This is a genomic window from Bradyrhizobium sp. AUGA SZCCT0158 (assembly GCF_018130065.1).
Taxonomy (GTDB): domain Bacteria; phylum Pseudomonadota; class Alphaproteobacteria; order Rhizobiales; family Xanthobacteraceae; genus Bradyrhizobium.
The window spans coordinates 1-56436 of the sequence record NZ_JAFCME010000001.1; the positions used below are offsets into that span (position 1 = coordinate 1).

The following is a 56436-nucleotide window of genomic DNA, read 5'->3' on the forward strand; positions in this document are numbered from 1 at the left end:
ACGAAGCGCCGCATCAGCTTCCCCCGCAGAATCACGAGAGAATAATAGCAAAGCAGCGGCGTTTTCACACAGCCAGGGTCAAAAACGGAAGTGTCACCCTCAAAAAGCGACTTCCGCTCTACCCCCGTGAACGGACGGACATGGTCGGCCATAGCGGCCATCGCCGGCAGCGCGCCTGGAACCGCTGGAAACAGAAAATTGGAAAACCGGCTGCAAGCTACCGACACAGTCAACCGATGGCCGGTCGACATGCTATTGCGGCGCGCCGATCGGCATCACCACCATGGACCGTCACATCTACGCGGCTCACATGACCGAAGAAGAACAGACCCTCACATGAAATTCACCGGCGAAAGCCCCTACTCCGACCCGGAGAAAGCAGCCCGCCGCCTGATGGAGCACGCGCAGGCCTTCGAGCCCATCCAGGACAACCGAATCTATATCGAGAAGATCAACGGTCCCTTCCTGTTCGGCGACAAGGCCACGCCAGCGCAATACAGCGCTGGCCTCAAATACGCGATCGACAAGGGCTGGCTGGTACTGCACGAGAGCGGGACATTCGTGAAATTCACGCCTGCCGGCGCGGACGTCTTTGCATAAACGAAGGCCGCTGATCTTTCGAGCAGCGGCCTGCCGGGTTTCAAAGTATCGGAAATGAAAAGGTTCACCCTCCTCCCCGGTCGGCAAAGCATGTCACCTTGAGGAGGCTCTGGCTCTATCAAATGTGAATCTACACCGCAAAATCGGAGCGCCCAGTCCTCTGTGGGATCCTAGACCAATTGCCACTTATTCCCGGTTCGCTCTGGAACAATCAGCTGGGCGGAGCGTCTGGTTAAAGCTTCCAGCCATGATGGTGCCCCCCGACCGCTGGAAAATCCGTATCGTTCGGGTTGGCGGCCCCCGGTTGGGGCCGTTTGCTTTGGGGCTTGGTTCGAGTTGTGGTCGCCTTTTTAGCCGTGGATAGGCGGCCCCGGCTCTCACGATGCACCGGGGCCGCTTCTCGCAACTGCGGGCAACGGCGGTTGCCGGCGGGGCCAGCCTACCGGCAATCTTGCTGGTTTTTCCCGACTAGTTCGGAGTACCTCCGCTGACGAAATCCCAGAATAGCTGCCAACTCGTGCGCGCGCGCTGAGGCGGCCCTCGGGTTATGGGCACCGAGTCAAAGGCGACACGCGGCGCTGGGCTCGCACCGTAACGGGCCTTCCCAGACGCACAAAAACTGATCCTCGTCTTACTTCTTGCCTTTGGCCGCGGGCGCAGCTGCGATGGGTGCGCTGGCGCCCGCGTTGGGCGGAGCGGCGCCTGCTTTGTGCTGGTAATCAGGGCCTGACATAGGAACCGGTTTCTTGGCTTTTGGATCAACCGTGATGGGCGCACTGGCGCCTGCGTTGGGAGGCGTGGCGCCAGTTTTGCTGGTGTCTTTTCCCAACATCATCGGCCCGCCGGTCTGGGCCGAGGCCAAAGACGATCCCAGGACGAAAAACGCGAATGTCGCCACCGTCGCTAGCTTCTTCATGTGAGTCCTCCTCGTTAAAAATGCACCAAGCGCGCGAAAGATCGTTGGTTCCATAGCGGGAAGCTGGTTGCGCTCACTCGCGCGGCCAGATCATCTACCGCTCATCCATAACCTTGCTGATGTCGGGCTGCGCAAGACCATTGGCACGTTGGCATTCGCACGGCATCCCCGCGCCGCACTCGCAGCCCCTGTCCCGGTCCCAAACCTTGTCCGGGTGGTTCTCGCACACCCAACCGAGGCCGTGGCAGATTGGGCAATCGGGGTCGATCATGCTTCATCAATCTGGTTACGCGTAGCTCCGACACCGAAACGAAAGGCCCCGACCGGGGCTTGGCCGGGGCCCATTCCATATCGTCCCCCCGCCGAGGCTGGGCACGATGCCCCAAGGTCACCATTCGATGTGGCCCATCCTATGTCCTAATTCGGAAGCGTGGGTGTTCTGATTGGGACGGACCAGGCAAAAGGACCCGCACCAAGATTTGGAACGAGCGTAGGCCTTCGAAATTATAGACCTGTGCCGGACAGCTCCTTCGGCACGACCTCTCGGAAGCCGACGGCCTCAGCTTGCCCCTCGCGCTGGGGCCGTTTCACATGCCAGCGTCTCGCGCCGGTTCTCGGCATCGGCCATCGCCTCGGCCTTCCGCGCCTTCTGAATCAAAATGTCCTGTTCTCGACCAGGTTTGATGCGGCCGGCCGTAGCTCGCGCGTCTTGTGCAAACTTGAGAAGGCGCAATTTCCAATGAAGTCGATGGCCTTATCCGATTGGGTCTCATCACACACCTCGCAACATCGCGGAGGCTATCGGGCAGCTCGCGCCCGCTTCTTCTCGACCCGCACGCCCTTGAACTTTTTCGCCGCCTTAGCCTTTTTTGCCGGCTTCTTCACCGCCACGAACTCGCCGCCCTTTTTGTTGCGCTTGGTCCATGCGCTCGCGCCGCCGAGTGGGGTTTTCACCTGCGATCGCTTCTTCACTGCACCCTTGCGGGCATTGTCGCCTTTCGGCTTGTTGACTGCCATTTTAATGTCGCCTTCGCCGCGGGAAAAGCACGCGATCGGGCAAAAGGTTCCAATGGAGGAAGGGGGCCTGCGGACGTTACAGGGTTGCAACCCAGATCGGGTGGCCACCATGTTGGAACTAATGGCGTTGGCAACCGCCGCCGTATCGATCCCGGCAATCGTCGTGCTTGGCCTGTTCAGGCTCGCTGAATTGAAGCGGGCCGAAGATCTGGAAACCCCGCCCCATGTTGACGAATGGCTCGCGTCTCAGGAGCTGCATTCGCCGAACTAAATGAGGGCCGCCGTGCTCGCGGTAATCGCAACACTGTGCGGCCTGGTGACCCTCGCCGCAATGATGGGGTTGATGACCCTGGCCGACCTGATGGCCGCCGGCGCAAAAAAGCGGCCCCTCCGCGCCCTCGCCTATCTAAGCCCGACGCGTACATCGAGCACGCTCGCATGGGGGACTCGCTAGTCACCGCGACAAAATTTCCTAGGAACGATCTAGGTCCTGACAGCGTAGGAATCGGGTGGCGTCTATGGACTGTCACCGCGGCTCCAGCTCTTTGCGCCGTCATCTTGACTCCCGGGGCTGGAGCCCGCCCGTGCGGAGTTGTGTATGCGTCGGTCGCCCTCGATGGTGCCAGAAGCCGGCCAGGATATTTACCTAGTGTTGGACGACTTTGGCGGACGCCTTGGCCGCGCATGGCGCGAGACCGCCGAAGATGCTGCTAATCACGAAACGCTTATCCGCGACCTGATGGACGGTCAGTATAGCTGCCCGGCGAGAATCGTCGCCTTCAATACCGCCGAGGGCTGGTCCCGCGACGTCACCGTGGATGTCGCCATCGAGCTGCGCCGACGCTTTGCCGAGCTCGATGAAATGCCTGCTTCCATGCAAGCGTTCTTGCAGACCGGAATCGCCCGGCGATGACGATTTCGACACTCCTACGGGAGATAACGTCTCGGTGAACGAAACCGATTGCCTGTCCCCACGCAATCGTCCGGAAACGAAGCCGGCGCAGCCTCACCATCACAGGCATCAGGGGATTTTCAAAATGATAGCTCTCACAGTCACCACCATTTTAGCCGTAGCTGGAACAGTGATCGCGCTGGCATCGAGCGAATTCGGCCCCGAATTAGTCCTCGCCGTTGTCAGCCTCGTATAGGGGTACGTTTGCGCATGCAAAGAAAAACCCGCCGGTCATGTCCCCCGGCGGGTTTCCTACACAACTCTCGCGGGGTGGCGGACAATCCAACGCACAAACCTCGCTTATTCTAGGCGCACGTCAACCTCGGACGCATCAGCAGTCGGCCTCTGGCCGGCAGGATTCGGATGCATCCGAAGCGATAGCTTCAGTTCGTGCGCCTTCACCGTCACGGCAGCAACACCCCTACCCAAGGCAGCTGCGATTTGCGTCGGGGGCATCTTCTGGGCCATGCCGCGAAGCTTGGCGATATCATCGTCGGACCAACGTTTGCGCTTCATGGAAATCCTCCTCTCCAATCCAAAAAACAAAGCGGGAAAAATAGGAAAGTTCCCATGGAACGGTCGCAGCCAAGGGCGGTCGCTCTTTGAGCGGGCGGCAGGATTCGCATTCTAGGCGCCATCGCCTATCTAAGCCGGATGCGTACCAGTGCTTTTGAACCCTGCATCCCAACCCGCGCCACCAAGGTCCCGACCAGCAAAAGCTGGATCCACGAGGTCAAGCACGATGGCTATCGGCTGGTCGTGCACCGCGAGGGCAAGCGGGTGCGGCTGTTCACCAGGAACGGTTTCGACTGGAGCGATCGATACTGATCACCGAGGCGGCGCTGCGCATCCGGTCGACGTCGTTCGTACTGAATGGTGAAGCGGTGCTGCTCGGCGTCGACGGGATCTCCGACTTCGACGACCTGCATTCCCGTAAGCACAATGACGAGGTACAGTTCTACGCCTTCGACATGCTGGTGAGCGACGGTGACGATATACGGAAGCTGCCCCTTACAATGAGGAAGACCAACCTCGCGCGGTTGCTGGCGCGGCGTGTCGACGGCATCTTCATCTCCGACTTCGAACGCGGCGAGATCAGGCCCGAACTCTTCCGGCACGCCTGCCTTATGGGACTCGAGCGGTAACGCATCCTGCGTGGCCTTACGCGAAGATCATAAAGCCAAGGAACGCCACCAAGACCGCCAGGCAGATCATCCCGAGTCGGAAATACAGGGTGCTGCGATCCATGGCGTGCCCGGCCAAGTTTCATTTAACGTCTATTTCCGCACCAGCCGCGCGACCCGCCGGTGGTCGTGAGACCAAATCTCGATGGTCGGGTGGTATTCAAGATATTGGGCGGGTCCCCCCGTCCCGGCCTGCGAGTCGGTAGCGGGAGGTCATAGGCCAGCGCCATCCCGCTAAGGTCGAGCGCGTAGGCAACGAATTTCCTCATGGCTGGGCCGCTCCTTGGCATGCGAAAAGCCCGGCAACATGCCGGGCGGAACGCAAGTATTACGCAGCTAAAAGCAATGGATCTAGTTAAGCGCGCCGTTGCTGGGCCGTCTGTTCACTTTTGAACCATGCACGTAAGGCGCCTTATCGCTTGCGCGCCCACTCTGGTTGCGGAACACTCCGGCTGGTCGAGATCTTGGCTGAAGGCTAAGAAAATGACAAAGGTACCGGCAAAGTTGAGCCACAGAAGCCGGTCAGCAAAGCCGAGCGCGAAGCGCGTAAGGCATTCCGCCAAGTCGACGCCGAAAAGGCAATGACCGAGCACGAGATCGCGCAAAAGGCGTTCTCAAAAAACCGCGAGCGTCTCAAGGCCGAGCGGCTGGAGCGCGAGGCTGCAGCGCCACCGCCCACAAAAGCTCAACCCAAGGCGAAGAAATGACAGCTCCGAGTCCGGCGAGACGGCGTTGGACCTCCGAAGAGGAGCAAAAGCTTGATGAGCTTCTCAATGCCGGAAAGGAAGCCGCCGAGATAGCTGTTGAACTGAATCGAACACGCCAGCTGTTTATGCTCGATTGCAACGGCGGTACAGAAAACGGGCAAAGCAGTTCGGCTTGTCCAACTCCGGCTGAAGCAGCGCAATCCCGAGTATGCCGCGGCAGATACGAACCATAGCGCTGGAGTCGTTTGCCTAGACGCCGCGAGCGCGCTTCAATGGGTCATGCCCGAGCTCACCCGCCGCTGCCTACGCAATCAATTTCTGTGGCGCCGAGATCGACATAGCGGTAACCGACCGTCACGTTCACGAAGCACATATGGATTAGCAACGCGCGCAATCATCTCATGACCCGTCGCATTTTCCGCAAGTGAGGCGGCCTGCCGGGCGTGCCCCGGTACAAATACCAAGTTCTCCCGAATCTCCTTTCCGGCAATGAACTCCGCTGTTAGGTTTTCGGTTGGCGCTCACCAAAACGCCGCCGGGAGCGCTTTGGAATGCCCCCGTCCGCGCTAGCCCCCCGGACGGGGGTTTCATTTCAATGAAGGAGCTGGACTCTGCAGTGCGCCTTCGAGTTTTTTTGATCTTTCCTATTCGGATAAGCGATGCCCTATGCCATTTTCAGTGACTGCCTATGTTGACGATCATCTTGTTTCCGTGACTACCGAAACCGCGAAAGAGGCATTCGCAAAAGCGGTCGAATGGCATGTCGCAGGCAAGCTCACCGACGTTTCTTATTAGCGACGGCATCGAGAGCTATTCGATTGCCGAGTTCTCTTCAATTATAGCGAATGACGGTTTGTCGGGTTAGGGGTTCTTATGCGCTAGGACTCTCAATGAAGAGATTCAGCATGGCCGACCTCGAACGGTTGTGGACAACCATTCCAGTCAGTGAAGACAGCGCAGAGGGCGCCACTGAGATTTGGATGCGCTACGATCTAGGGGCGCGCGCAACAACGCATCACAAGTTGAACCGGTTGACCGCCGAGGGACGTATCAAGCGAATAACCCGCCCAATTCCGAGCGGCGGCGAAATGCATTTGTATTACCGAGCACACACCCACGACGGCTCTTCATCGCCCGGATGAAACTGTGAGGCGGGAATCAGAGAGGACTGGGAGCTAGACACCCCTTTAGGGGCGGCTTTCGCGCCGCGAGGCGCGTCTTCCGCGGTAGCTTGGGTTTTTCTAGCAGGCGGCGCGATTGAAGCGGCAGCTTCAACTTGTGGGCCTTAGTCACTATCGCGCCCATGGAGCGATCAGTCACCTCGGCTATCTTTGAGGGCGAGTATTTACGCCGACGCCCGCCCCTACTCCGATCCGGAAAAGGCTGCCCGACGCCTGATGGAACACGCCCAGGCATTCGATTCCATCCAAGATGGCCGAATCTACATCGAGAAGATCAACGGGCCTTTCCTGTTTGGCGACAAGGCAACACCGGCGGAATACAGCGCCGGTCTCAAATACGCGATCGAGCAGGGTTGGCTGGTGCTGCACGAGAGCGGGACATTCGTAAAATTCACGCCCGCCGGCTCTGATCTGTTCGCTTGAACATTTGTTCGAGCGTCTTTCCAGCGATTTTTAAGCGAACTACCCGTAGTTATCCGAACGGCGCTGCACCCGGTCCTATTGAGGAAATGGCCGAGTGCAGCCAGTGAGCCGGAACGACCGTGAAGCCAACCGATACTTTGAAGCCGGCCTGTTTGTTGCGGCCCTCGCTGGGCTCGTCTTAATTGTGTATTGGGGCTTGAGGTGACGCCGCGTGGCCGCTCCGCCCAGGACAGAAGCGGCACTGGCTTTAAATTTTCGGGAACCAATTGGCTATGTACATTTTTGTACAGTTCCTCGGAACGGAATCGCCCACAGCGAGTCTTTGCATGGGGTGCAACGTGACGGGAACTAATCGTGATTGGGAAAAAGTACTTGGCGGACCAAGCCGCAACACTTCTAAAGTTTGCGAAGGCCACCACCGATCCAGACGTTGCCGCAGGCCTTCTATCAAAGGCCGCCGATCTTTCATCCAAGAGTAAACAAGCGCTTGATGCCAGCCCCCGAGCGCCTGATGTAGAGCAGTCGGAAGGGTGAACTCTAACAAGCAGCGACGGCAATGAGCCGCCGGATTGCGCCGCTTGCGAAAGCCGGGACGCATGGTCGGAAGTTAAATCATCTACCAAGATGCTCCTACCGGTACCGAAGGCCCGCCATGGCCGCGACGCCGGCACATCCAAATGAAAGAGGCCGCCAACTGAGGTACTCCGGACTAGTTCGGAAAGGTCGGCTGAGTTGCGGGTAGTTGAGGAGGCCGTTGGCAACCGCCGTTGCCGGTCGGCTGTGCCCCAGTGCACCGCCAGTCCGCTGGGGCCGCCTAAGGCCAAAGGCCGCCAACTGAGGCCGCTATCTCAATGTGCCATCCCTTTAACCGATGGTCGGCCAGCAGCCTAAGATGGATGGCGCGCGCTGAGGCCGTAAAGGCATGTGTCTGAATTCCACTAGACGGGTTCAACATGGAGCAGTTACCACTTGTTCCCGGCAATACCCAGTCAGCTGACAAATCAGTCTCCCCAAAAAGAAACGACCCCGGCGCTCTAGACGGAAGCGCACTGAGGCCGCTTCGATGTGTCCGGCGTCTGAAAACGGACACCGCCGCCAACGGCGGTCGTTGCCACTTGTTCCTAACGACGAAAGACCCCTACGCCTGCTCAGCCTACTTGGCAGCTCCGCAATATGAACGCTTATTCAGGGACTTAGCGCGGGTTTGCGTCGGAACATAGAAGCCTCGTGCCGGTTATCGAAACGTAGTTGAATGCAAAGGAGTGAGACATGAAAAAGCTAGCTATCGTACTTGCCGTCGGTGCTGCCGCGCTGCTCGGGGGCAGCGTAGCAAACGCTGACAACTCGGCGAAGAAGACGGAAGGCGCAACAGTCGGAACAAGCCAGTCAACCGACTTAAGTGCGCACCGTCGCCATCGCCATTATGGCCATCGTCGCTACTACAGGAGCTATGCGTATTATCCTCGGCGGGCTTACTACGCTCCGCCAGCATACTACGCTCGGCCGTACGGGGGGTATGGTTACGGCGGCCCGTCCATAAGCCTAGGCTTTGGTTTCGGCGGCCATCGTCACCACCATCACGGCTGGTGACACTCCTAACAGCCCGCAATAGTGCGGGCTGTTCTTTGCACGCGGCCGTCGGCTCACAGGCGCAAGAAGCGCTTTTATCCAAGACGACTCGGCAGCCAGTAGCTCCAAAAAGCAACGGCCTCAGCGGCTATCGGGGGACGCGCTGAGGCCGTTTTGATATGTCCGGTCTCTCCTCCAGACAAGCCATTTCAACGCCGTTCATTGCCACTTGGTCCCGGCACAAATACCAGGTCTTCCGATTCCACTTTTTGGAAATGAAGTCCGCTGCTAGGTTGTCGGCGGCGCTCACCAGATCGCCTCCGTGAGCGCTTTGGAATGACGCCCGTCCGCGCTAGCCCCCGGATGGGGGTTTTCATTGAGTGGCCTGTTTTTGGTTCGCAAGTGGCCGAATTCGGCCAGCACCCATAAGAAAACGGCCCCAGCGCCTTCGGGGGACGCGCGCTGAGGCCGTTTTATACGCGTCTATCGTCTGCTTCAGACACGTGGCCTCAATGCCGAGCATTGCCACTTGTTCCCGCAAACGAAGAAGACCACCGGGCAATAAGCGGCGTTGAGGTCTCGTTCAAGCCATTGCAGATTTCAAGTCAGCGGCGGATCAGCCACCTTGGCGTTACCTATTTTGGGGGAAAAACAGGCGAGCCCCCGCTGTTCGCATAGGAACCTTCGCGGCCAAGCGCGATTTGTGATCGTGCCGGGCCGCCCCCGGCACGTCCCCGAAGGCAACGGCCTCAGCTGCTCCCCCGGCTGGGGCCGTTTTCGTGCCTTGGTGATTCGCAAATCCACCTGCCCTCTCCTATCTTGGATCAGGGGCGCGTGGAGTTGCGTATGAGTTCGCCGTCGATCATTCCAAACGACCATTTGGACCGGGATTTTTACATCGTTCTCGAAGATTTCAGCAGCGGTGCGGCCTTCCGCGAGACCGACGAAGGCATCGATTATCCTACTCTCATTTCCGGCTTGCTGCGCGGCGAGTATGCCCGGGTGCTGCGGGTTGTGGCCTTCAATCCGGCAGAGGGCTGGTCACGGGACACGTCCGAAGACGTCGCCCGCGAGCTGGAGCGCCGCGTCAGCGCCGAGGGCCGCGAGGCGTCCGATAGCCTGCAGGATTTCATCGAGGGCCAGCTCGGCCGAAAGATCGGCGTGCAACTGCCGTTACCACTGCAAATCTGAGGGATCCATGTCCGACCCCGTCGCCAACACCGCCCGCTTCATTAAGGTAGTTGAAGCGATTGTCGCCGAATTCGAACGGCAAGGTTTCGGCGCAGAATTAGCCGAGCTTGGGTTCGACACCGGCGCGCTTGCCAGAGCGGTGATCGAGGCAGCCGACGGCCAAGTCATTCCGTTTCGCCAGCGATGAGGCGACTAATAGCTTTCGCCGCCGTGCATAGCTGCCAATCATGAAGCAGTTCGAGTTTTGCAAGCCGGTCGCCAAGACGACGGTCCCGATCGGCCCGGACTGGATTCACGAGGTCAAATACGACGGCTACACGACTCGCCCCACTTAGGATCGATCAGGATCCGTCACCCCGGTATCATGCCAGACCCACCAATCGTATGGCGGAGTCTGAGGATAGCCCCGGGGTGAGTCTTCCCACGACTCCTGGCGACCGAGTGCAGTGATATCGAGGTAATTCCACGTGTTGCCCATTTGCTCGTCGCCACGGCCGCCGTGGTTGAAGTAGGTACGGAACAGGCGTTTGCCGTCTCGAATGAATGCGTTCGTGCCGTGCCATTCTTCCACGCCGAAGTCGGTCTCGAAGTCGTCGGTCAGCGTGTACCACGGGATATGCTCCCAGCCCATCCGCGCCTTCACGCGATTGATGTCCGGTTGCGGTGCGCGGGAGACAAACGCGAGACTCGTGTCGCGGGCGTTCAGATGGACGGGGTGGGCGACCTGATCCGCCACCATCGAGCAGCCGATGCAGGCATGTTCCGGCCAGCCGGATACGCCGGGTTCAAAGAAGGCGCGGTAGACGATCAATTGCCGCTGGCTCTGGAACAAGTCGAGCAGGCTCATCTTGCCCTCCGGTCCGATGAACGCATATTCCTTCTCCACGGCCAGCCAGGGCATCCGCCGACGCTCCGCGGCCAGCGCATCGCGGGCTCGGCTGTGGGCCTTCTCCTTCACGAGCAGCTGCTTCGACGCAGCCATCCACTCCTCAGCCGACACAATCGGCGGTGTCTGCATTCCGAGCAGCTCGCTCTTTTGGTGGTTATCAGACGATGTGGTCATGCTTCTCAAGCCTCCAAAACTCAGATGCATTCCATGTGCGTGCCGGGGTGGGCCTTTCGCTGCAGAGACAAAGTCAGCCGCCGCCGGTGCCCAAGTCGTCGGAACTCCCGGCGTTCAGGCGAGGCCATTGTGAGATGGGACGTCCATCGTCGCGCATACGATGCTTGCCTTCTCCCCACCCTTGCGGCCAGTCCGCGGGCGAGTCCTCCCACGGCTCCTGCCGTCCGTAGACGGTCAGGTCGAGCAGTCGGTAGCTGTTATCCATCGCCTCGACGCCGCGCATCGTCGTCCAGTACGTTTCGAAGACCTCGGATCCCCGTCGCAGGTAGCAGATTAGGTGCATCATTCCGACCCGCCGCCCGACCAGGAGGGTGTCAAGCGAATCCTGGGCCGAATACCACGGCATGTTCCAGCCCATGAAGTCGCGGTAGCGGACGCTCTCGTCGTATGGACCCTGGCAGAACGTGGCGTAGGTGACGTCGCGAGAATGGATATGAGACAGCTCGCGGACCTGCGTCGTAAAGAAAGTGCAGCCCTCGCACTGCTCCGGAGCCGGGCGACCGTCGTGCCACATGAAGTAATAGGCGATGAGTAGCCTGCGTTCCTCGAACGCGTCGATCAGCGTCACCGCCCCGCCCTCGCCGACAAGCGGCGTGGCGCCATCCACAGCGACCATCGGCAGCCGCCGGCGGGCGGCCGCAATCGCGTCGCTTTCCCGTGTGTGAGCTTTTTCCCGGAGCCGTAGCGTATCGAGCTCTGCATGAAATTCTGCGCGATCGACGGTCCGCGGCAATTCGGTTTTGTCGGCTAGGAACTTACTCACTTGGCTCTCTCCCGTCATTCCGATGCGCCTGTGATCCAAATGCCGCTCCCGACGTTACCGTCAGCGCAAATGAAGGCGTGTGAAAGGCAAACTCTACTCGTCGCCTGCTGCACTGAACTCATGAGGTCGCTCCGGCTCATCCATAGGGTAAGAAGCAAGCGGCATGGCGTAAATGTCAAAATCATGCGATTTTCCGCCAATGCCGATCGAAGTCGCCATACTGATCTATCCAGGATTCGAGCTACTGGACGCCAGCGGACCGGTGTCTGTGTTCAGCACGGCCAATTTCGTGCTCGATCAACAGGAAAAGGATCCCGCTTACGAAATTTCGATGGTGTCTTCGATCGGAGGCGCGGTGCGCAGCAGCAGCGGCGTCAGCGTGAATACGAAGCCGCTTTCAAAGGTGCCTCCCCGAAAACTGCATACCTTCCTTGTCGCGGGTGCTGAAGCCGGTCCTCTGCGAAAAGTCCTCAAGGATCCTGTCATCTGCGAACGAGCGCCGCGCTGGGCCAGGAAATCGAACCGATACGGCTCCGTTTGCGCAGGAACCTTCGTGCTCGCCAAGCTCAAGTTGATCGACGGTCGCTGCGTCGCATCGCATTGGAGTGCCTGTCGATCACTGGCCGCGGCATTCCCAAAAGTCGAGGTCGACGAAAACGCCATCTACGTCAAGGACGGCAACGTATGGACCTCTGCCGGCGTAACGACAGGGATCGACATGGCGCTCGCAATGGTTGCCAACGACACAGGTATGGCCGTCGCCAATGACGTGGCTAAACGGCTAGTGCTCTACGTCCGCCGGCCGGGCAATCAGTCACAATTCAGTCCGCTGCTGCGCGCTCAGCGAACCGCCGAACATCCTTTTGGCGACCTGATGGACTGGGTGCAATTGAATTTGGAGCATAATCTGGATGTACCGACCCTGGCGGCGAGAGCCGGTCTCAGCGAACGCAGCTTCTTCAGAAAATTCACCGAGGCGATGGACGAAACACCGGCGCGGCTGATCGAGTCCATTCGGCTGGACGCCGCACGTGTGCTGCTCTCGCAGGGTTTGGCGACCAAGTTGACGGCATCACGCGTCGGACTTCCCAGTTCCAGGTTCGCGAAGGCCTTCGAGCGCCGGTTTGGCATGTCGCCAAGGCTTTATCGAGAGATGCACGCGCAGTCGGCGGCCCCGAGCCGAGACCGGTAGAGTTCAGGTTGCCTGGGTCGCCTCGGGAGCGGCCACGATTCTGGCGGCCGTTCCGGGAAAATGATCGAAAGGCGTGGCGTTCGAATACCCGATCGAGATGATCGACCTTGGGTAATTAAGCAGACCAGCGGTCTTCTTCTCTTTGGGCCTCCTCAATGTTCAGACGGTCGGCAATGACTTCGGCAGTTGTCTCGTCGTTGGTTTGAGCAACAGGCTTGCCATCGCTTGTGACGATTTTATCCTTTTCGGTGCGAAGCGGAAAGTGCTCGGGTTTTCAAGGGTCATCCTTCATTGGCCGTTCCCCGCTTAATGGCGATACGAACGGCCGCAGATTAATAGCTGAGACCGTTCGTCGCTTAACCTATCGATCCTTCGGCAACGGACCTGTTCCGGGTGCACGCGGCGCGCCGGGGGTGGCTCTATCCAGCGCTGGATCCCCACCGCCACCAGCAGCGGCACCGCTACCGGCTCCGCTCCCGCCTGCGCCACCGGCGCCGCCAGCACCAGCACCACCAGCACCAGCACCGCCTGCCCCGGCTCCCGCACCGCCGGCTCCAGCACCGCCAGCGCCTGCTCCACCCGCACCAGAGCCACCTGCCCCAGAACCGCCGGCGCCCTGCGCAAGCGCTAGTGAACTACCGAGCGCAAAAAACAGACCTAACGCAATGATTGGTAGCTTCTTCCGCATCGCTTCCTCCGTTGTTAGAGACGAACCAAGTCAGAGGAATATTGATCGTTCCTATCCCTGCACTCGTGTGGACAGCGGCCCCACCTTGGGACAGCGATGGGACCGCCGGCCGGCGTCGATGCGAAAGCGGCGCACCTCTGCCGACACTCGAAATACGCTAGCTGGTCGCCAAAAGATTTCAGTTGCCCGAATTAAATTGTTGTCATGTTGCTGGGTTCACTTTTGAACATTGCGCTTGAGGTGGCCGCGACTGAACCTGCGTACGTCCATCAGTGGACAGTGGGCATAAACCGCTATCGATTCAGACCAAGGGGGCCAGGTGTTATATTGCTGCTCATCATTTGATTCGAGGACAACATGAGCAGCCCGCAGCGTAAGACTTCCCGGCCGGCCGGACGGCCCGCATACCGCACGCTGGAAGGCTGGGCGCTCGGCGTACTGATCGAACAGCAAGCCGTGACCGAGTGCGACCATCACGGCCATCGGCGAGACCGCTCGGACCCCGATGCCTGGAACAGGGCACGCGAGGAAGCCTGGCGGAACCCGTTTCCCGGCTCTACGCCGGAAGCATGCATTGCAGCATTAGAGGCAGTCATGCAGTCGAACGGCGATACCTGCCCGGACTGCTGAAACCAGACTCCACTTCGACGGTTACCCACCTATATTGATTCGAATAATGGGTATCAGTTGGAGTTTTGAGTTATGGCCCCGCGCGCCAATTGGAAGGGCTTTTTGCGGCTGTCCCTCGTGACATGCCCGATCGCATTGTTTCCCGCTACCTCGGAATCCGAAAAGATCAGCTTCAACCAGATCAACAAGAAAACCGGCAACCGCATCCGCTATCTCAAGGTCGATGCCGACACCGGCGAGGAAGTCGAGAGCGGCGACATCATCAAGGGCTACCAGGTCGACAAGGATCGCTATCTTGAAGTGACCAAGGACGAGCTCGAAAACATCGCGCTCGAGTCCACCCGCACCATCGAGATCGACGAGTTCGTGCCGCGCAGCGAGATTGATGATCTCTACCTCGTTCGTCCCTATTACATTGTCCCGGACGGCAAGGTCGGCCACGATGCCTACGCCGTCATTCGGGAGACGATCCGATCGCTGGACAAGGTCGCGATCGCCCGGGTCGTGCTCACCAGCCGCGAACACGTCATCGCGCTGGAGGCCCGCGACAAGGGCCTGATGGGCATGCTGCTGCGCTACCCGTATGAGGTGCGTGACGCAGACGAATATTTCGACGACATCCAGGACGTCAAGATCACCAAGGACATGCTCGATCTCGCCAAACATATCGTGGAATCGAAGTCCGGGCATTTCGAGCCGGCGAAGTTCGAGGACCGCTACGAAGCAGCACTGCAGGAACTGCTCGACAAGAAACAGAAGGGCCAGCCGATCGTCACAGCGAAGCGAGCCGCGCCCAGCAACGTCTTCAACCTGATGGATGCGCTGAAGGCGAGCATCAAGGGTGGCAAAGGTCCGGCCGCAGCCGACAAGCCGTCGAGGAAGACCCGCACCAAACCAGCCGCGAAGCGCAAGGCCGGCTGATGGTCAAGACAGGACCATGGAGCGAAGAAGAGGACCGGCGGCTGCTGGAATTGCGGGATGCCGGCCGGACTACCGTTTCGATCTCCAACGCATTGAAACGCACGGCGAGCGCTGTCGACAATCGCCTTTGGCTATTGCGGTCCCGAGAAAGGGTGAATGCTGAAGCCACCTCCGATGGTTAAATCGACATTCTTTCCATGCATTCCAACGCGCGGCATAAAGGTCCCGGCCGGCCCGGACTGGATCCACGAAATCAAGCATGACGGCTATCGGATGATCGTCCAGCGCGAGGGCACGCGGGTTCGGCTGTTCACTCGCAACGACTACGACTGGAGCGACAAGTATCCGCTGGTCACCGAGGCCGCGCTGCGCATCATGTCCTTCGTCCTGGACGACGAAGCCGTGTTGCTCGGCGTCGATGGGATCTCAGACTTCGACGGCCTGCACAGTAATGACGAGGTGCAGTTCTACGCCTTCGATTTGCTGGTGACCGACGGCGACAACATACGGAAGCTGCCCCTTACGATGAGGAAGACGACCTCGCCCGGCTGCTTGCGCGGCGTGTCGACGGTATCTTCATCTCCGACTTCGAACGTGGCGAGATCGGGCCAGAGCTTTTCCGGCACGCCTGCATTATGGGGCTTGAGGGCCCGGTGTCGAAGCTCGTCGATCGACCTTACCCGCCCGGCCGGTCGCCCAACTGGGTGAGGGTCAAGAAGCCCGCCTCTCCCGCCATGCTGCGGGCGAAGGATGCGTTTTCCTGATGGACGAGCATTCTCCCAGGCTGCGCGTCGACGCGATCCTGAGGCCCCCAGCGAGACGTGGCACATCTGGTACGATGACGTCGACGAGATGGTCCTCGACCAGCTGCTCGCCTGCGCTAAAGCCCGAATTGCCGGCCAACGTCCGGCGCCGAAGAAGCCGACGGCAACGCCTGGCTAACCTGAACATTTGGCAGACCAAGCGTTTGGTCGAACCGCTTTCGGGCGTTAGCGGACGCCGTCACCTCGCCGGGCTCATTCACCACCGAGGTCGGGGAAGGTGCCTTGTGTTGCCTCTTGGTAATCCTAAAAGGCACGATACTCAAACGCCGGTCGTTGCCACTTGTTCCCGATTTTTTCGCGCAATGTCGACTAACGGACTGACAGGATCTCAGTCGAGAAAATAGCTTTTGCATTGCCAATCCAGGTTGATACTATTGCGTCTAATAGCCCGGCCTTTGGGCCGGAGATTTACTCGTCTTTTCGTTTGTCTGGAAACAATGAGCGCGGTCCGCTTGAACCCCGTTATATTGCGTAGTTTGTTCGATGCGTAAGTCCGGTTTTCTGCCGCAAGTGTTTTCTTGTACGCCCTGGAAGGGAGTGACGAACTTGCTAACGGATACCCTAACGCTGGCCAAACGACGACGGTTGGGGTGACTTTGGGACGATTAGCGATGCTTCTCGGAGCAATCTGTGGCCTGTTTATCCTATGGTTCACGCTTGCCGCTCACAGACCACATTTTTCCCCCTACCCTGGTTTCGATCGATTGATTGCTTTCGCGATGCTGAGCTTCCTCTTAGCCTTCGCATTCCCCAAGCATCTTCCGATCGTTTTGCTCGTATCGATCGTATTAGCGATTGGTTCTGAAACGCTTCAATTTCTGCGTCCTGGGCGTGACCCCCGCATCATTGATGGAATGATGAAGGTCATCGGGGCCAGCGCGGGCGTCGCCTGTTTCGCTCTGGGGAAGCTGGCGTTCAAGCCGAAAGCGTAGCGCTCGTTTTTGTCGATGACACACTCAGCCGAGGACGGAATCAAACAGTTGTCACCAGAGCGAGACGAACTGTATCTCGCATTGTAAATACGGCTACGCTCGCTTGCCTCTGGAGTTCCACCCGGTGACTTAAAGTCTCCGGATTGCCGATTGTTGAAACCGGCTCATTCTTTCGCACCTTTTCACTCAAACCAAAAAGCCCACACACAGTAAAAATGCCAACGGGCCATAGGTCAGTTTGCTCGTCGCTGGCCCTTCACAACTGCTGGCTGCCGCCCAGCCATCGTAATTCTAAATTAAACATCCGGTTCAGCAAGGGAGAGAATAATCGTGGCCAAGAAATCTCTTATGGATAAATTCAAAGAGTTCGTCGAAGCATCTACCGAATCTAACGTACCCATGACCGAGCGCGAGATAGCAAAGACTAAGGCTAAGAAAAAAGCTAAAAGCTCCGCCGTTAAGCGTGCAACAGCTTCGAACAAGAAGGCTAAGAAAACTATCAAAAAATCAACGAAGAGACGTTCTAAAAAAACGCGCAAGAAGGCAGGGAAGAAGTCAAAGCGGTAATCACAAATTCACGGTCGAACAAGGAGCGAACTAATGGCCAAGGGTAAAGACAAGCCATCCAAGCAAACAAAGAAACCGAAGTCTGACAAGCCGAAGGGTTCCGGCTCGTCGTATCAGCAGGAATACGCTATGCAGCAAGCCGGCCTCCAGCTGCCGACGCAATCAACCAGTGGACAGGCGCGGTATTTCTGTGGCGCCGCGGTCGAGATAGCGGTAACCGACCATCACGTTCAGGATGCACATATGGATTCGCAGCACGCATGAAGTTTAGCACTGATCGATCCTATGCCGATCCGGAAGCCGCCGCGCGCAAGCTTCTGGAGATCGCCAACACGGTCGAGGCGATCCAGGACGGCCGCATCCACATCGAGAAGATCAACGGACCGATGCTGTTCAAGGAAGGCGCCAGCCCGACCGAGTACAAGGCCGGCCTTGATCTAGCTGTCAAGCGCGGCTGGCTATTGCTGCATGAGAGCTGCACCTACGTGAAGTTTACGCCAGCCGGCGCCGAGCTATTCGCCTGATGCGTCTGGGGCGACTTCACTCTTCCACCACCTCAATTTTGGCCGATTTTTTGCGGCGGTACTAGCTGGTCCGGCCACTATCCCATTTCACCATTTGCTTCGACAATGGTACCGATCTCGCCGGAATCCTCCCGCGCGACGCGGTGCCCTACCTGAAGGTCGGTCATGTTGATCATGGTCGAAGCAACTGGCCGCTTATCTAGGCGGCTGTAAGCCCGGTGATGATAGCCATTCCTGCATGTGAGCGGCTGCCTCAGCCTGCCGGGCTTTGCGGAGCAGCAGCTCCCGTTCGAAACTTTGACGGGTGCCTTCAGCCTGCTGCCGCAAGCGTTGCGCCTCTTGGATTAAGCGCTGGTTCAGTGGGGTATCATGTAGGATACGGCATCGTTGCATGGGCGCTGCTCCATTCCTGATGGAAGGCGGGAGCGCGACCGGCGTTCTCATCACCGATATAAGCCACTGACCGTGCGGTGCCGACATAACTGTCCAACCTTCTGTCCGGTTCCGGAAAGACGATTCTGAAAAGCTACAACATGGCGGCGGGAGAAGACTCCTTACGACCCAGGTGCATGTCACCTGGGCGCAAGCCCCACAGGGTCACTTACTCATTTGACTTATTTGGCGTTTCTGAAGTAGTTCCCGTGGAGGAACGAAATATACCGCTGGAATCCAGAAGTCCGCTGCCGGACAATGGAACGGTCACCGAACGCCCGTGACTACCATCGGTGATGAGATCGCCCGGCGTGCGCTCCGGCCCTTCTCAAAAAATGGAGGAGCACACCATGCAGCGACGCCGTATCACCTTTCCAGATCAGCTGTCAGGACCAGCGGAGGTCGACCCGTCTCAAGCCCCCGAAGTAATCGCTAAGCCTTGGGGGATATTACGCCTATATTATTGGCGAGGACGGTCATATCCGGAAACGCGTCGTGGTCCATTGCGACAATGACGAGGAAGCCAAGCGCCGCGCCCAACAACTGGTGGACGGGCACGCGATAGAGCTATGGCAAGAGGCGCGCAAGGTCGCGACGTTCCAGCCTAAGGGATTACCCCCCGTTTCAGCGCTAGGTGCACGAACCAACGTTGGTAGACTGTGTTCATTCGCAGTCAGTGACAACAGATCGACGTGGCCAGGCGCATAACTGACCAGCAAACGATCGACGGGATTACCGTGAGAGGCACGTTGAGTGTCTGTCCATGGCATCGTAGCGAAGCCGTTGCCAAACGAAGAGGCCCCAGCCGGGGCGTGACTGGGGCCCATTCCATATCCTGCACCGACAAGTCGGAGCATGACGTCAGAAACTTCGCCATCCGATTTGGTCCATCCTATGTCCTCAATTTGGAAGGGTAATGTCTTCGTCTCTGCCACACCCCCGCCTTCGTCTTCCTCGCTTGCTTCATGACGACCATGAACTCGCCGCTCTTTTTGTCGAGTTCGATCCATGCGGTGGGCCGCCGAGGCTTCGTCTTCAGTTGGGTCCGCCTTCTTCAGCACGCTCGTTCCGGCAGTGTCGCCTTTCGTTCGTTGACTGTCATTTCCGGTATCTCCTCGTCCCATCGAATTGAAGCGAGGGTGCCTTGCCGCAATGGGCAGGGTTGATGCGCTTGGCTTTAAAAACGTCAGGTCCAAAAGAACGGCCCCGGCGGTCTAGGGGCAAACGCGCCGAGGCCGGCTCAAGTGGTTTGTCCGTTCCTATCACACGAGCCACCAATGCAGATCATTGCCACTAGTTCCCGATTTTGTGAAAGCGCAGTGTGGGCTAACGAATTGACAGGATCTCGGCCAAAAAAATATTCTTCGGGCATTGCAGATCCCGAGTTGATACTTTTGCGTCCAATAGCCCGGCCTTGAGCCGGGCTATTTTTATGACCACCGGCTGGACATCTAATCCCTGGGTCGATCGCGAACTCTGCCATCGTATAGACGCGGCCATCGGCCTCGATGGTTACCTGAACGCATCCTTGAGCAAGCAAATCGTTTGCCGTCTCGATGGCGTCCGCGGGCGTGTCCCGGACCAACTCGGTGTCGCCCACCAGGTCGCTCTTGCCCCGCACAATGAACATCGTCGGTTCTCGATTGATTCAAAGATGCCCCGCAGTGCCGATTTTCGAACGCTCGTAGAATTACGTAATCCGGAATAGTAACCGCTATGTCCGCTCTTTGCCTCATGGTTGGGCCATACGTGGAACAGGATCGAGAAGCTTGAGAGACCTGCATTGGTGGACGAGGACAAAACCTACGACACCATACTCGTATTAGGCTCGGTGGCGCTGTTCGCCGCGAGCGTATTCGCAATGATCACGTTGATTGGCGGGCAATAGGGCAGCATTTGAATGCTGCTTTCCAGCATGTGCGATTGCGGCGCAAAGAGAAACGGCCCCAGACGGGCGTGAAGCGCCAAGGCCGTTTCCGTCCCCACCAGCTCATTCAGGCTAGCGGCGATGTCGACGGTTCCAAGATGGCGAACTGACGCACCCTTTTGCCGAATGGATTGAGAGACCTTCCAGCCCTGGCTGTGTAGAACAACTTCGGGTGTTCGCTGCACAGGGCGGTGACAGGTCAAAGCGATGGTCGGGCCGCCACGCGGAAAGTGTGGATCATCCGCCATCTGAAAACCCGCCGCGAGCCCCATTGCTCGCCGAACGCGCCTGGCGCGTGGCGCGCGATATCTCGCGCTCGCGGGTAACGTCTTCCGCGCGTTTGTCGGCCCTGAGCCCTAGATATACGGGATGGCGCATTTCTCCTTTTGTCGTCCACTCAGTGAATTTTACCTCAGCCACCAGCGACGGTTTGACCCACGTCGTGACGGCTTCATCCTTCACTTTCGCAGAAAAGGGGGATTTCGAGGCTTTGAGCTTGATGAGCTTGCTGTACAGCTGCTCCAGGGTAGTGTGAGAAAAGCCCGTGCCGACATGACCGATATAGCGCCAGCCGTTCTGCTCGCGCACCGCTAGGGCAAGCGCTCCAAAGTACGGACGCGTCCGCTTGGGTGCTGTGAATCCTACGATGACCACTTCCTGCCGCTTCGAAGTCTTGACCTTCAGCCAATTGTCGGTGCGGGCGCCCGACAGATATTTGCTGTCTGAGCGCTTAGCCATGATGCCTTCAAGGCCCTTGCGTTCCGCTTCGTCAAAGAACTTCGTGCCATCTTTTTTGCGGTGACGACTGAACGCGATGAGTTTGTGACGCGGCAGGATTTCCTTAAGGCGCTTCTTGCGTTCGATCAGCATAAGCCCGCGCAAATCTTCTTCATCGTGAAACATAAGGTCGAATGCGCAATACTGCAGCTTCGCATCGTGACGGAGCGCATTCTGCAGCAGTTGAAAGTGCGACACGCCGTTTTCGTCCAAGGCGACGAGTTCACCGTCAATCACCGCATCGCCTTTTACGCCTTCGAGCGCTTTGGCTACTTCTATGTAGCTGTGGTTGATGATCTTGCCGTTGCGGCTGTAGAGAGTAACCTTGCCGCCTTCTATCTTCGCGACCATGCGGAAACCATCATACTTGTCCTCGAATACCCACCCGGCATCGTCGAACGGACTATCGGTGAGGGTGGCGAGCATGGGCTGGAGCCGCTTGGGTAACGAGGAAGTCCTGGTCATGCCTGCGCCCCTTCGGGCGGGCCTACTTCGAGAACATTTCGGAAGGTAATTGAATAGCGCAGCCTCTCAACGCCGGGAATGCTGTGCTCCCACACGGATCGTGCAGGCCCCCGCAGGAGATAAATAGACCGCGGCTCTACCGTGAGGTTGCGGCCCAGCCAGCGATGGCCTGTCTTCAGGCGCAGCCGGAAGGTGCAGGCGGACTGAAGCGATATGCCGACGACATCCCCGAACACCGAGCGGTCCGTGTGCCAGCCGAGGGCAGCGCCGGGCGTATATTCGGTAATAAGGACCTGATGGAGCGTGCCGGGCGGGATTTCCGCGAAGTTTTCCGCCCGCGCGCGGATACCGGACAGAAACTCCGGCATGGCCACAACTGGTGACAGGCCGCCACCGTTGAAGTCGTATCGCCAGCCGAACGAAAAGACCCGGCGCTTCCCGGTGAAACCTTGAAACTCGAACTCGCGAAAGGGAAGAGGCACAATATGCCTTAAAAGAGACTGCTCTTCCTCGCGGTTCATGAAATCAGGCTGATATCTGAAACCCTCAGGAAGAGCGTCGTCTCCGAAAAGATCTAGACTGGGACTAGCGTTTGGCACGTGTCTTCTTTCGAGCCGGAGCTCTCGAGACGGGCTTCCGGTCCCCGCGGTCGCCCCGTCCGGGCTTGGCGGCCTTCTTCGCCTTCCGGCGGCCGTCCTGTGACAGCGAGCGGCTCACATCATCGCTTTCTTTGATCCGGCCCACGGCGTCGCGCCGGATGTAGCGCTTGTCCCCGCGCGGCGAAATCAATTCGCGTTTCGCTGACGATTTCTTCTTCGCTGCCTTCTTGGTCGTTGCCCGTTTCGCCATTTTCGTCTCCCTGGACTGTCTGGTCGATACTCAACACCAGCCGCATAACAGGAGTTCCAGCCAGCGCGCCCCCGCATGCGTCGCGACCGCTCATTGGCCGCAGGGCTTGCCGGGTTGCGTACCCTTGCAGCCCTTCGCCCAACAGGAACCATGTCGACCGTCCGTCGTTGGAGCTGGCTTTCAGGAAGATAGCCATGCCGAAGAATGATGAGTTGCGCTACGGCGCGCCCGGGGAGACGGCGGTTCATCTCTGCGTGGACATGCAGAGGATGTTTGCCGAAAGCACCGAGTGGAGAATGCCGTGGCTGGAGCGGGTCCTGCCCAACATCCTGTCGATCACTTCCACCCATCCTGAGAAAACGATCTTCACCCGCTTCATCCCGGCGCGTAGTTCCGGTCAGGGCGTCGGCATGTGGCGTCATTACTATGAAAGGTGGCACTCTATGACCATAGACCAGCTGGGTCCGGAGATGATCGGCTTGGTCCCCGATCTCGCCAACTACGTGCCCCCGGCCCGCACCTTCGACAAACATGTGTATTCTCCCTGGACCGGCACCGACCTGCACCAGCAGCTGGGGGCGCGGGGATCGATACCGTCATCATCACCGGCGGCGAAACCGACGTGTGCGTGCTGGCGACCATGCTGGGCGCGATCGACTGGGGGTTCCGCGTCATCCTCGTCACCGACGCGCTTTGCAGCTCGGCGGACGAAACCCACGATGCGATGATGAATGTCTACATGAACCGTTTCGGCGAACAGGTCGAAACCGTGACGACGCAAACGCTGCTGGATAACTGGCCCGGAGGCGTGCGGCAGCGCAGGGCGTCGTGAGCGCCGGCAACTCTCACCTCGTGGAGATCCTGCTCCCAAAAGAGACCGGCAAGGGGCAGCCGGTCGGTCAGCACTGGTTCGACTGCTTCCTCAAAGAGCTGACGGACAGGTTCGGCGGCGCGACCAGCTTTCTGCGGGCGCCGGGACAGGGCCTGTGGCAGAGCGGCGGCGGGACAGAGAAGGACAGCATTGCTGTTGTCGAAGTCATGGTGGAAGAAATCGATAGTAGCTACTGGCAGACCCTGCGCGAAAGGCTGCAGCGCGAGCTCTCGCAGGAAGAGATTATCATCCGCGCCCAAGAAATCAGGCGGCTGTGATGGATGAGCTTATGATCCTGAGAACCTTCGCGGCAGTGACAACGGTTTTGGCCGCATCCCTCGTGGCGGCAAATCTGAACGCACGCGTCACCGTCGCCGGTTTCCTGATTTTCATCGTTGCATCCATCGCCTGGATGGTCGACGGCTGGCTGGAGACCAAAGCATCACTCGTAGTCCAGAACGTGATCCTCCTTGTGATCAACATCATAGGGGTCTGGCGCTGGTTTCCCAAGGCGGAGAAAGAAGCGAACAGCTAGGGCATGCTATTCGCTAAATCCGTCACGCCTCAGGAACGCCTTGTTGATCGCAACGGCGGCCTGAGCGCCTTCCGCTATGGCGACCGCGACGAGGAGGACGTCGCGGGACACATCACCTGCAACATAGACACCGGGGACGCTGCTTTCTTCGGTGTCCGGATCGATGACGACGCCTCCTTTTTCATTACGCGCGCACCCGAGACTTTCGGACAGGTCAGACGCTTGACGGCAGCCAGTCGAAAAAAATAAACCGGCGCGGCGGAGCTCAGGCCCGCTCTCAAATACTATCTTGGCAAGCTCCCCGTCCGCGCCTTCAAGGTAGCGGATTGGCTCCGATCGCAGCGGAATCTTGTATTCTTCGAGCTTCCGGACCACTTTCGCACTGACCTCGGTACCATCGCTGCAGGCCACCACATCGGGCATCCAGTGCTTCATCATGATGGCAAGCTCGGCGCCCTTATCGCCCCTGCCGTAGGCAGCTACCTGCTTCCCAGCATATTCGAAACCGTCGCAGTAGAGACAGTGATGTACCGAAACCCCGTAGAGGGGTTCGAGCCCGGCAACTTCCGGGAGTTCGTCAACGAGCCCGCTCGCAAGAAGGACTTTCGAGGCCGTGCCATGCGTCCCGTCCGCGCATACGAATTTAAAGGCCTCGTCGGCAGGAACGATATCGGTGACCCGTGTCCCGCGTACCTCGACGGATTTATAGCGTGAGAGCTCGTCCAGCGCCTCGTCAAGGAAATCTGACGGCGACCGCCCTTCCCGTCCAACTAGGCCGTGGATGGCGTGCGAGCTCAGATTCCGCTGGCGGCCCTCATCGCAGAGCAGCGCTTTCCGGTGGCACCTTCCCAGGATGAGCGCGGCACTTAATCCCGCGGGTCCACCGCCGACGATGAGAACATCAAATTGCATCAACAGCCTTTTCATTGCCGGGTTTGCTCATTTTCGCGCCAACAGAGGTACAGGTACCAAGCTACTACGAAGACTACTGCTGCCACGCCCGCACCCAGGAGGGAAAGGTCGCTTCTCTCAGTGATTTTGTAAAGCACGACGGCGATGTCGGCGGAAATACCAAGAGCCAGCGGCAGCGCCGCAACGACTACAAGCCTCGACCCGATCTCGAAAAACGGGTATCATCTTCTCCGTGATAGGCAAGACGATGCAACGCTGCAGGCGTCATTAACAACAGCACGGACAGCGAGCCGCGGCACCTGCTGACAGAGTTTCCTTCCGATAGAGAAGGAGCCCCGCCGATTGCGGAGCTCCCGAAGGCGTTAACTCATCTGCGATTTATCTGCTGGGCGTGCCGCTCTGTGCCGGCTGACTCGGTGACGAACCGGGCCCCTGCATTGACTGCGACGGCGAGTTCTGGTTCACCGTCGGCTGATTTCCGCTCTGCGTCTGCGGAGCAGCAGCCTGTCCCGTCGTGTTCGGCTGATTTGGAACGGTGCTCTGGCCCGTCGTCGTTGGCGGCTGGTTCTGCTGAGGTGTAGTCGCCGCCTGGCCAGGGTTCTGGTTGGGGCCTGCCGCGTTCTGCTGGCTCGGCTGCTGCTGGCCGCTCTGAGCCTCGCTAGTGCCGGCCTGTCCCTGACCGCTCGTTGACGTCTGAGCGCCTGTCGTCGACGACTGAGACTGGCCAATGCTCTGGTTCGCCTGCTGGCTCAGCCGGCCGGACACGCCAAGCGATGACACTGTGGTGGCGTCGACGCTGCCAGTCACCTGAATGCCCTGCTGCCGCTGGAACACGCTGATGGCATCGCGGGTCTGCGTACCCAGGATGCCGTCCGCTTCGCCGCGCAGAAGGCCACGCTCGATCAACACCCGTTGCACGACCCGGATGTCGTCGGGCGGAAGGTCGACCGCGGCGACACTAGCACTGCTGCCTTGACCGCCTCCGCCGCGGCTAAAACGCGTCCGCGGGCCGGCGGGGACCACGTCAACAATGCGCCGGTCACGGTCGACGAACACGACTTCATCTTCCACGACGAAGAAGCTGTAGTCGCGGTACGCAGGGAACACATCGATCAGCGCCGGATAGGTCGAGACCGATACGACCGAGATGCTGGAAGGCAGCGCCACGCCGGTGTGGACCTGGAAGTTGATGGAGTTCGCGTTAACGCGCGGGGCGTTGCTCGCCTGAAGCACCGACTGCTGTAGCGTTGTTTGCTGCTGCGCGGTCAAGTTGGTGCGGGTTTGCGTCTGGCCGGCGGCCGTGGTCTGGCCCTGCCCAGGCGCTGCGGCTTGGCCTTGCGCAGGCGCTGTCTGGCCCTGCTGGGGCGCAGCGGCCTGGCCCGGCGCAGGCGGGTTCGTTTGACCTTGCGTCACATTCTGGCCAGTGCCCGAGCTGGAATTCTGATCCTGGGCGTTCTGACCCGATCCGCTCTGGTTTTGACGAGACGGCTGCTGGGCCTGCTTGCTATCGGCATTGCCCGTGTCGCGGGTCCGATCCTCCGATCGCCGCGCATCGTCGCGGTCGGATCGTCCTTGACCCACCGTTTGGTCCTTCTGACCTTGCTGCTGTGCCCGATCCTTGCTGGTGTCGCGCTGTTCCTTGCTGGACTCCTGCGAGTGCCGCGCATCATCGCGATCAGATCGTCCCTGACCCACGGCTTGACCCTTGTTGCTGCTGTCGCGCGGGCCCTCGGCTCGACCGCGGTCACGCATACCAGGCTCATCGCGTTGCGCGCGGCCGGATTCGGCCTCGCGTGCAGCGGGACCTTCGGCCCGGCCATCTTCCCGGGATTCCGTCGCACGGCCCTGCGTCATGCCTTCACTGCGCGAAGCGCCGGGTGCGCTCTGCGATATTCCCTTTTCGCTGCCAGCGCCGCCGCCCGCCCCGCCAATCGGACCTTGCGCGGACGCAAGGCTTGCGCCGGCGAGCAACGCCGCCGTTGTAATCAGAAACCTGCTCTTCATTCTGTTCGTCATCTGCTCCTCCTCGTGAGTTGCTCGCTTGCTCTTCAACCGAAGAGAATGAAGTGTCGGACAGACCGACGTGCTTCCAGAAGCGAGAGTGTCCGAAGAAACCGGGTGGTGATGCGATCGTTCCGTCGGTGACAGGCTTTGAAACTTCATGCCGCGACGCACCTATGTGATGCCTCATGACCATGACACCACGGTTCCAGGTTAAATCATCGCTTTTAGCGGGCCAGAACCAAAGGCTCGGCGCCAGCTATCGCGCGCCAGCCGGGCGGCACGAGCCTGTTCACCAGTGGTGGCGATGGTACATACGCCGGGGATAGGCGCCGCCGTAGAAGGCGAATGCCGGTCGAACAACGCGGCGGTAGCGATAGCCGTAATAGGCCGGCGCGTACCCGCCGTAATAGGCGGTTGTGTAGCCGCCCCACGGATAAGGACCGTAGCCATAGCCGTCGTAATAGGCCGGCGCGTAGCCCCTGGCGTATGGATAGCCGTAGTATCCATCGCCTGGCCCATAGGCGTAGGAACTAGAAGCTAAGCCACCGATGATGGCTGCACCAATGAGGCCGCCAGCGATACCCGGCCCCCAGCCACCACGCCACCGTGCTTCAGCTGGTGACGGCGACGCCACAGTGACGCCAATGGTGACAAGCCGCAGCTAGCGCCAATGCAGCTTTCTTCATGGTCGAATCCTTCCTGTTTTCTTGGAACATTCAACCGGTAGGACGGCTTGGGTTCCGCGCGAAGCCGAGCGGCATCCGAATTTTAATTGATGAACGGCCGTGCAGCTCGCCTTTCCATACCGACGACAAAGATACGAGCCTAACACACTTCGTCCTTGCGACCGCCCGCACAACGCGTGTCATGACGACGGCCACTGCTGCCCTCTAATCGCGAATCGCTTGCGATCTTGGGAAATGGCTGCCTGCTAACGCAGGCAGCAAGCTTACGTCAGTCGATTTCCTGCACTACCGCGCGGCTGCCAGGATCCACCAGCAGAACGCGGTTGCTCGAATAGACATATCGATACTTCGTGAGCGACGGCCCCCAGTCGGACGGCACCGCCACCAGCTCGACATCGTTCGGCACGGTTGCGCCGACGGCGATGCGCTCCTTAACCGCAACCGGACGAAGCTTGTGTTTAGTCACATAGCTCTTGATCCTGGTACGAGCCTCCGGCTCGATCTGAACTGCGGCGCGCGAGGCGCCAGTGGTAACCGTGGTCTGCGCCGTTGCGCCGGTCGACAGCAAAGCGACGGCCGCAGCCGCCAAGATCAATTTTCTCATCGATTTTCTCCAGCCGCTGAATGCGACAAGTTGCAAAACTGCGGCCGTTGCCACTTGTTCCCGGTCGGAGCGCTTTGGGCTCACGGGCAAGCTCGCCTGCCCGTGTGGTTGAGCGCCACCGAAATCGCGCCGGGATGAACAGGCGTTCATCGAATTCATTCTCTAGGACGCCATCAGGCGAGGCAACTTCCGGCCGCTTTCGGGATTATTGACAACGGAAAAAATGGAAAAAGCGCGCGAGGTAGCGTGGCTGGTCGATGCCCGGCTCACCGGAGGCCGTCGACGACGGCATCACCGGCTTTGTCGTATCGGGGAAGCAGAGCCATCCAGGCGATTGGAAGGCTTTCCGAGCTCGATCGGTGTCAGGTGCGTAGGCATTTCGAGAAGAGGTTCACCGCAAGGCGGATGGCGCAGCAGTATCTCCGCCAATACGAGGCCCCTGGTCCAACGGAACCCAACGCAGCTCATGCCGGCCTCGGGCCCACCTTGTCTAAAGGTTCAGTGCCCGATCGCCTTCTCGCCCTGTAGCGATCGCAGCGCTTCCCACCGACGCTCGCGTCGCAGCCTCCCCTCATGAACCAGGAATGCGACCTCACACGCCCTTATTCAAATAGAGGCCGTTACCAGTTTTTCCCGACTGGAACATATCCGGATATTCCTGAGTTCATTATTTATCACTGGAGACGCCGCCATGGCATCTAACGCGGGTATTTTCTTCGCAGGGATGGGAACCACTTTCATCATCCTCAGCGCAGGCTTTGGCGGCGGGCTTATGATGGCCAAATCAGCGCTAACGGAATCGAGTGGGTATCAGAACCGAGTTTCAGCGGAACCTCCATCACCAGCTCGAGTAGTCTTGCCCTCCACTGCTGAGGCAGCGCAGCCGCCGCAAGAGATTGCTGCTGCGCCGCAGCCACCGCGACAGATTGCTGTTGGGCCGCAACCGTCAACACTGCCACAGATACAGCCGGTGAAGGAAGCCCAGCCGCCCGCCGAAAAGCAGGTCCAGAAGATGGAAATCAGAATGGCTGAAGCGGAACAGCGGGAACGTCGCAAGCGATATGCCGAACGCAAAGCAAGGTGGCAGGCAGAAAGAGCTAAACGCCAGCAACAGATAGAACAGGCTGTACGCCAGGACGCGCCCATACTGGCATTTGGTGGTGATGAACACCGACAAAGTGGAGGGTCCTTCGGCAACTAGACGCCGCGTTTCGCTGGTCGGTCAAGGTTCTCGGTTAACGATAGGGCCGGAGCCTTGGCGACGCGCTGGGCCCTCTGTTGGAGAGCTCCGCTACGCGGAGCGGATAATGAGGGAGCTCTGGGCCGAGGACGTTGCTGCAACGCTCAGTTGTTCAGGACCTAAGGTCGACGCTCATACTCAAGATTGCCGTAAATTCTAACCCCGGCAGCGTCAAGGAAGACCCGGAACTCCGAAAATTGAAGCCGGCGTCTCGCCAGCTTTTCAAACCCAAACTCCTGGAGGTTTCAGGCAATCGTGAATGGAGCTGTAGGGCCCCACCGGCGTGCGGCATAGCGCGGCCTCGTCGTTGCCTCAAAGACGGAATCGAGCGCGGGCGGCAGAAGGCGAGCAAGAAATCGGCGGCCTTCGATGCCGCGGCGTGAACCGGATCTACGCGACCGGCAAGGTTCCCCGACGAGAAACGAATGCCGAATTTCCCGTTGCCTCGCGCCGGCGAAAACGCCGGCTTTCGTTTAGGGAAACTCATGAAAGATTGATTGCGGCGGCGGGTATCATTGCGCATTCGCTACTCCCGCCTTGGCGGCAGACGAATTCTACATCGCTCAAGACGTGAAGACAAACAAGTGCACGATCGTCGACAAAAAAGTCAGACGACCATCGTCAGCCCTTCCGGCACCGTCTACAAGTCGCGCACGGAAGCCGAGACCGGCTGAAGACGGTCAAGGTTTGTTCCACCAACTGACCGGAGACGCGCCCGGAAGGATCCGTACTTGCGATGAGAGCGTGCTGCTTGTTGGGGGAGTGAGGCTTGGGCTTCGTCTCGGTGGTTTCTCCAATGCAGGCCGCAGCCCGTTGGAATGTCGCTTCTGCGCACGCGCGGACGCGACGGCCACCCGTTCGGTTAGAATTTCCTTCGGGGACAAGGAAGCTGATGAGCGAGTGCACGACCGAGGGCCGCGCCGTCATGCCGCGTCAGCCGGCGGCAAGATAACAAACAGAACGGCGATAAGAAAAAAAACAATTTGGCGCGGCTCAGTTCCTCTCCTCTCAATAGTTTGGTCGCGAAAGAAGGTGAGAGAGCGTATGCCTAGACCGCCATCAACTGTTTACCGGGTGCAGTAGAGCAGGCGGCTCGAGCGCGAGGCGGCCGCAAGGTCGAGGTCATGTGGCTATTGGGCCGGCTCGCTCCTGATCATTGCCGTCTATGAGAAGCAGATGCTCGCGGCGCCCGACTAGCAAATCTCTCTGCCGATCCCGACAGTCGATCGATGGCGACGAGTGGCCTTGGTTCCGGCGTCGTCGGCTACAGTATGCATGTCGCCGTGGATTGTGACGCATGAGGAACGAACAGCGGCTCAGATCGGGCTCAACTGGCTAATACGGCCATGCAAAGCTAAGGCCGTTCTCGAGACCGAGACGCTCGAGGCGGTTGCCGATCGGCTACTTCAGCAGCCAGATCCTCGCATGTCACGAGGCCGGCATCACGGTAACTCCGCCCAAGCGCCCAGTTTGAAATGCAGTGGCCTCATTTGAAGTGTGATGTCTGTGTGACGTTCAGCACAGTCGGTGCAACGGAGCCCGGGTACTCTCCGACCACGGATTGAGGGATGCCCTCCCCAGCAAACAGGAGAACTGCAATGATCAATTCAAAAGACGAAATTTCGTACTCGGAAATCGACGCGTTGACGGATGCCGAACTGGAGACGATCAGCGCCGGGGGCATTATCAGCTGGCTTCGTGGCCTCTTTGGAGGGCCCGGCGACCTTCGCCGTTCGACCGACCGCCCGACTGACCCCGTTCATAAATAATGGAACGGCAGGAGAGAGACATGACCAAGCCTCTGAGTTGAGCATCAACGAACTCGATGTCGTCAGCGGTGGTAGTATGCTTAGTATGGCAATCGATGCCGCCGAAAAGTACTTGCAAGGCTTGGGCGGCCGTCTGTGGACGCCGTGCACCAGCCGGTAATGTCGAAGCCATCGATAAGCCTGCACATGCGATAATGCCGGTTCCGCAAACCGGGATTGAGGGGCCGCCTCAGATGGTGGCCTCTTTCATTTGTTGGTGCGATCCCATGTCTCGTCTAGAACAGGCACGGCATAAAGCGGCGAAGCAGAGTCAGAAGACGTCGACCTGGTCGAAACTGCTACACCCTTGTTGTCGGTTTCAATCTTGTTTGGGTCTATGTTTGGAACGGTGGAAATTTCAACAAGCGATCCAGCCCACTTCTGGGCGTCGAAACGTTCCTGATTAAAATCGACGGTAAAAATAAAGGCGGCAAGCAAAGCGGTGGCGAGATCGCATTAAATCCATCCGTTTGGGAAATGGCGCTCGGATAGAGGCTAGATGTGGAGATTTAGGGGGTAAACTGCGGCGAGGAAGTGATTAGAATATCTGAACTGGGCTCCGCGAGTTTCGTGTTCGGAACTTAAGACGACTGTTGAGTGGGAAGAGACGGCAATCTGTGCCTCCAGTAGCCTCCACAATGCCGTTTACACGGTCGTTCTGCATTCACGGCCGTCACATAGATTTTGCCCAGTCGGGAACAATCGGCCATCCAGGACATTCTAAATAGAATTATTCGAAAGCTCGGCACTGCTCGCTCGGCATCGCATGAGCTGACAGAAAGGATTGGCACCTGAACCTGGGAAGCTTTCTCAGAGCGAGGGCCTTCTTATGCGCAACGTATTGAGCATAACAGCTGCGGCTGCTCTCTTTTTCCCAATCGCCGGCTTTTCGCGGTCCATTGAAATTGAACCAGGCGGGGTACGAGTGGACGATGGTCGAGCCCGACGAGGCGGCGGGCAATGTGAGCAATTACGCCAAGCTTGTGAAAACAAAGATAGGCTAGGCGAGCGTGGGGAAGGTAATTGTCGCACCTATCGTGAAACCTGCCAAAGACCAGTCGCCCGGGACGTGTGCGGCGAATTGAAAGCGGCTTGTCTCAATAAGGACAAGCTGGGTGAACGGGGCGAAGGAAACTGCCGCCGTTACCGGGAACAGTGCAGGGGCCGTCGATGACCCGGCGAAGAGTACTGCTAATGCTGGCCGGCTTGGTCATTGCGGTATTGTCTGGATTCTTTGCTTTGAACGAAAATTTTCGGATAGAGGCCAAGAATGGGCCGGCATCAACAATCGGCAGATCCGGAGACTTTAAGTCACCGGGTGGAACTCCCGAAGCAAGTGAGCGTGGCCGCATCTAGATGCGTATCGGGACTCGTTGAACGCGTATTCTCTCATTAGCATTGCGCTCGCCGGGTCCACAAAAAGAGTGCAGGTCGCCGCCCTAGTCGACCGACCCTTTCTGCTATCTCATTCCTTAGAAGATCGACGGCTGCAGGCCCTAGTTCTTGCATCTCCTCATTCTCGACAGACTCCGGCCGCACGTTGGTAAGCAATAGCCGTGGCGCAGGCATCAGTCACGGTTACCAACTCGATCGTCTTTGTGTAATCGGTCGGTGTGAGAACCAATCGAATCGTCGTAGCGGACGTAGTCGGCTACTGTCGATGTCCGCCCCAGCCCTTAACAGACCTCAAGCCTGTGAGGGCCGCGAGAGGCTCAGTGGATCAAAACGATTGTTCGCTTCGATATGAAGTTGGGAGAGCGAAGAACTTATATCACAGCACTCAGAACCACGTCTGCTCTCACCACTAACATCGCAAATCTCAGCGTTGCGTCTGCGTTGTGCCACGGTGATTCTCGTTACCGACTTAGAAGCTAACAATAAACAGACCCTGCTTCTCAAACCTATGTTTGCTGGACAAGGGAATGCAACGCCTTCACCGCGGCCTCCCGGTTCTCCACAGGCACAAGCAGACTGACAGAGTGCGGCGACAACACGTACTTGTCGGGCACAATCCCGTGAAGTCCGAGGACCTGCAACGCCTTGAAAGGCAATTCCGACGAAACGCCGCCGGAGCACGTGAGACTCACCGAACTTGAGGCTTCGCGCTGCTGGCGCAGATCCTTATTTCCCTCCAGCGTGAGCAACAGGGCGTCGAGCCACTCTGTATCACAGGCCATGGTCATGATGGTTTTTCCAACCGCGAAGTTCGCGGCCAGGAGCTGCGGCCAGGACAGGCCATTCCGCTTGAGATGCTGCGCGAATTTATCGAAACCGTGATGGAGATCTTGGGAATCGATCTCCACGTGCTCAATGCGAGCCATCGAGTTAACGGCCAGAATCTTTCCGTCTTCCATGCCTGTAACCTCTTTCATTACTTGAGTGCTATTTTCAGTGCCGCCCCACTGCTTCAGAACCAGAGGCACATCCTGACTTTGCGCCAGCTCCAGGCTGCGAAAATGCAGGATCTTTGCACCCCAGAAACACATTTCGGACAGGCATGCGAAGTCCACTTGCCGCAGGGGCTTTGCTTCCGGCACGATGCGCGGATCGGCCGAACAAATTCCGTCGACATCTTTGATGATTTCACAGCGTTCGGCCTTCAGCGCAGCGGCCATCGCAACGGCCGTCGTGTCACTGCCGCCCCGGCCGAGGGTGGTGATTTCCCTGGTCGCCGGGTTCACGCCCTGAAATCCTGCCAGCACCACGACGCGTCCACGATCAAGTTCCTCACGCACGCGAATGGGCCGTACATCCACAATGCGTGCGGAGGAATGGGAGCCGTCGGTCATCACACCGGCCTGGCTGCCGGTGAAGCTGATCGCGGGCACGCCGAGGTCGGAAAGCGCCATGCTCATCAGAGACATGCTGATGCGCTCACCGGTCGTTAGCAGCATGTCGAGTTCGCGTCGATTGGGAGTCGGGCTTACCTGATAAGCCATATCAATCAATTGGTCGGTGGTCTTGCCCATGGCCGAGACGATCGCCACGACACGATGACCACGGCCATGGAGGTCGGCGAGACTGCGCGCAACCGCGCGAATTTTCGCCGGTGTTTCAAGGCAGACACCGCCATATTTTTGCACGATGATGGGATGATTGCGCATCTAACCTCGGTGAGAAGTCTCGCTCGGCTCGGACATCGAACCGACGCCACCTATCCATGTACCGACGACTTCAAAGTTCGGACTGAAGGCGACAAGGTCCGCACGGTATCCGGGCGCGATTCGTCCAAGCTCAGACTCAAGACCTAGAAATGTCGCGGGCGTCCGAGAGGCCATGATGAGGGCATCGACAAGGGAGATTCCGAGCAGCGCAACAGCGTTGCGCACCGCCTCGATCATGGTGAGGTGAGCGCCCGCGAGTGTACCATCGGGGCCAGTCACGCGATTTTCGTGCAACGTGATCGGCGTTCCTTGCAGCATGAATTGCCGGTCGTTCGTGCCCGCCAGTGACATGGCATCGGTGACCAGCATCAATCGATCGCGTCCCTTGCAGCGGAAGGCAACACGCAAACCGGCGCGGTCAACGTGGATACCGTCGCAGATGATCCCTGCAAACAGCCGGTCATCGTCAAGCGCAGCGCCCACCAAGCCCGGCTCCCGGGCGTTCAACTGCGACATGGCATTGAACAGATGGGTCACCCCCGAGAGACCGTGATCGACCGCCTGCCCGATTTCGGCTGCGGTGGCGTCGCTGTGGCCGGCCGCGATACGCAATCCGGCGCCGATCAGTTCATCGATCATGGATGCAGGCACGCATTCCGGGGCCAAGGTCACGACGGAGCGGCCGCGGCCTCCAAAACTTTTGATCGCGGCGAGATCGCGCCGATCGGGCACCCGTATCTCGGCTTCCGGATGAATGCCCTTGCGAGTCCTGTTGAGGGCCGGTCCTTCCAGATGAAAGCCGAGAACGCCGGGAACCTTCAGACAAGCCTGGGCGACTGCAGCCAATCGCTCGATGACCTCGCTGCGATCGGTGATGAGGGTCGGCAAGCAGCCCGTGGTGCCCTCCTTGCGGTGCGCGTCAACGATGCGTCGAACGCCAGCCTCCGTTGGTTGATCGTTGAGAAGAACGCCCCCGCCTCCGTTGACCTGAATGTCGATGAAGCCGGGTGCGAGGATCGCGTCTGCGGGAGCGTGGATGGTGGCGTGCGCCTCCACCTGGCCGAAGGCGATGCTTTCAATCCGCCCCTGCGAGATCCTGACCGACCCCGGCCCGCGCATGTCGGCACCATCAAAGATGTGCTGCGCGGCAATCGTGAGAGAGGAAGAACTAACCTGGCCCATTAGTGTTGATCCGAGAGTGGCAGTCACGAACTCGTGGGGCGAGTACAAGACTCATATGTTCACTAGGGGTCTTTGGGAGGGACCCGGAGCGAAACCTTGGTGTTAACCTTCCATGGAAACAAAAGGTACCATGTATCTCGGCATTGACGGCGGTGGAACCCGCTGCCGCGCCCGGATCGAGGACGAAAACGGCAACGTACTCGGGTTAGCCACCTCGGGGCCTGCCACGACGCGAATTGGCTTCGAGAAGGCCTGGCGTTCCATCATGGAGGCCACTGAAGCGGCAGCCGCACAGGCCGGACTGACGGGCGAGGATTTCGCGCGGATGCACGCCGGAATTGGCCTTGCCGGTCTTGGCCGCCGGGGCGCCGAAGCGGCGCTCAACAAGATCGCGCATCCCTTTGCGTCCGTCATCTTCATCAGCGACGGCCTGGCGGCCTGTCTCGGCGCCCATAGCGGCGCGGACGGGGCCATCGTGGTAGCCGGCACCGGCTCGGTCGGTGTCGGCCTGATCCACGGCCGCGAAATCCGTCTCGCCGGTTACGGCTTTCCCGTGTCGGACGAAGGCAGCGGGGCCGACATCGGCCTGCAGGTAGTTCGACTGGCGCTGCGGGCAGCGGATCGCCGCGGCGAGCTGACCCCGTTGCTTTCAGAGGTGTTGGGCGCATTCGACCATGATCCTTATCAGGCGGTGGCTTGGTCTGAAGAAGCCAGGGCCACAGACTACGCTGCATTCGCGCCGATCGTGATGCGGCACGCCAATCAGGGCGATCCGGTCGGCCGTCGCGTTGTCGAACGCGCGGCGGATGCCATTGGCGATCTGCTTGATCTGTTCCTGGCGAGAGGAATTGACCGGCTCTCGTTGGTAGGCGGGCTCGCGGATGCCATTACGCCTTGGCTGACGCCTGACCTGCGCGCCCGCCTGAAGTGTCCTGACGCGGATGCGGCGGCCGGCGCGTTACTGGTGGCACGACGGCGACTTGACCTACCTAAGAGAGAAACTGACCATGAACAGGCTTCGCAGTTCCGCGTTTGATGGCGAATGGATCAACGAAATGGCCACCGAAGAAGTCGATCCCCGTTTTGCCGATCTTGATGCATGGTCGCTAACGTCAGCCATGGAAGCTATGTGGGAGGGCCAGCTTGCGGCAGTCGCAGCGATCGGCCATGCCCTTCCCGCGATCGCTGCGGCGACCGAAGCGGCCAAGGCGGCGCTGGGTGATCATGGACGCATTGTGTATATCGGAGCCGGCACCTCGGGCCGGGTGGCCGTTCAGGACGGCGCCGAGCTGATGCCGACCTTCGCCTGGCCCAGCGAGCGCGTCCGCTTCATCGTCGCCGGCGGAGACAGCGCGTTCGTCACCAGCATCGAGGGTGCCGAGGATGACGTCGACGATGCGGTCACGCAGATCAATGCCACGCGGCTCACACCGCACGACGCGGTGATCGCCGTGGCCGCCAGCGGGACAACGCCATTCACGGTCGCCGCCCTACAGCAGGCAAGCTCTTTCGGTGCAGTGACGATCGGTGTTGCCAACAATCCCGGCACCGCACTGCTGACGTCGGCAAAGTTTCCGATCCTGATCGAGACCGGCCGCGAACTAATCGCGGGCTCCACGCGGATGAAGGCGGGCACCGCGCAGAAGGTTGTGCTCAACCTGATCTCCTCAGGTATCATGCTGCGCCTTGGCCGGGTGTACCGTGGCATGATGGTGAACATGCAGCCGACCAATGCCAAGCTGAAGCGGCGCGCCGAGGCCATGGTGGCGCAAATCGCGCAATGTGATCCGTCGCATGCGGCACGCTGGCTTGAGCAGGCCGAGGGAGACATCAAGACGGCAGGCCTTCTGGCGCTGGGCGTCGACAGGGTTGATGCCGAGACCATTTTAAAAAGCTGTGACGGCAACCTGCGGCGAGTGTTTGCTGAACTCGCCAGGGATCATGACCGGCATCCCAAAGGAGGGGCTGCGCACAAGCAAGGCGGAGCCGTTGCGCCGTGACCACTTCCGCGATGGCGAGCGAAATCGGTGAAAGCGCAGATGTCGTCGCCAAAATTGTTCGTACCCGCTCCGCCACGCGCGACATCGCACAGCGAGTTGGGATTGGCTCAGTCCCCCTGTGCGTCGTATGCGGCCGGGGAAGCTCTGGGCATGCCGGAGTTTACTTAAGATATCTTATTGAGACGCGGCTTCGTCTCCCCGTTTCGCCCAGCGCCCCTTCGGTGATCACGGCATTTCGGACACGGTTGATGCTGCGCGATGCTCTGTTCATCGTCATTTCGCAATCCGGGCGCAGCCCGGATCTTGTCGCGGCGACCAAGTCGGCGCGCGCCGCGGGCGCCCGCACCATCGCCATCGTCAATGCGACGTCGTCGCCAGTGGCTGACGAAGCGGAATTCGTCATTCCGATCGACGCCGGCCAGGAGCACTCCGTCGCCGCGACCAAGACCGTGTTAGGCTCGATGGCAGCTGGCGCCGGACTTGTTGCCGAACTGGCGGAAGATCTTGCGCTTCGGTCAGCTCTCGACAGGCTGCCGGAGCGCCTGCACCGCGCACTTGCGCTCGACTGGCTCAAGATTGCCGATGATCTCGCCAAGGCATCAGCTGTGTTTGTGGCAGCGCGAGGCCTAGGCCTAGGCTCGGCGCGGGAGATCGCCCTCAAACTTTCGGAAGTCCTGCGCCTACCTTCCATTGGTCTGAGCGCTGCCGAGCTGCAGCATGGACCGCGCGCCGCGCTATCATGGCGCACGCCGGTTGTCATGATGCGCCTCATGGACGAAACGGCGGCCTCGGTCGACGCCCTGACAGAGGAACTGCGAAAGCAAAAGGTCGCGCTACATCTATGCGGCGGACCGCATGGCTCGCTGTCCTGGTTGGCCGAGGATGATCCCGCCACCGACCCGATCACCATGCTCATTCCGGCTTATCGAATGATCGAACACACAGCCCGCGCTTCCGGATTTAACCCGGATCGCCCCCCTCGCCTGAGCAAGATTACCCAGACGTTTTGACAGCTGACTAATCGCTGGTTGCCGGGCCGAAAGCTGGAGCACGTTTCGCAACCGCGAGCCATCTCACCAAAACGCAACGCGGCAGCGACTTGGCGTCCAAAAAATCAAAGCGATGGTGTTGATCAAAAGCGAAGTTAAGTTTGACGAACAACTCTCGTGCAGGAGGATTTCATAGCTCCCAAAAGCAGCTTCGCAAACACGATGCGTCCGCTGGATCAAGACTCGATCGGTCGCCCCGGCGGTCTGAAGTAGCTCGTTTAAAGAAAGAGGCGTGATCTTGGCGTGCGTCGCTTTTCGATGGCACGCGAAACGTGCATGTTTTCAGGCGGTTAGATGAGCCATACCGTAATTATACCCACCGGTCGTTAAGACTAACCTCGAAGATTGACGGTAGGCTTCCACAAAACAGCGAACGCACCGTTCTCCCGGTTGGGGTATTTCCGGCGCCATTTCCACTGAACATCAATGGGGGACACTATGAAATGGATTCTGAATCTTCGGATCGGGACAAAGCTCGCCCTCGCGTCCGTAGCCGCCGCACTGCTGGTAGGATCAATGATCGCCAGCCAGCTGATTGGCAATAGTGCTATCAAGAGCACGTACAAGAGTGCCCTTGAGCAACAGATCATCGCGCGCGATGCCATCGATGCAAAAGCTTCGATCCGCGGTATGCAAACGGGGACTCGGGATCTTAGGCTCGCCACCACGCCGATGGATCTTCAGAAAGCTAACGAGTATTTGAGCGCGCGGCTGAAGTCGATGCTGACGTACGCCGATGAGATGCTTAAACTATCGCACTCCGCGGATAATCGGGCACGCATAGAGCACCTCAAGGCGAAAGCTGGCGATTATTTCAAGGGGGCGCAGCAAATTGCAGCGCTGCGGAAGGAAGCGATTGGAGCAGGTACAGCGGGATCGCCTGATGGGGTCCAGAAGATCGCCAAACTGAACGATGAGGCGGTGCGCATAGCCCGAGAAGTAACCCTGCCGATCGCCGCCGAATTGGAACAGGTTGCCAACCAAGTGGCTGATTTCGCCAAACACAGGGTTCAAGAAGAAAATGCGGAAGCGGCTCGCGAGATGGTAGCTGCCGAGCGCGTTTGCCTAGCTGTCGGCATCTGCGCAATGCTCATGCTGCTTGGCACGTGGCTGTTCTCCTTTATGACCATTGTAAGGCCCATGCGTGCCTTGACGGCTGCGATGGATGAACTCGCCGGGGGCAACTTCGCCGTGGTACTTCCTGGCCTCGGCCGCAAGGACGAGGTCGGCGGCATTGCCGGTGCAGTCGAGAAATTCAAGGTCGTCGCGGAGCAGAAGGCGCGCGACGAAGCGGAGACCAAGCGAAGGCAGGACGAGATCGCGGTGCAGCAGCGCAAGACGGACATGGTCAAGCTTGCAGATCAGTTCGAAAGCGCGGTTGGCGAAATCGTCGAAGCGGTTTCCTCGGCCTCCACAGAGCTTGAAGCATCAGCGGTGACGCTTACCGCCACCGCCGAACGTTCGCAGGAACTAACAACCACGGTCGCTGCCGCCTCCGGCCAAGCCTCGGCTAATGTCCAGTCGGTCGCCTCAGCAACGGAGGAGTTATCTTCCTCCGTTACCGAAATCAGCCGGCAGGTGCAGGAATCCGCACGGATTGCCAATGAAGCTGTGGACCAGGCCCGCGTTACTAATGACCGCGTGGGCGAGCTGTCAAAGGCGGCGGGCCGGATCGGTGACGTTGTTGATCTCATCAACACCATCGCAGGTCAAACCAACCTGCTCGCGCTCAACGCCACTATCGAAGCCGCGCGCGCCGGTGACGCTGGCCGCGGTTTTGCGGTGGTGGCTTCCGAGGTCAAGGCGTTGGCTGAGCAGACAGCCAAGGCTACGGGCGAGATCAGCCAACAGATCGCCGGCATCCAGGGTGCAACGGAAGAGTCCGTTACCGCCATCAAAGAGATTAGCTGCACCATTGAGAGACTGTCGGAAATATCCTCGACCATCGCGGCTGCAGTTGAGGAACAGGGGGCAGCTACGCAGGAAATTTCTAGAAACGTCCAACAGGCCGCACAGGGAACCCAACAGGTTTCGGCAAACATCACCGATGTTCAGCGGGGTGCAGGTGAGACTGGCTCTGCCTCCTCTCAAGTGTTGTCGGCCGCTCAAATGCTGTCAGGCGACAGCAATCGTCTGAAAGTCGAAGTCTCCAAATTCCTTAGTTCGGTTCGCGCAGTATGAAGTAGGCGGGGCACGGAACTCTGTTGTGAGAGAGCTGTCGAGTGCGACTGCGACGCACTCGCCCCAAGGTAAACGGCTCTGAATGACATCGAAGTCCGAACCGGTCCTTTGCATGTTGAGACGGCGGGTTCTGGGGTTCACCGTCGGCTGATCCATCTGTGGGGTGACCTGCCCGTCGTGGTCGGCTGACTTGGAGCCGTGCTCTGGCACCGATGTCCGTAATCTTGCGATCGTTGGCATCCTGATGGTCAGTGCGATCCTTGTCTATTGGTTCGTCGGAAGAACGGACCGCGTGATATACATCGGACCGGAGACGGCCAAGTCCCGGTGGACAATCAGGTCCCTCTCAAGACCGAGCGCCAGGAAACTATCTCATCGAGCGCAACGAGACTTACCGCGCCATGAAAAATCGGTTGCCGATACGATCTGAATTACGCTCCCACATTCCGCCGTACCGAGGTGGAACTACCTCAAGGCAGGCCAAGCATATCCGGAGCGTCACCCTAGTGAATTGTCCCTAAAGCGAACCCTTGCGAAGTTTGAGGCCGGGCGGGGTCTCTTCGCCCAGCCCGAACTCTGGATACTTCAACGAGATTCCTGTCCTCCTGTGGTCTCGATCGAGGCTAGGTCTAAGACGCGAGTGGTGCTATCGTCCGCGGCCCTGGGTCAAGATCGAGAACCGGAAACATCCGACGTTTTCCCGTTCTCGTTCGGATCCAAGCGGAACGGATATGCGCGCGCGATGAACTCGCGCAAGCTGCCGAGGCGCGCATATTGATTGTGATTACCGACGGCGCTTCCTCGACGATGCCATTGATTCAGCCTGCCTCAACTTCCGCGCGAAACGCCTCCGGGAACGCATTCGGCAAATACTCGGCCCGGAGCAAATCCGGCGTTAGACGCCGCGATCGCCCAACGTCGATCGGCCCGACTGAGCACAATCGATACGGCCGCAGACATCCGCGATGGCTGCCCGCCATCCGGCGTCTTTTTGGTGGGGATCGACACGCCGACCTCGAACAGCGGGATCAGGAAAGCGCTGCCGATTAGGTCAGCTATATGTCTCGCTTCGAGCGTGTCGACGTTGCAAAAGAGCGCGTCCGCCTGGCTTGCGACCCGGACCGCCTTGCGAGTCATGATCGACTTGTTCAGGGGGAACGCCGCGCCGGAGCTCCTCGGCAATCTCGGCCTTTGGCTTTTTCAGCTCGACGTCCTGCAGGGTCGAATTCAGTATCGGGTTGAGATTGCGGCCCTCTACCTTGTCGAGTCGATGTAGGCGTTGCGCCCGAAACCCACGCGCGCGTTCTACTCGGCCGTAATCGAGCCCGTCCCCGAAAATCCGATAATCGTCGCCGAAAGCCGGTTAAGTTCGGCGGTCATGTCGGAGCGCGATGGGTCGATTAGTGCGATCGGGATGTGTGATGTCGGGGTCTGCGGCCAGTGCCGGGGCGGTCGAAAGATACGCGCCCGCGAGCGACAGCGACGCCAGATATTTGATCATTGTTTCCTCCTCCTGTTCGTTCCCCGCGACTGGTCATGAGCGCCGCAAAACGCCTAGTTTGACATGTTATAACATTTGAGCAAATGTCCTAACTTAACCGGCAAAAGCCGGAGCCAGGGAGGACGGAAATGGAGTCATTCAGGCCAACACGGCGGACTTTCCTCAAGACGGGCACGGCAGCGCTGATCGGCCTCGGGCCCGCGGTATTACTACGGCAGGCCACGGCGCAGGAGGCCGACCTCGCGCCCTACAAAGCGGCCAAGATCGACTGGCAGCAGGCATCCGGCGAAACCATCACGGTTGCAGTTATCCCAGCGAGCTATTTTGAAAACCTGATCACGGTCGCGCCGCAGTTCAAGACGCTGACCGGAATCGACGTTCGCTTCGAGAAAATTCCGCCGGCGCAGATCCGGCAGAAGGCCGTCATCGACCTCACCTCGAAGACCGGCACCTATGCCACCCATGCCGCCGACCCCATGTACTATTCGCTCTATGCCGCGAACAAATGGGTCGAGCCGCTCGACAGTTACCTCAACGACAAATCACTGACCGATGCCGACTGGTTCAAATTCGACGACATCATTCCGGCCTGGCGCGCCGCCGACAGCGTCGATGGCAAGCTCTATGGCGTGCCCTACGACGGCGAAGTCACCATCCAAGTCTACCGCAAGGATCTCTACGACGCGAAGGGCCTGAAACCCGCCGACGACTTGGCGGCGTTCGTCTCGAACGCCGCGGCGCTGAACACGCCCAACGATCGCGTCTGGGGAACGGCGCTTCGCGGCGTCGCCGGCGCGGGGCAGAATATGTACATCTATCCCTCGATCTTCCGCGAGTTCGGCGGCGAATGGTTCAAGGGCGGCAAGCTGACGGTAAACGGACCTGAAGCCGAACAGGCGCTGTCCTGGTATGTCGATCTGATGCGCAAGTCCGCACCAACGGCCGCGGCCAACTGGAACTGGCCCGATATTGCGGATGCCTTCTCACAAGGCACGCTCGCAAGCTACATCGACGCCCACTCCTCGGCTTCCGTGATCAACAACCCCGAGAAGTCGAAGGTGATCGGCAAGGTCGGTTATGCCCGTTGGCCGAAGGGACCCTCCGGCAAGCGCGTGAGCTCGATCTGGAACTGGGGTTTCCCGATCAATGCCGCGCAGACCGAAAAGAAGAAGAAAGCAACCTGGCTGTTCATCCAGTGGGCTGCGAGCGCGGAAACCCAGGCACGCACGGCGCACCGTTTCGCCGGACCCACCAAGCGCTCGGGCGTCAACCGGACCTCGATCTGGAAGGACGCTGAATACGTCAAGCTGATGAGCGGCTTTGGCGAAAATTTCGTCGAGGCAACAATGGCCACGCTGCAGGGCGACACCGACGTCGACTGGCGTCCGCGGGTGCCGCAATGGCCGGCGATCGGCGACACCATGGCGACCGCCATCCAGTCGGCGCTGTCGGGACAGGCCACCGTCAAGGCGGCGCTCGACGACGCCCAGCGCCGCGTCGAACCAATGATGCGGGGCTGACCGGGTGAAGCCGGCAACCGCGACGGCAGGCATCGCGACCGGGACCGCCGCAAGCGATCTCGGCCGCGTGCTGGCGCAGCGTGAGCGCCGGTTCGCGGCCGCATTGCTGGCGCCGGCCTTCATGGCGTTGCTGGCAACCACGACATTTCCGCTTCTGTTCCTGATCGGAACCAGCGCGTTCCGGATGGACCTAGCTATGCCATTCGCCGATGGCTTTGTCGGACTGGAAAACTATCGCACGCTGCTGACCGACGATCGGTTCTGGTCGTCGCTGCTGGTCAGTCTGGTCTATACCGGCGCCACCGTCGTGCTGCAGGTCGCGCTGGGATTGGCGCTGGCGCTGCTGGTGATGGACATGAAGCGCGGCCAGGGCTGGTTTCGCGTCGTCGCCATTCTGCCGGTCGTTCTTTCCCCGGCGGTGGTCGGCATGATCTGGCGTACCTTCATGCTGGCGCCTGAATTCGGCATCGTCGACTACCTCGCCATCAATGCCGGTCTTGGCAGCAAGAACTGGCTCGGCGATCCCCTGCTCGCGATGATCTCGGTGATCGTGATCCACACCTGGCAGTGGACGCCCTTTGCGTTCATGGTGCTGCTGGCCAGCCTCGCTTCGCTCCCGGAAGACATCTACGAAGCCGCACGGCTCGACCGCGCCAGCGCATGGCAGCGCTTCCGGCGCATTACGCTACCCCTGCTCCGCCCTGCTATCGTCATGGTCGTGATCATGCGGACCATGGTCGCCCTGACAGCGTTCGCCGCGATCTTCACCGTGACAGGCGGTGGTCCGGGCACCGCAACGGAAATTCTGAACCTCTACGCCTACCGGAAGTCCTTTACCGAATTGTCGATCGGTTACGGCTCCGCGCTTGCCGTCGCGCTGCTAATCGTGACCCTGCTGATCTCCGGCGTTCTGTTCGCACTGCGGAGAGCAAAATGACGGCGAAACGCTTCCGCTTCGTCGCGACCATGATCATCACGCTGATCTTCCTGCTGGCGTGGGTGTTCCCCATCGTCTGGAGCGTGCTGAACTCGCTCAAGACCGATCAGGATGTATTGGCCTATCCGCCGAAGCTGATCTTCCAGCCGACGCTTGAAGCCTATCGCGACGTGTTGTTCGGCTCGGGATCGATCCTGCCGAACCTGATCTCCAGCTTCGTCATCTCGATCGGAACTACCGTCATCACCATGCTGATGGCGGTGCCGGCCGCCTATGCGCTGGCGCGCCTGCGCTTTCGCGGCAAGAAATTCGCCGGCTTCTATGTGCTCGCCACCCAGATGCTGCCGCCGGTCGGCATCATTATTCCTTACTTCCTGATCCTGCGGAATATCGGTTGGATCGACACCTACCAGGGCATCATCCTGATCTATTTGTCATTCTCGCTGCCGTTCGCGATATGGCTGCTCGTGTCCTATTTCGAGGACATTCCCTTCGAGATGGAGGAAGCCGCCTATCTCGACGGCGCCAGCCGGATGCGGACGCTGTGGCGGATCATCATTCCGCAGGTGCGCGGCGGCATCGCGGTCACCATCGTATTCGTATTCCTCAATGCCTGGAACGAATTTCTGTTCGCGGTCGTCCTGAGCGGCAACACCGTGCGGCCAGTCACCGTCGCGATGTTCAATTTCGTGTCGGTCGAACAGACCCTGTGGGCCAAGCTCGCGGCGGTCTCGGTGCTGGCGATGCTGCCCGTGGTCATCCTCGGCATCATCGCCCAGAAGAATATCGTCAAGGGCCTCACGGTTGGCGCCGTCAAGGGCGGAGGCCGCCGATGACCGGTCGAGGTCAGGTACGTTTCGAAGACATCGTCAAGATGCACGGCGAGTTCAGCGCATTGAAGGGCGTGTCGTTCGACATCGAGCCCGGCGAATTCTTTGCGCTGCTCGGCCCATCCGGCTCGGGCAAGAGCACGACGCTGCGGATTCTGGCCGGCCTGGATGCGCCGACCTCGGGCCGCGTCTTCATCGACGGGCGGGACATCACGGCCACGGATGCGCGCGACCGCGACATTGCCATGGTGTTTCAGAGCTACGCGCTGTACCCGCACATGAGCGTGTACGAAAACATCGCCTTTCCGCTGGAAATGGCCAAGCTTCCGGTGGCCGAGATCGACGTTGCGGTGAAGGATGCCGCGCGTAAGGTCAAGATCGAGCATCTGCTCGATCGCAAACCCGGCCAGTTGTCGGGCGGCCAGCAGCAGCGCTGTGCGCTGGCGCGTGCCATCGTTCGCAAGGCACGCCTGTTCCTGCTCGATGAACCCCTCTCCAACCTCGACGCCAAATTGCGCATGGAAACCCGCGCCGAGCTGAAGAAATTGCAACGCTCGCTCGGCGTCACGGCTGTGTACGTGACCCATGATCAGGAAGAGGCCATGACGCTGGCCGACCGCATGGCGGTGTTCATGGCCGGCGAAATCCAACAGGTCGGCCGCCCGGCCGAAATCTTCGCAAAACCCAATTCGATCGATGTCGCCGCCTTCATCGGCAGCCCGCCGATGAACCTGTTGCCGGCCCGCCTTGCCGATGGCGACGTCATCATCGCCGGTCACCGCCTGAAGACCGCGATGCAGGCCGCCGGCGAGCGCGACGTCGTCGTCGGCATTCGTCCCGGCGCGCTGCGGATCGCGCCGGACGGACTCAAAGCCCGGGTCGAGCTGATCGAAGATCTCGGCGATACCAAGGTGCTCGACCTCGATTGCGCGGGAACCGCGATGCGGATTCGCGTCGGCGACGAAAGCGTCCCGCCCGAAGGCGCGGTGATTTCGATCGCCGCCCGCCCGCAAGACATTCATCTGTTCGACCCGGCCACGAGAAGGCGACTGTAAAATGCCCGCGCGCATCCGCAAAAAGGCCGAGACCATCCACGATGCCGCGTCCTCGGCTGCGGCCACTTCCCTGCCGCTGCACATTCAGGTTCGCGAGACCATTCGCCGCCAGGTCAGGGATGGCGAACTGATCGACAAGACCGGCCGCCTGATGACCGAAGCCGAGCTCGGCCGGCATTTTGGCGTCAGCCGCATCACTATTCGCAACGCCATCTCGCCGCTGGTGAACGAAGGCATGTTCGCCCGCGCCCGGGGCCGCGGCACCTTCCTGCGCTCCAACCAGCCGGAAAACTGGGTCGGAAAGTTGATGGGCTTTTCGGAGACCATCCGCGACGCCGGCTATCAGGCCGGCGCGAAGGTCCTGCAACAGGGTATGACCAATCGCCACGATGCCGGCGTCCGCGACCAATTGAAGGAACGCGCGGTCTGGCAACTCAAGCGCCTGCGTCTCGCCGACGATATCCCGATTGCCATCGAGCACGCCTTCTATCCGCCGGATATCGGCCTGGAACTCGAGAAGCGCGACCTGACTTCGATCATCATGTACAGCGTTTTCGAGGACGAACTCGGACACGCCATCAAGGAAGCCAACCAGACGATCGGCGCGTCGCTTGCCGACACGACCAGCGCCAAGCTGCTGGGCGTCAAGGTCGGCAGCCCGCTGCTGTCGATGGAACGCCTGACCCTGAGCAAGGACGAGCGTCCGCTCGAACTGCTGCGCTCGGTCTATCTGCCCGACTATTTCCGCCTCAGCATCAACCTGACGAGGCGTCATGCCTAACCACCCTCTCCCGCCACTTTGCACGAAGGACCAATAACCATGGCAAATGGTAAAACATCAGACAGCCCCAACATCCTGATCATTCTCAATGATGACATGGGATTTTCCGATATCGGCTGTTACGGCGGCGAAATCCAGACTCCCAACCTGGACCGGCTGGCGGCCAATGGCCTGCGCTATTCGCAGTTTTACAACACCGCCCGCTGCAGCCCGTCGCGTGCCTCGCTGCTGACCGGGCTTCATCCGCATCAGACCGGGATCGGCATCCTGACCTACAGCAACGGACCGGAGGGCTATGCCGGCAATCTGAACAAGAGTTGCGTCACCGTTGCCGAGGTTCTGAAGCAGAACAACTACATGACCTATCTCAGCGGCAAGTGGCACATTTCGTCCAGCCTGACCGAGCCGACCGATGCATGGCCGTTGCAGCGCGGCTTTGACTATTTCTTCGGCACCATTATCGGCGCCGGTAGCTTTTACCATCCGAATACGCTGACCCGCGGCAACGACAATATCGAGCACGAGGCCGAGAACGATCCTTCGTTCTTCTATACCGATGCCATTAGCGATCAGGCTGTCGCCTATATCAGGCAACATAGGCAGACGAGCCCAGGCACGCCTTTCTTCCAATATGTCGCCTACACGGCGCCGCACTGGCCGCTGCATGCCCATGACGAGGACATCGCCAAATACAAAGGCAGGTTCGATGCGGGCTGGGACGAACTGCGCGAGCAACGGCTGAAGCGCCTGGTCGATGACGGCATCATTCATCCGAACTGGCAATTGACCGATCGCGATCCAACCCAGCCACCGTGGACCAAGGCCGAGCACCGCGAATGGACTTTGCGCTGCATGGAGGTATATGCCGCACAAATCGACCGCATGGACCAGGGCATCGGCCGCATCATTGCTGCCCTGGAAGAGACCAGTCAGCTCGACAACACCCTGCTGATCTTCCTGTCGGACAACGGCGCCTGCGCCGAAGATATTCCGCAGGGCGTCACCGCGCGTGAACTGGTCGATCAGTTGATGATCGCCAAGGCCAAAACCCGCAAGGGCGAGCCGGTTCGCCTCGGCAACGACCCTTCGCTGATGCCGGGCGCCGAGGATACCTATCAGAGTTACGGAACCGCTTGGGCCAATTTGTCGAATACGCCATTCCGGCTCTACAAGCACTGGATCCATGAAGGCGGCATTGCGACGCCCTTCATCGTGCACTGGCCACGCGGCATCAAGGAGAAAGGCGGCTTGCGCCACAATCCGAGCCAACTGCCCGATATCATGGCGACCATCGTCGACGTGACCGGCTCGACCTACCCCAGGGAATACAACGGCAACACCATCCTGCCCTGCGAAGGCGAAAGCCTGGTGCCATCGTTTGCTTCCGCCTATGGCGGTCGCGGTCCGCTGTTCTGGGAGCACGAGGGCAACGCCGCGGTCCGTATTGGAAAATGGAAGCTGGTACGAAAATATCCGGGGCCGTGGGAACTCTATGATATGGAGACCGACCGCACCGAGATGCGCGACCTCGCCGCGCAACATCCGGATCGTGTCCGCGACATGACTGAGCAGTATCATGCCTGGGCCAAACGTTGCGGCGTCATCCCGCGCGAAAAGATTCTGGAATTGATGAAGGCGGAAGGCGGGACCGCCTTCTGGGAAGAAGAGAAGCAGAAGTAACGTGTAACTGGCAACCCGAGCTGCGGAGCGCGATACCCATCGCTGAATTCCGAAATGGATAAGCATAATCCTGGTTGCTGCACGCAGGGCCCTGCCGACGATCCGTCGGCAGCGACAGGCTCTGTTGCGCCAACATCTCGGATTGAGCCGAGCCGAACCGTCGTCCCTCGCCGCTGGAGCCCTCCAATCGGTGGCACCTTCCTGATGGGATCGGAAGACAGTCGGTTTCCTGATGACGGCGAAGGTCCGGTCCGGCAGGTCACCGTCAGCGAATTTGAGATTGCGTGCTTTGCGGTCAGCAATCTGCAGTTCGGTGATTTCGTCCGCGCCACCGGATACACAACGGACGCGGAACGGTATGGCTGGAGCTTTGTCTTCGCTGGCTTTCTGCCTGAGAATTTCAAGCGACAGATCGGTAGCCGGGTCGCCGATACGCCATGGTGGATCCCGGTGCCGCACGCTTATTGGGCGCAGCCCGAGGGACCGCCGAGCACGGTCCTAGATCGTCTCGATCATCCGGTGGTGCACGCCTCTTGGAACGACGCCATCGCCTACTGTCAATGGTCGGGGACGCGCCTGCCGACCGAAGCCGAATGGGAAATGGCCGCGCGCGGCGGCCTGAAGCAGTCGACTTATCCCTGGGGCGACGAGGTGACACCTGCAGGCGAACACCGCTGCAACATCTGGCAAGGCGACTTTCCCAATCACAACACTGCCGGCGATGGTTACGCCGGAACCGCACCCGTCCACGCTTTTGCTGCCAATGGCTACGGCCTGCACAACGCGGCTGGAAACGTCTGGGAATGGTGCGCGGATTACTTCTCGCCCCGATATCACCGCATCACTGCGGCGCGCGATCCGTTACAGAGTGATCCATCGCTCAATCGCTCACTGCGTGGTGGCTCATTTCTTTGCCACGAATCATATTGCAATCGCTATCGCGTCGCGGCGCGCAGTTCCAACACGTCAGAAAGTTCGTCCAGCAATGTCGGTTTTCGGGTCGTTAAGCTTCGGAGCGAGCAGCGGAAATGATGACGCGTGTCGCCGCGATCGGTTGAACCCAACGCGGGCCGACTTGTCGAACACCGGAATGTGCGGCTCGATCGCGCGCTCGTTGACCAGCCACCCCAGCATCTCGGCTGAGCCGTAAGCACTGTCGGCGGCCAGGCGCTCGCAATCCGTCATGAGCGGCCAGTCGCAAATCGAATAATAACGAGTCTGCTTTTCACTCAGAAGCGGCCATCGCCCGCCCTGATTAGCCATGTTCGAGAAGTGCCGTTACAAGCTACCGACCTATTCGATTAGCTCATCAGCGAAAGCATGCATGCTTACTTCGGCCTTTTCTTCATCTGCTCCGGCACAAGCGCCTCGGGAAGAAAGATCGGCTTGTCGGATGGCCACCAGGGCATCAGCTGGGGATGATAGCCTTCCGGATAGTATTTCTGAGGGGAGATTTCCGCGTCACGAATGAACTGTGACTGTACGTCTCGGCGCGTTGTTGGCGGCAGCGGCATGATCAGCCCGCCTGATGTCGAGACGCCGAACTGGGGCGGCGCCATGTTTGGATACTTGGGCACTACGCCATCCCGTACCCAGATTTTGTCCTTGGTCATGTTCACAACTACCATATCCGGCGCACCAAACTGGAACGGACCCTTCCAATGGTGGCGCACTTCTGCCACGAGTTCCGGCATCACGTACTCGTCGTAAGATACGTGAGTTGCCATCGCGAGGCGCGGCTTCACTTCATTGTAGAGGTACCCAGCGGCGTAGGCGGGATTATGCCAGCCATCAATGGTAGTGCGGGAAGTGAGGGGCATGGTGCCTGACACCAACGAGCTGATGGCCACCGTCTCCGGCTGAATCTCGGTGATCAGCAGATCGCAACCCTTGGCGTACGTTATTGTCAGCGAATTGGGACGACCGTCTCCGGTGAACGCCACACACATGCCGTTCCAATCAAGACGATAGGCCGAGGCGCCATCGCTGCCATGGGATTGTTGCCAGTGGGTGATCCTTACACCGTTCTTTTCGTAGGCCACGCCGCCGTCATTCTTGTAGTCAAATTCGTTGACTTCGATGTCATAGCCTTTGCCGATCGGGCTACCGGCACTGAAGTTCTCCATGTGCCAAAACAACATCTCCTTCATATGATACACCATATGATTGATGCCGTGTTTCGGAGTCCGTCCGGAGGGGCCATTGATCCGGAAGGTTTCGTGCCAGCGGCCACCCCAGGCGCCAAACACGAAGGCATACGGCACTGAAGCGAAATGATCCCAATGCAGGTGGGTGATGAAGATGTCGTTGATCTGGTTCAGAGGTACGCGGGAGGCCAAATAGTTGGCGATGGAGCCGGGGCCAAAATCGAAGATGAAGCGGTCGCCATTGCCTAGCTCGACATAGATCGACGTGCCCATTTGGCCCGGTCGTGGCAAGGGCGAACTCCCCATGAAGGTCACGCGGATTTCTTCCGGCTGCACCTCTTCCGTGCCGGGGGTCCAGTTGGCAGCGCTCTTCAGCCACGGCATCGGTGCGATGCCGTCGAGGTGAGGAGCAAGTGCAGACGCGTCGCCTGCTGAAAGCGAAGCCAGAATGGCATTGGACTGAAGCATCGAGCATGCTCCCTTGGCTGCAGGCGGGAGCTCTCGAACTTTAAGTTGCCGACGCCCGTCAATTGTGGTCGACAATGGGTATCTTTTAACACCGATTTGATGGCGGTTACGTACGCTGGGTGACTTAGTGTAGGGCCTTATTTCAATAACTGATCAGCTCCATCCTTCCGCTGTGGTCTGGGCGCCGGCTTCTTGGCGGCTGTATCCTTGGGCTTCTTGTCCTCGAGCGACATCAGCATTTCCTTCTGGCCAGGCGACGCCTTGCACAAGCCATCTCGGCCTGCGGCAGCGATGCATGGGAAGCCGTCAAGGCGCTGATCGTGGCGAACTGCTTTCAAGTCGCTGATCGAGGGTTCGGGATTCGGCTTCTGCCGGCGACGCACGCGGCCGGTTCGACGTCCAGCGCGATCGAAAGGACTGGTACGACTGAGAGATATCCGGCGTCACCTACTTACGTCGCCTTACCTTCGTGGCCGCCGACGACGGCATCGTCGCCGGCGAAGCGGTGGAGGGCTTCAATCCGAACACCGCTGTGACACGGCGTCGTGGGCCATCGCCTTCAGCCTCAGCAGAGATCCCACGATGAGCGACTTCGGGGACGCCACCGTGATCTGCAAGTTCGGCGACATGCCGAATGATCTGCGCGCTGAGCTTTCGTGGAACGAGATCGCAAAGGATGCCGGGCCAAAATCAGCGGAGCACAATTGCCGGGGGCGGACAACCTGGCGGTCCGCGCAACTGACGCAAATTGGGGGAGCCGCCCCGCCCCGCCGGATTTCTAGGCTCGCTCACCGGCGATCCGTCGATCTCTGCACGTGGCGCGCCTGCATGGATCTCCTTCGGTCGATGTTCCGGGCCTTCGCGGCCTGTTGCAGTCGGCTCGTCCAGCGATGCTCTATACAATCAATCGCGTGCCTGGGTAGGCGAATATCTTCCATGGGTTCTCCTCAGGCCGCCAGCACCCGCGACGTGGAGAAGCGGCGGTTCGGCTTGCCGCCGGGCGGATTGCGAGGGCCGCCATCCAGTTCGCATAGCGCCTCCAAGATAGCATCGATGCTGACAGGCCCTTTCAGTCCCTCGGGCGCACGTAGCGCGGGACAGGAAGCGATTGCCGAAGCGTCGGAAGCCCAGGCAGCTAGGATCGCCCGCTTCTCGGCCAGCGTAAGCGACGGGTGAGTCACCACGTCCTTGGGATGCTCGAAGACCGTGCCAGGATGCAAGAGCGCTTGGAAGTCGAAGACGTTGTCGGTAGCGGTCGTCGGCCGCATGTTGTCCTCCATTGAAAAGACGAGTTGGCGGCGGCCCGAGACAACGAAGCCGGGCCGCCGCAGGACGCTCGCTCAGGCCGCCTTTGAGTCGAGCTGGTGAACGTTGGCCTGCGCGGAACCGTTGATGGCGATCCGCCGCGGCTTCATGGCCTCGGGTATCTCGCGGACCAGTTCGATCTTGAGGAGACCGTTATCGAACGACGCGTTCTTGACCTGGACGTAATCGGCCAGGTTGAACTGGCGTTTGAAGTGGCGGGTCGAAATACCCCTGTACAAGAATTGACGTTCGGCCTTTTCGGGTTTGTTGCCTTCGATCGTCACGACGTTCTGCTCGGCGGTGATCGAGATTTCGTCGGGCGAGAAGCCGGCCACCGCGAGCGATATCTGATAGCTGTCCTCGCTGAGCCGTTCGATGTTGTAGGGCGGATAATTGTCCTCGGTCGCCCGCTGGGCGGATTCCGCGAGGTCGAACAGGCGGTCAAAGCCGATGGTCGAACGCCAAAGGGGAGAGAAGTCGTAAGTGCGCATGGCCAGATCCTCCAAAGAGCAAAATGGTTACAAGCGGCACCGGACACGACCGGTGGCCGTATCTGCTTTTCCGGGCCCTAAGGCGCCCGGACCACCCTGCGGTGGCGATTGGAGAATTATGAAAACCGGATTTGGTTTCAAGGGTCGGTAAAAAAAATTGGCGCTAGGAGGGAAACTGATTCGGAGGGACCACCTCTCTTCGCTGCACTGCCAAAGATAAAGGGGGCGAAGCCCCCAGAAGGTTACCACCGGCGCCAGCCGCGATGGTGCCAACCCCAATGTCGATGACCGAAGCGTGGCACGGGGTAGAAGCCGTAGGAGCGATAGTAGTTCGGCCGCCACCAGCAGCGGCCCCACGGGTTGCAGACCCAGCGCACTTGCTCGACTTTCGAGATGTGGTTGGCATGCGGCAACCCGTTCGGCATGGCCGATGCCGATTGCGGCGCCAATCCAATAGCGGCGAGCGAGAGTAAGCCAACAAGAGCAGATTTTGGTTTCATGTGTCCCTCCTTTTTTGGGACCCAAAAAACCGAAATCGGCGGTGGGAGTTGCGAAATATCTAACATTTAATTTTGATGAACAATTGTTAAAGCTGCGCCCTTGTAGCTCCTCCGCTTTGACTATCGCAACCACGCTCAAGCCATAACGAACGTATTCAAGCGACCAGTCTCCAGAGAATGCACTGCATTACGGACGGCCTTGGTGACGACAGCAACAATAGGGAACGAATTTTTACGAGCGACGTTTGATGAGGCGGAGCCATCGCCCGCCGTTCACAACGGCGCCTGTCGCGGATAGCCAAAGGTCTTTCGACCCGCTGTTATTCTCAACTAGCGCTCGCGCGGATAGCCAAAGGCGATGGCTCCATCCTGAGCGAGCCAAATTCGAAGGCGATGGACGACCTACACGATCTGGTGCTGTGCGGTCGCCGTCGTGATGCTGGTAGCGGGCGAGATCTATCTGGTAACGCGGCCGTATCCTTCGGAAATAAACTCAGAGCCTCGCCCCGTCGTCACCTCCTCGGCTGAACAGCACTCGTAGAAACGCAGCGCGATTCGATCGGGTCGTGCTCCGTCCCCCTTGCGGGGCTGATGTTGTTGCTTTGCAGTGGGCGGCAATCTTGTACCCTCGTTACTTCACGCTTCTCTGCGGAGCGGATTTGAGCACCCCTTCGATCCTGCTTGAAGCGCCACCTCACCAGCGGGTGCAAATGTCGGGTATGACTCGACGGTCTTGCCGCGAGCGTCTTGAGGCCGAAGCAATCGGTCGGGAGTTGTTACGGACGCCTTGGGCGGATCTTTGGCCCGGACTGTCGATCGAGCGTCCCCGTCCTGCTTGGCCTGCGCCACAGTCGCCGCCACAACGAAGATGAGAATTGCAACTAGTTGTCGCATTTCACGGCTCCGTTGTTCGTTTCTTCCTTTCTTTGGAAAGCCGGCGAGCCGACTTCTTCTCCGCGCGATCGTGATCGACACGATAACGCTTGTCAAAAACGCTATTCAAAACCCAATGCCCGTCGGGCGTTGGGCTCCGGGCCGGGTTACCAGTCGGCCACTACATAAGACGGCGGCATTGGCGGTCCCACCAGGCGCGTCGACACATAGCCTGGGCGGCTCACCACGATGGTGCGTTCACGCACGACGGGTGGCGCGACGACGGCCGGTCGTACGACGTATCTGGGCGCCATCACGACCTGGTAGGGCTCGACGATAGGAAGGGGCTCCGCATAAGTTTCGAGATAGCTCTGCGCGGATGCGCTGCTTATGCCGATCCCCAGCGAGCCGACGAGCGCTAGGCCAAGCCGGGAGAGCATGGACGAGCTGAAGTTCATCTCACACCTCCGTTGGTTTGTTGGGATTGGCTCAGAAACCGCAATCGGCCTCACCAGTTCCTTCGTTCGGCTTTTTTAGCAATTGGGCATGCTTCCAGTTGGAGCGCCCCGACGAACGGTGAACTGAAGGCTCGATCTCCCTTCCAGCGCCGACGGTCTCAAGCCGATCGGACAGTCGCTGGCAGGTTGTCCGTTTGCGCTCATCGCGGCGAACATCATGGTGGGTAGGGCCGTCTGAGCATGACGGCAGCAGTACGATCAGAATGACGATAGCCGCGCGGCAGCTGGCGCAAGAAGCCACTCCAAGTCCGCAGCTAGTCCAGCATCAAGACCGGCCAACGGCGTCGTTCCGCCGCACCGATCGGCGAGCGGATCTTCTCCCTCTTGAAACCAATTCACAGCTTCCTAGTTTTTTAGTAGCCACCCAAGGTGGCGCCGGATGCCAAAGCAGGGTCCGGCAAAGGCCATCGGGGCATCCCGGTGATGCTCCTACCCATGTTGCTCAAAGGAGGATGTGGTGATGAGAACGTATGATCTGCCAACACTTAGGCGCTCGACTGTCGGGTTTGAGCACCTCTTGAACCTGGTGAATGACGCGACCGTCGGCGACGACAACTACCCGCCGTTCGATGTCCTGCGCACCGGGGAAAACCAGTACCGGATCTCGCTGGCACTGCCCGGCTTCACGCCGCAAGAGATCGCCATTACCGCGGAGCAATCCGCGCTCACGGTCGAAGGCGGCAAGGCCGAGAAAGAAGACGGCGACTACCTGCACCAGGGAATCAGCATGCGGCCGTTTTGCCGCGTCTTCAATCTGTCCGAGCACATGAAGGTGAAGGACGCGACGTTCGACAATGGCCTGCTCAGCATCCTTTTGGTGCGGGAGGTGCCGGAGGCGATGAAGCCGCGGCGCATCGCGATCGTCGGCACAGGTAACGATAACCAGAAAACCGAAAATACGCAGGCGGCGTGAACGGGGACTGTCGAGCGGCGACCGGCGCGGCAAAGCCGCGCGCCGGAGAGCTGCGACAGATCGAAACCATGAAAGGAGTACAAAAATGGCGTTACGTGATCTCGTTCCGTGGAAAGACGGCTCACGCAATGTGAGCGTCCATGGCAATGAAACAGGCAATCCGTTTCTTGCGCTGCACCGTGAAATGAACCGTATGTTCGACGAGGCATTCCGCAGCTTCGACATCGGTTCATTCGGCTCACCTGCGATGATGGGTTGGCCGAGCGTCGAACTCAACGAGACGGAGAAGGAAGTGAAGGTTGTCGCCGAACTTCCCGGTCTCGATCAGAACGACGTGGCGATCGAACTCACGGACGGTATGCTGACCATCAGCGGCGAGAAGAAGAG

General features: G+C 59.5%; 57 protein-coding genes and 1 pseudogene (1 of these 58 only partly in view). 36 read left to right on the forward strand and 22 right to left on the reverse strand.

What is annotated here, in order from left to right; genetic code table 11:
- Positions 1-336: 336 nt before the first annotated feature.
- On the forward strand, positions 337-600 hold the full coding sequence (locus tag JQ574_RS00005; RefSeq protein WP_212215153.1) for a hypothetical protein: 264 nt from the start codon (positions 337-339) through the stop codon (positions 598-600).
- Between the two features lie 631 nt (positions 601-1231).
- Here the strand turns inward: JQ574_RS00005 and JQ574_RS00010 are convergent.
- Positions 1232-1516 carry a hypothetical protein gene (locus tag JQ574_RS00010; RefSeq protein ID WP_212215154.1) on the reverse strand — a complete coding sequence of 95 codons (285 nt, stop codon included), beginning with the start codon at positions 1514-1516 and terminating at the stop codon, positions 1232-1234.
- 739 nt (positions 1517-2255) lie between these two features.
- Between JQ574_RS00010 and JQ574_RS00015 the strand changes: the two genes are divergently transcribed.
- Together JQ574_RS00015 and JQ574_RS00020 are read left to right on the forward strand one after the other, a co-directional pair.
- Positions 2256-2804, forward strand: a complete 549-nt coding sequence (locus JQ574_RS00015; RefSeq protein WP_212383143.1) for a hypothetical protein — start codon at positions 2256-2258, stop codon at positions 2802-2804.
- Between the two features lie 327 nt (positions 2805-3131).
- Positions 3132-3446 (forward strand): hypothetical protein, encoded by a 315-nt coding sequence (locus JQ574_RS00020; protein WP_212215156.1) that lies wholly within the window; start codon positions 3132-3134, stop codon positions 3444-3446.
- Positions 3447-3785: 339 nt separating this feature from the next.
- On the opposite strand, the gene JQ574_RS00025 is transcribed toward JQ574_RS00020, so the two are convergent.
- Complete coding sequence (locus JQ574_RS00025) at positions 3786-4001, reverse strand: hypothetical protein (RefSeq protein WP_212215157.1); 216 nt, start codon at positions 3999-4001, stop codon at positions 3786-3788.
- Positions 4002-4139: 138 nt separating this feature from the next.
- Here JQ574_RS00025 and JQ574_RS34775 point away from each other — a divergent pair, with 138 nt between their 5' ends.
- The 7 genes from JQ574_RS34775 to JQ574_RS00055 all read left to right on the forward strand — a co-directional run bounded on the left by JQ574_RS34775 (position 4140) and on the right by JQ574_RS00055 (position 9927).
- Complete coding sequence (locus JQ574_RS34775) at positions 4140-4313, forward strand: hypothetical protein (RefSeq protein ID WP_249118994.1); 174 nt, start codon at positions 4140-4142, stop codon at positions 4311-4313.
- 56 nt (positions 4314-4369) lie between these two features.
- The gene (locus JQ574_RS34780) at positions 4370-4630 is read left to right on the forward strand and encodes a hypothetical protein (RefSeq protein WP_249118995.1); all 261 of its coding nucleotides are present in this window, start codon (positions 4370-4372) and stop codon (positions 4628-4630) included.
- A gap of 620 nt (positions 4631-5250) precedes the next feature.
- Positions 5251-5376, forward strand: a complete 126-nt coding sequence (locus tag JQ574_RS35815; protein WP_409363452.1) for a hypothetical protein — start codon at positions 5251-5253, stop codon at positions 5374-5376.
- Positions 5377-6281: 905 nt separating this feature from the next.
- Positions 6282-6518, forward strand: coding sequence for a hypothetical protein (locus tag JQ574_RS00040; RefSeq protein ID WP_212215159.1), 237 nt, complete (start codon positions 6282-6284; stop codon positions 6516-6518).
- Positions 6519-6773: 255 nt separating this feature from the next.
- Positions 6774-6980, forward strand: coding sequence for a hypothetical protein (locus tag JQ574_RS00045; protein WP_212215161.1), 207 nt, complete (start codon positions 6774-6776; stop codon positions 6978-6980).
- A gap of 2415 nt (positions 6981-9395) precedes the next feature.
- Positions 9396-9740 carry a hypothetical protein gene (locus JQ574_RS00050; RefSeq protein ID WP_212215163.1) on the forward strand — a complete coding sequence of 115 codons (345 nt, stop codon included), beginning with the start codon at positions 9396-9398 and terminating at the stop codon, positions 9738-9740.
- Positions 9741-9747: 7 nt separating this feature from the next.
- Entirely contained in the window at positions 9748-9927 is a 180-nt protein-coding gene (locus JQ574_RS00055) for a hypothetical protein (RefSeq protein WP_212215165.1), read from the forward strand.
- Between the two features lie 144 nt (positions 9928-10071).
- Here JQ574_RS00055 and JQ574_RS00065 read toward each other — a convergent pair whose 3' ends face one another.
- Complete coding sequence (locus JQ574_RS00065; RefSeq protein WP_212215167.1) at positions 10072-10803, reverse strand: DUF899 domain-containing protein; 732 nt, start codon at positions 10801-10803, stop codon at positions 10072-10074.
- Between the two features lie 73 nt (positions 10804-10876).
- Entirely contained in the window at positions 10877-11626 is a 750-nt protein-coding gene (locus JQ574_RS00070; RefSeq protein WP_312014596.1) for a DUF899 family protein, read from the reverse strand.
- A 199-nt stretch (positions 11627-11825) separates the two neighbouring features.
- On the opposite strand from JQ574_RS00070, the gene JQ574_RS00075 reads away from it, so the two are divergent.
- A complete protein-coding gene (locus JQ574_RS00075) occupies positions 11826-12818 on the forward strand; it encodes a GlxA family transcriptional regulator (RefSeq protein WP_212215168.1) in 993 nt (330 codons plus the stop codon).
- 306 nt (positions 12819-13124) lie between these two features.
- Here JQ574_RS00075 and JQ574_RS00080 read toward each other — a convergent pair whose 3' ends face one another.
- Entirely contained in the window at positions 13125-13403 is a 279-nt protein-coding gene (locus JQ574_RS00080; RefSeq protein WP_212215169.1) for a hypothetical protein, read from the reverse strand.
- A 460-nt stretch (positions 13404-13863) separates the two neighbouring features.
- On the opposite strand from JQ574_RS00080, the gene JQ574_RS00085 reads away from it, so the two are divergent.
- From JQ574_RS00085 to JQ574_RS00115, 7 genes are all read left to right on the forward strand, one after another.
- The gene (locus JQ574_RS00085; protein WP_212215170.1) at positions 13864-14136 is read left to right on the forward strand and encodes a hypothetical protein; all 273 of its coding nucleotides are present in this window, start codon (positions 13864-13866) and stop codon (positions 14134-14136) included.
- A gap of 72 nt (positions 14137-14208) precedes the next feature.
- On the forward strand, positions 14209-15057 hold the full coding sequence (locus tag JQ574_RS00090; protein ID WP_212215175.1) for a Ku protein: 849 nt from the start codon (positions 14209-14211) through the stop codon (positions 15055-15057).
- A gap of 156 nt (positions 15058-15213) precedes the next feature.
- On the forward strand, positions 15214-15765 hold the full coding sequence (locus JQ574_RS00095; protein ID WP_312014597.1) for a hypothetical protein: 552 nt from the start codon (positions 15214-15216) through the stop codon (positions 15763-15765).
- 727 nt (positions 15766-16492) lie between these two features.
- Positions 16493-16813, forward strand: coding sequence for a VanZ family protein (locus JQ574_RS00100; RefSeq protein ID WP_212215177.1), 321 nt, complete (start codon positions 16493-16495; stop codon positions 16811-16813).
- Positions 16814-17143: 330 nt separating this feature from the next.
- The gene (locus tag JQ574_RS00105) at positions 17144-17380 is read left to right on the forward strand and encodes a hypothetical protein (RefSeq protein ID WP_212215179.1); all 237 of its coding nucleotides are present in this window, start codon (positions 17144-17146) and stop codon (positions 17378-17380) included.
- Between the two features lie 33 nt (positions 17381-17413).
- Complete coding sequence (locus tag JQ574_RS00110) at positions 17414-17644, forward strand: hypothetical protein (protein ID WP_212215180.1); 231 nt, start codon at positions 17414-17416, stop codon at positions 17642-17644.
- Positions 17641-17904 (forward strand): hypothetical protein, encoded by a 264-nt coding sequence (locus JQ574_RS00115; protein ID WP_212295479.1) that lies wholly within the window; start codon positions 17641-17643, stop codon positions 17902-17904. The genes JQ574_RS00110 and JQ574_RS00115 overlap by 4 nt, the downstream gene beginning before the upstream one ends.
- Before the next feature lie 1672 nt (positions 17905-19576).
- On the opposite strand, the gene JQ574_RS00120 is transcribed toward JQ574_RS00115, so the two are convergent.
- The 5 genes from JQ574_RS00120 to JQ574_RS00140 all read right to left on the reverse strand — a co-directional run bounded on the left by JQ574_RS00120 (position 19577) and on the right by JQ574_RS00140 (position 22354).
- On the reverse strand, positions 19577-19966 hold the full coding sequence (locus tag JQ574_RS00120) for a hypothetical protein (RefSeq protein ID WP_212214910.1): 390 nt from the start codon (positions 19964-19966) through the stop codon (positions 19577-19579).
- A 173-nt stretch (positions 19967-20139) separates the two neighbouring features.
- A complete protein-coding gene (locus tag JQ574_RS00125) occupies positions 20140-20511 on the reverse strand; it encodes a hypothetical protein (protein ID WP_212214909.1) in 372 nt (123 codons plus the stop codon).
- On the reverse strand, positions 20501-21505 hold the full coding sequence (gene ligD, locus JQ574_RS00130) for a non-homologous end-joining DNA ligase (RefSeq protein WP_212214906.1): 1005 nt from the start codon (positions 21503-21505) through the stop codon (positions 20501-20503). The genes JQ574_RS00125 and ligD overlap by 11 nt, the downstream gene beginning before the upstream one ends.
- The gene (locus JQ574_RS00135; RefSeq protein WP_312014598.1) at positions 21502-22104 is read right to left on the reverse strand and encodes an alpha-ketoglutarate-dependent dioxygenase AlkB; all 603 of its coding nucleotides are present in this window, start codon (positions 22102-22104) and stop codon (positions 21502-21504) included. The genes ligD and JQ574_RS00135 overlap by 4 nt, the downstream gene beginning before the upstream one ends.
- Positions 22091-22354: a hypothetical protein gene (locus JQ574_RS00140; protein ID WP_212383146.1), complete on the reverse strand. Its 264-nt coding sequence runs from the start codon at positions 22352-22354 to the stop codon at positions 22091-22093. The genes JQ574_RS00135 and JQ574_RS00140 overlap by 14 nt, the downstream gene beginning before the upstream one ends.
- Positions 22355-22548: 194 nt before the next feature.
- On the opposite strand from JQ574_RS00140, the pseudogene JQ574_RS00145 reads away from it, so the two are divergent.
- The 3 genes and pseudogenes from JQ574_RS00145 to JQ574_RS00155 all read left to right on the forward strand — a co-directional run bounded on the left by JQ574_RS00145 (position 22549) and on the right by JQ574_RS00155 (position 23760).
- Positions 22549-23186, forward strand: a pseudogene (locus tag JQ574_RS00145) (cysteine hydrolase family protein).
- Positions 23183-23503, forward strand: coding sequence for a hypothetical protein (locus tag JQ574_RS00150; RefSeq protein WP_212214896.1), 321 nt, complete (start codon positions 23183-23185; stop codon positions 23501-23503). The pseudogene JQ574_RS00145 and the gene JQ574_RS00150 overlap by 4 nt, the downstream one beginning before the upstream one ends.
- Positions 23503-23760 carry a hypothetical protein gene (locus tag JQ574_RS00155; protein ID WP_212214893.1) on the forward strand — a complete coding sequence of 86 codons (258 nt, stop codon included), beginning with the start codon at positions 23503-23505 and terminating at the stop codon, positions 23758-23760. The genes JQ574_RS00150 and JQ574_RS00155 overlap by 1 nt, the downstream gene beginning before the upstream one ends.
- A gap of 6 nt (positions 23761-23766) precedes the next feature.
- On the opposite strand, the gene JQ574_RS00160 is transcribed toward JQ574_RS00155, so the two are convergent.
- From JQ574_RS00160 to JQ574_RS00175, 4 genes are all read right to left on the reverse strand, one after another.
- Positions 23767-24687: an NAD(P)/FAD-dependent oxidoreductase gene (locus JQ574_RS00160; RefSeq protein WP_212214890.1), complete on the reverse strand. Its 921-nt coding sequence runs from the start codon at positions 24685-24687 to the stop codon at positions 23767-23769.
- Positions 24688-25050: 363 nt separating this feature from the next.
- Positions 25051-26688, reverse strand: a complete 1638-nt coding sequence (locus JQ574_RS00165; protein ID WP_212214888.1) for a peptidoglycan-binding protein — start codon at positions 26686-26688, stop codon at positions 25051-25053.
- Positions 26689-26965: 277 nt separating this feature from the next.
- On the reverse strand, positions 26966-27310 hold the full coding sequence (locus JQ574_RS00170) for a hypothetical protein (RefSeq protein WP_312014599.1): 345 nt from the start codon (positions 27308-27310) through the stop codon (positions 26966-26968).
- Between the two features lie 320 nt (positions 27311-27630).
- Entirely contained in the window at positions 27631-28125 is a 495-nt protein-coding gene (locus JQ574_RS00175) for a DUF1236 domain-containing protein (protein ID WP_249118998.1), read from the reverse strand.
- 532 nt (positions 28126-28657) lie between these two features.
- On the opposite strand from JQ574_RS00175, the gene JQ574_RS00180 reads away from it, so the two are divergent.
- Together JQ574_RS00180 and JQ574_RS00185 are read left to right on the forward strand one after the other, a co-directional pair.
- Complete coding sequence (locus tag JQ574_RS00180; protein WP_212214882.1) at positions 28658-29167, forward strand: hypothetical protein; 510 nt, start codon at positions 28658-28660, stop codon at positions 29165-29167.
- A 1637-nt stretch (positions 29168-30804) separates the two neighbouring features.
- On the forward strand, positions 30805-30975 hold the full coding sequence (locus tag JQ574_RS00185; RefSeq protein WP_212214879.1) for a hypothetical protein: 171 nt from the start codon (positions 30805-30807) through the stop codon (positions 30973-30975).
- Between the two features lie 1940 nt (positions 30976-32915).
- Here the strand turns inward: JQ574_RS00185 and JQ574_RS00190 are convergent.
- On the reverse strand, positions 32916-34118 hold the full coding sequence (locus JQ574_RS00190; RefSeq protein ID WP_212214876.1) for an aspartate kinase: 1203 nt from the start codon (positions 34116-34118) through the stop codon (positions 32916-32918).
- Complete coding sequence (gene nagA / locus JQ574_RS00195) at positions 34119-35300, reverse strand: N-acetylglucosamine-6-phosphate deacetylase (protein ID WP_212214873.1); 1182 nt, start codon at positions 35298-35300, stop codon at positions 34119-34121.
- A 112-nt stretch (positions 35301-35412) separates the two neighbouring features.
- Here nagA and JQ574_RS00200 point away from each other — a divergent pair, with 112 nt between their 5' ends.
- The 4 genes from JQ574_RS00200 to JQ574_RS00215 all read left to right on the forward strand — a co-directional run bounded on the left by JQ574_RS00200 (position 35413) and on the right by JQ574_RS00215 (position 40530).
- On the forward strand, positions 35413-36336 hold the full coding sequence (locus JQ574_RS00200; protein WP_212214868.1) for a BadF/BadG/BcrA/BcrD ATPase family protein: 924 nt from the start codon (positions 35413-35415) through the stop codon (positions 36334-36336).
- Between the two features lie 19 nt (positions 36337-36355).
- Positions 36356-37300, forward strand: a complete 945-nt coding sequence (locus tag JQ574_RS00205) for an N-acetylmuramic acid 6-phosphate etherase (protein ID WP_212214914.1) — start codon at positions 36356-36358, stop codon at positions 37298-37300.
- An 11-nt stretch (positions 37301-37311) separates the two neighbouring features.
- Positions 37312-38310 (forward strand): SIS domain-containing protein, encoded by a 999-nt coding sequence (locus tag JQ574_RS00210; protein WP_212214912.1) that lies wholly within the window; start codon positions 37312-37314, stop codon positions 38308-38310.
- A 477-nt stretch (positions 38311-38787) separates the two neighbouring features.
- Positions 38788-40530, forward strand: a complete 1743-nt coding sequence (locus JQ574_RS00215) for a methyl-accepting chemotaxis protein (protein ID WP_212214866.1) — start codon at positions 38788-38790, stop codon at positions 40528-40530.
- 1363 nt (positions 40531-41893) lie between these two features.
- Here the strand turns inward: JQ574_RS00215 and JQ574_RS00220 are convergent.
- Entirely contained in the window at positions 41894-42031 is a 138-nt protein-coding gene (locus JQ574_RS00220) for a hypothetical protein (RefSeq protein ID WP_212214856.1), read from the reverse strand.
- A 128-nt stretch (positions 42032-42159) separates the two neighbouring features.
- Here JQ574_RS00220 and JQ574_RS00225 point away from each other — a divergent pair, with 128 nt between their 5' ends.
- From JQ574_RS00225 to JQ574_RS00255, 7 genes are read left to right on the forward strand one after another with little or no spacing between them, the layout of a single operon-like run.
- Positions 42160-43551, forward strand: coding sequence for a sugar ABC transporter substrate-binding protein (locus JQ574_RS00225; protein ID WP_212214855.1), 1392 nt, complete (start codon positions 42160-42162; stop codon positions 43549-43551).
- A gap of 4 nt (positions 43552-43555) precedes the next feature.
- Positions 43556-44488 carry a carbohydrate ABC transporter permease gene (locus JQ574_RS34795; RefSeq protein WP_212039158.1) on the forward strand — a complete coding sequence of 311 codons (933 nt, stop codon included), beginning with the start codon at positions 43556-43558 and terminating at the stop codon, positions 44486-44488.
- Positions 44485-45324 carry a carbohydrate ABC transporter permease gene (locus JQ574_RS00235; protein ID WP_212214854.1) on the forward strand — a complete coding sequence of 280 codons (840 nt, stop codon included), beginning with the start codon at positions 44485-44487 and terminating at the stop codon, positions 45322-45324. Before JQ574_RS34795 ends, JQ574_RS00235 begins: the two co-directional genes overlap by 4 nt.
- Complete coding sequence (locus JQ574_RS00240) at positions 45321-46373, forward strand: ABC transporter ATP-binding protein (protein WP_212214853.1); 1053 nt, start codon at positions 45321-45323, stop codon at positions 46371-46373. The genes JQ574_RS00235 and JQ574_RS00240 overlap by 4 nt, the downstream gene beginning before the upstream one ends.
- 1 nt (position 46374) lies before the next feature.
- Positions 46375-47154, forward strand: coding sequence for a GntR family transcriptional regulator (locus JQ574_RS00245; protein ID WP_212214851.1), 780 nt, complete (start codon positions 46375-46377; stop codon positions 47152-47154).
- A gap of 39 nt (positions 47155-47193) precedes the next feature.
- Positions 47194-48834, forward strand: coding sequence for an arylsulfatase (locus JQ574_RS00250; protein WP_212214849.1), 1641 nt, complete (start codon positions 47194-47196; stop codon positions 48832-48834).
- Positions 48835-48888: 54 nt separating this feature from the next.
- Positions 48889-49866: a formylglycine-generating enzyme family protein gene (locus JQ574_RS00255; protein ID WP_409363553.1), complete on the forward strand. Its 978-nt coding sequence runs from the start codon at positions 48889-48891 to the stop codon at positions 49864-49866.
- A 296-nt stretch (positions 49867-50162) separates the two neighbouring features.
- On the opposite strand, the gene gntH is transcribed toward JQ574_RS00255, so the two are convergent.
- The 5 genes from gntH to JQ574_RS00280 all read right to left on the reverse strand — a co-directional run bounded on the left by gntH (position 50163) and on the right by JQ574_RS00280 (position 55076).
- Complete coding sequence (gene gntH / locus JQ574_RS00260) at positions 50163-51449, reverse strand: guanitoxin biosynthesis MBL fold metallo-hydrolase GntH (protein ID WP_212383149.1); 1287 nt, start codon at positions 51447-51449, stop codon at positions 50163-50165.
- A gap of 947 nt (positions 51450-52396) precedes the next feature.
- Positions 52397-52717: a hypothetical protein gene (locus JQ574_RS00265; protein ID WP_212208412.1), complete on the reverse strand. Its 321-nt coding sequence runs from the start codon at positions 52715-52717 to the stop codon at positions 52397-52399.
- A gap of 72 nt (positions 52718-52789) precedes the next feature.
- Entirely contained in the window at positions 52790-53245 is a 456-nt protein-coding gene (hspD, locus tag JQ574_RS00270; protein WP_212208411.1) for a small heat shock protein HspD, read from the reverse strand.
- A 242-nt stretch (positions 53246-53487) separates the two neighbouring features.
- Entirely contained in the window at positions 53488-53745 is a 258-nt protein-coding gene (locus tag JQ574_RS00275; protein ID WP_212208410.1) for a hypothetical protein, read from the reverse strand.
- Positions 53746-54785: 1040 nt separating this feature from the next.
- Positions 54786-55076 (reverse strand): hypothetical protein, encoded by a 291-nt coding sequence (locus tag JQ574_RS00280; protein WP_212208409.1) that lies wholly within the window; start codon positions 55074-55076, stop codon positions 54786-54788.
- Positions 55077-55596: 520 nt separating this feature from the next.
- On the opposite strand from JQ574_RS00280, the gene JQ574_RS00285 reads away from it, so the two are divergent.
- Positions 55597-56049 (forward strand): Hsp20 family protein, encoded by a 453-nt coding sequence (locus tag JQ574_RS00285; RefSeq protein ID WP_212208408.1) that lies wholly within the window; start codon positions 55597-55599, stop codon positions 56047-56049.
- Between the two features lie 85 nt (positions 56050-56134).
- On the forward strand, positions 56135-56436 hold the 5' portion of the coding sequence (locus JQ574_RS00290; protein ID WP_212208407.1) for an Hsp20/alpha crystallin family protein. Its footprint extends 196 nt past the window's final position; the window shows 302 of its 498 coding nt (coding positions 1-302); it begins with the start codon at positions 56135-56137; its stop codon lies off the right edge, out of view.

Bases quoted from the DNA above. Each gene is read 5' to 3' on its own strand.
- JQ574_RS00005 (WP_212215153.1), top strand. From the start codon at position 337: ATGAAATTCACCGGCGAAAGCCCCTACTCCGACCCGGAGAAAGCAGCC.
- JQ574_RS00010 (WP_212215154.1), bottom strand. From the start codon at position 1,516: ATGAAGAAGCTAGCGACGGTGGCGACATTCGCGTTTTTCGTCCTGGGA.
- JQ574_RS00015 (WP_212383143.1), top strand. From the start codon at position 2,256: ATGAAGTCGATGGCCTTATCCGATTGGGTCTCATCACACACCTCGCAA.
- JQ574_RS00020 (WP_212215156.1), top strand. From the start codon at position 3,132: ATGCGTCGGTCGCCCTCGATGGTGCCAGAAGCCGGCCAGGATATTTAC.
- JQ574_RS00025 (WP_212215157.1), bottom strand. From the start codon at position 4,001: ATGAAGCGCAAACGTTGGTCCGACGATGATATCGCCAAGCTTCGCGGC.
- JQ574_RS34775 (WP_249118994.1), top strand. From the start codon at position 4,140: ATGCGTACCAGTGCTTTTGAACCCTGCATCCCAACCCGCGCCACCAAG.
- JQ574_RS35815 (WP_409363452.1), top strand. From the start codon at position 5,251: ATGACCGAGCACGAGATCGCGCAAAAGGCGTTCTCAAAAAACCGCGAG.
- JQ574_RS00040 (WP_212215159.1), top strand. From the start codon at position 6,282: ATGGCCGACCTCGAACGGTTGTGGACAACCATTCCAGTCAGTGAAGAC.
- JQ574_RS00045 (WP_212215161.1), top strand. From the start codon at position 6,774: ATGGAACACGCCCAGGCATTCGATTCCATCCAAGATGGCCGAATCTAC.
- JQ574_RS00050 (WP_212215163.1), top strand. From the start codon at position 9,396: ATGAGTTCGCCGTCGATCATTCCAAACGACCATTTGGACCGGGATTTT.
- JQ574_RS00055 (WP_212215165.1), top strand. From the start codon at position 9,748: ATGTCCGACCCCGTCGCCAACACCGCCCGCTTCATTAAGGTAGTTGAA.
- JQ574_RS00065 (WP_212215167.1), bottom strand. From the start codon at position 10,803: ATGACCACATCGTCTGATAACCACCAAAAGAGCGAGCTGCTCGGAATG.
- JQ574_RS00075 (WP_212215168.1), top strand. From the start codon at position 11,826: ATGCCGATCGAAGTCGCCATACTGATCTATCCAGGATTCGAGCTACTG.
- JQ574_RS00085 (WP_212215170.1), top strand. From the start codon at position 13,864: ATGAGCAGCCCGCAGCGTAAGACTTCCCGGCCGGCCGGACGGCCCGCA.
- JQ574_RS00090 (WP_212215175.1), top strand. From the start codon at position 14,209: ATGGCCCCGCGCGCCAATTGGAAGGGCTTTTTGCGGCTGTCCCTCGTG.
- JQ574_RS00095 (WP_312014597.1), top strand. From the start codon at position 15,214: ATGCTGAAGCCACCTCCGATGGTTAAATCGACATTCTTTCCATGCATT.
- JQ574_RS00100 (WP_212215177.1), top strand. From the start codon at position 16,493: ATGCTTCTCGGAGCAATCTGTGGCCTGTTTATCCTATGGTTCACGCTT.
- JQ574_RS00110 (WP_212215180.1), top strand. From the start codon at position 17,414: ATGGCCAAGGGTAAAGACAAGCCATCCAAGCAAACAAAGAAACCGAAG.
- JQ574_RS00115 (WP_212295479.1), top strand. From the start codon at position 17,641: ATGAAGTTTAGCACTGATCGATCCTATGCCGATCCGGAAGCCGCCGCG.
- JQ574_RS00120 (WP_212214910.1), bottom strand. From the start codon at position 19,966: ATGTTCATTGTGCGGGGCAAGAGCGACCTGGTGGGCGACACCGAGTTG.
- JQ574_RS00125 (WP_212214909.1), bottom strand. From the start codon at position 20,511: ATGGCGGATGATCCACACTTTCCGCGTGGCGGCCCGACCATCGCTTTG.
- ligD (WP_212214906.1), bottom strand. From the start codon at position 21,505: ATGACCAGGACTTCCTCGTTACCCAAGCGGCTCCAGCCCATGCTCGCC.
- JQ574_RS00140 (WP_212383146.1), bottom strand. From the start codon at position 22,354: ATGGCGAAACGGGCAACGACCAAGAAGGCAGCGAAGAAGAAATCGTCA.
- JQ574_RS00155 (WP_212214893.1), top strand. From the start codon at position 23,503: ATGGATGAGCTTATGATCCTGAGAACCTTCGCGGCAGTGACAACGGTT.
- JQ574_RS00160 (WP_212214890.1), bottom strand. From the start codon at position 24,687: ATGAAAAGGCTGTTGATGCAATTTGATGTTCTCATCGTCGGCGGTGGA.
- JQ574_RS00165 (WP_212214888.1), bottom strand. From the start codon at position 26,688: ATGACGAACAGAATGAAGAGCAGGTTTCTGATTACAACGGCGGCGTTG.
- JQ574_RS00175 (WP_249118998.1), bottom strand. From the start codon at position 28,125: ATGAATTCGATGAACGCCTGTTCATCCCGGCGCGATTTCGGTGGCGCT.
- JQ574_RS00180 (WP_212214882.1), top strand. From the start codon at position 28,658: ATGGCATCTAACGCGGGTATTTTCTTCGCAGGGATGGGAACCACTTTC.
- JQ574_RS00185 (WP_212214879.1), top strand. From the start codon at position 30,805: ATGATCAATTCAAAAGACGAAATTTCGTACTCGGAAATCGACGCGTTG.
- JQ574_RS00190 (WP_212214876.1), bottom strand. From the start codon at position 34,118: ATGCGCAATCATCCCATCATCGTGCAAAAATATGGCGGTGTCTGCCTT.
- nagA (WP_212214873.1), bottom strand. From the start codon at position 35,300: ATGGGCCAGGTTAGTTCTTCCTCTCTCACGATTGCCGCGCAGCACATC.
- JQ574_RS00200 (WP_212214868.1), top strand. From the start codon at position 35,413: ATGGAAACAAAAGGTACCATGTATCTCGGCATTGACGGCGGTGGAACC.
- JQ574_RS00205 (WP_212214914.1), top strand. From the start codon at position 36,356: ATGGCCACCGAAGAAGTCGATCCCCGTTTTGCCGATCTTGATGCATGG.
- JQ574_RS00210 (WP_212214912.1), top strand. From the start codon at position 37,312: ATGGCGAGCGAAATCGGTGAAAGCGCAGATGTCGTCGCCAAAATTGTT.
- JQ574_RS00215 (WP_212214866.1), top strand. From the start codon at position 38,788: ATGAAATGGATTCTGAATCTTCGGATCGGGACAAAGCTCGCCCTCGCG.
- JQ574_RS00220 (WP_212214856.1), bottom strand. From the start codon at position 42,031: ATGATCAAATATCTGGCGTCGCTGTCGCTCGCGGGCGCGTATCTTTCG.
- JQ574_RS00225 (WP_212214855.1), top strand. From the start codon at position 42,160: ATGGAGTCATTCAGGCCAACACGGCGGACTTTCCTCAAGACGGGCACG.
- JQ574_RS00235 (WP_212214854.1), top strand. From the start codon at position 44,485: ATGACGGCGAAACGCTTCCGCTTCGTCGCGACCATGATCATCACGCTG.
- JQ574_RS00240 (WP_212214853.1), top strand. From the start codon at position 45,321: ATGACCGGTCGAGGTCAGGTACGTTTCGAAGACATCGTCAAGATGCAC.
- JQ574_RS00245 (WP_212214851.1), top strand. From the start codon at position 46,375: ATGCCCGCGCGCATCCGCAAAAAGGCCGAGACCATCCACGATGCCGCG.
- JQ574_RS00250 (WP_212214849.1), top strand. From the start codon at position 47,194: ATGGCAAATGGTAAAACATCAGACAGCCCCAACATCCTGATCATTCTC.
- JQ574_RS00255 (WP_409363553.1), top strand. From the start codon at position 48,889: ATGGATAAGCATAATCCTGGTTGCTGCACGCAGGGCCCTGCCGACGAT.
- gntH (WP_212383149.1), bottom strand. From the start codon at position 51,449: ATGCTTCAGTCCAATGCCATTCTGGCTTCGCTTTCAGCAGGCGACGCG.
- JQ574_RS00265 (WP_212208412.1), bottom strand. From the start codon at position 52,717: ATGCGGCCGACGACCGCTACCGACAACGTCTTCGACTTCCAAGCGCTC.
- hspD (WP_212208411.1), bottom strand. From the start codon at position 53,245: ATGCGCACTTACGACTTCTCTCCCCTTTGGCGTTCGACCATCGGCTTT.
- JQ574_RS00275 (WP_212208410.1), bottom strand. From the start codon at position 53,745: ATGAAACCAAAATCTGCTCTTGTTGGCTTACTCTCGCTCGCCGCTATT.
- JQ574_RS00280 (WP_212208409.1), bottom strand. From the start codon at position 55,076: ATGAACTTCAGCTCGTCCATGCTCTCCCGGCTTGGCCTAGCGCTCGTC.
- JQ574_RS00285 (WP_212208408.1), top strand. From the start codon at position 55,597: ATGAGAACGTATGATCTGCCAACACTTAGGCGCTCGACTGTCGGGTTT.